The sequence below is a fragment of the Streptomyces sp. NPDC059897 genome (assembly GCF_042730865.1).
Taxonomy (GTDB): domain Bacteria; phylum Actinomycetota; class Actinomycetes; order Streptomycetales; family Streptomycetaceae; genus Streptomyces.
The window spans coordinates 224,472-280,036 of record NZ_JBHWKQ010000001.1 but is presented as its reverse complement, the minus strand read 5'-3'; the positions used below and the strand labels follow the sequence as shown (position 1 = coordinate 280,036).

Genomic DNA, 55,565 nt, shown 5'->3' with positions numbered 1-55,565 from the left:
GTCCGCGCGTGCACCGTCCGCGGCTCCGACGCCAGCCGGTGCAGCAGGTCGAACTCCTTGCGCGTCAACCGGATCGCCCGGTCCGCGAGGCGTACGTCCCCGGTCGCGGTGTCCAGCCGCAGCCGCCCCCGGCGCAGCGCGGATCCACGCTGGTGCGGGTGCTCGGGCCGGGCCCGGCGCAGCACGGCCTCGGCGCGGGCCAACAGCTCCCGCGGATCGTCCTGGTGGTCGACGCAGTCGTCGGCGCCCGCCCGCAGGAAGAGGATCCGGTCCAGCATCCGGTCGGGCGCGGTGCATGCGATGACGGGCATGTCACCCGCGGCCCGTACCCTCCGGCACACCTCGACGCCGTCCATGTCCGGCAACTGGGAGTTCACCAGCAGCAGATCGAACGCTTCGTGGACGGCCAGCGCCTCGGCCCCGGTGCCACAGCCACGGGCGTGACAGCCGTGCCGCCGCAGCTGCGCGGTCAGAGCCGCTCGTGTATCGGCATCGGACACGGCGACCAGCACCCCGCGCGGCGGTGACGTCCGGGGACTGGAGACAGCCGCCGCGCCGCGGGGTTCGAGTGCGAGCTGGAAGCCGACACCTCGCGCGGTGCGGATCCATTCGCCGTGCCCCAACTTCCGTCGCAGCGAGCTGACATGGGTGTCGAGTGTGCGTGAAGCCCGTACCCCGCCACCCTCGCCCAGGCTCCAGATCTCCTGCATGAGGCGCTGTCGGCCGATCACCGAACCGGCGTGCCGGGCCAGACAGTGCAGCAGGTCGAACTCTTTGCGGGTGAGAGCCACCGGAGCCCCGGACACACGTGCCTCGCGGGCCCCGGTGTCGATGTGCAGCGGGCCCAGTGCCATCGGCTCGACGGCCGGGGGTGCACCCGGGCCGGGGGCGGACCTGCGGGCCAACGCCTCGATACGGGCCAGGAGTTCCTGGAACATGCACGGCCTGTCGAGGCAGTCGTCGGCTCCCGCGCGCAGCGCGAGGACCCGCTCGATTCCGGTCGCCCCGTCGGTGAGGGCGATGACCGGGACCCGTGTGGTCTCCCGGATCCGGCGGCACACCTCCAGGCCGTCCATGTCCGGGAGCCGCAGGTCGAGCAGGACCAGGTCCGCCTGCCGGCAGGCCGCGACGGCGGCGCGTCCCGTGCCGACGACGACGGTCCGGTGCCCGTTGCGCCGCAGATCGCCCACCGGCGACCAGCCCGTCGCCCGGGCGTCCTCGGCCACCAGGATGCGCACGTCGCTCTCCTCTCATGGGGTCCGGGCGCGGCCCGGGTGGGCGTCCAACTGCCCACGGCGGGCTCCGAGAGCACCAGGTAGTGCGGCCGACGTCGCCGTACGAGGTGCCGATCAGGGGCTCCTGGCCGGGGCCGGTGGGCGGCGCCTGAAGGCACGCGGCCGCTACGAAGGGACGGGGCTCAACGCCGTGACGAGTTCCCGCCTACCGGAGATGGAGAGCTTCCGGTACACGCTGGACAGATGGAATTCCACGGTCCGGACCGTCAGGAAGATCATCTGCGCGATCTGCCGGTTGCTGTGTCCGGCACGGGCCAGGTAGGCGATCTTCTCCTCCTGCCGGGTCAGCCTCGAGGTGCCGACAGGTGCCTGGAGACGATCCAAGGCAGAGCGGATCCGCTCCTGCCAGAAGGCGTTGCGGCACTGGTGAGCCACCATGGCGGCCTCGTCGAGTCGGCTGCGCCCCCCTGTCACGTCCTGTCGCCGGATTTGCAGGGTGCCGAGGTCGTAGAGGGCCTGTATGAACTCGGTGCACGCCGGGCCCTGGGCCAGCAGCGTCACGGCCTCCTCGAGTACGGCGACCGAGGTTTCGTCCCGGCGTGCCACCCCCACGGCATGAAGTGAGATGCCGATACCGCGTGGTGATCCCCACCGCCTTGCCGCGATGAGCTCCTCCTCGGCAAGGGCGAGCGCCAAGTCGTATCGACGGGCGCCCAGTGCTCCGAACGCGGCCCTGGATCGCCACGGGATCACTGCCGGATTGACGACGAACGAGGTGTCGAGGACCGAACCGCAGGCTATGTAGTCGTCGATGGCGTGCCGGAACTGTCCGCCGGCCATGTGGAGGGCCCCACGGGCGGCCAGGATGTGCGCACGGTCCGGCAGTTCGGGGTCCAGCGGGCCCGCCAGATTGCTGTCGAGCAGTACCTGGTGGGCACGGTCGAGTTTGCCGAGGCAGACCAGCGCCTCGATCAGCCAGGCGACCGTGAGGCAGGCCGACTGCGTCGACATACCGCGATCGAGCATGGTGTGGAGCATGTCCGCGGCTCGGCGGGCCCTCCCCGCGAGCAGGCTGCTCCGCGCCTGCAACAGGGTGAGCAGCTCCTGCTGCGGGGCCGAGTGCGCCCACGCGGGATCGTCCCGGAGCCGTTGGCACTGCGCGTCGGCGGAGTCGAAGTGCCCGGCGTAGAGCAGGGCCAGGGTCGCGAGCCACGTACGGTGCGGGTTCCTCTGCGACTCCAGCGGATCGAGCGGCCATTTGGCCTGCTCTCTGCGCATCGGGTGGTCAACTCCGCGATGCGCGAACTCGATATCGCTCAGGGCGAGACTTAACTCGTCGGGTGGCAAGAGCGTGCGGTATCCGGTGCGGGAGATACCTGGTACGTAGGTGTGCGCCACACGTCCGGCGACCAGAAGCGGGGGGACTTCATCGCTTCTCACACGGGTCTTCGTCGTTTGGCGCTTCCTGTCGTCTCCGGCCATTTTTGTTACCCCCATAGTTGACCAATGACGCCACTTCACAACATGACACGGACAGCATCGCCATTGATGACCGTCGACGGAGGTCGGGTTGGGAACTGCTCGGAGAAACGGGCGGGCCCTCGTGCCGCGAATGATCCCTGACCTTGAAGGGGGCGCGCGGTGAATCTCCATAGGTTTGGGACCGATCGGTCCGCCTCCCGGCTCCGGGAGCCTTCCACAAGATCATGTTTCTGTCAAAGGTGGAACAAAAGGCAATGCCGCGGGCGGACTTGAGCATCGATCAGCAATCGGCGATGCGGCACGTGGCCCCTCCATGCATCTGTGTATGAGGGAACCTCGCAGCCGGTCGCGATACCTGCAAGAGGGCACATCGAGCCCCGCGGGGACGCCGGCGGAACGGGTCGGGGAAGTCTGGTGGAGACCCGTAGGGACAACACGGCCGGTTCAGGTCCAAGGTCACATGGCGGGCAGACCCCGGACGCCCAGGATCAGGGAGGAAACGTGGAGAAGTCACAGCGGGTGGTACTGATCAGCGGCGCGAGTCGCGGAATCGGCGCGGCTACCGCGCGGGAGATGGGGAGGCGTGGCTACCACGTGGCCGTGAACTACCGCCGCAACGCTGACGCGGCGGCGGAGGTGGTGAGCGCGATCAAGGTCGCGGGTGGCTCGGCCCAGGCCGTCCAGGCCGATGTCTGTGACCCCGAGCAGGTGTCCGTCATGCTCGACGCCATCCGCGCGGATCGCGGTGGCATCGACGCCCTGGTGTGCAATGCCAACACGGTGAATCCGCCGTTCGAGCCGCTGCTCACGCTCTCCTGGGACGACTTCATCGGGAAGGTGAACGGGGAGTTGGCAGGAGCGTACTTCCTCACCCAGGGCGTGCTGCGCGGCATGGCGGAGCAACGGAAGGGCCGGATCGTCTACGTTTCGAGCACCGCGGCAGAAACGATCGGCGCGGTCGCGGCCCACTCCACGGCCAAGGCCGCGCTCAACACCTTCAGCCGACACGTCGCGGGAGTCGCCGCGCAGTACGGGGTCGTCGTCAACACCGTTGCCTTCGGCGCGGTGCGGACCGATGCCACCGCGGGTGTCATGACGGACGACCTCCGCACGTTCATGGAGAGCCGAGCGGTGTCCGGCCGACTGCTCGAGCCCGACGAGGCGGCGCGCAGCATCGCGATGCTCGCCGATGAGGATTTCATCGCGTCGGTGGGCCAAGTGCTGCGGGTCGACGGCGGCTTCGAGGTCCTCGACCAGCAACTCCACCCGATGGTCGGGCACTTCGAGTAGGCCGGCCGGTGTCCGCGTCGCACCGGCCGTCCGTAGGGCCGGTGCCGGCGGCCGGCCCTACGGAGCGCCGTCAGCGGAAGCTTTCCGTCAGCGGATGCAACTGCTGGTCAAGGACCTCGAAGCCGCCGTCGACCCGAATCACCTGGCCCGAGGTGAAGCCGAAGCCGTCGTCGGCGACGAGGGCGACGGCGCGCGCGGCGTCCGCCGGTTCCACCCTGCGCGCCGCCACGGAGCGGTCGGTCGTGTACTTCCAGAAGTTCTCGCTGAACTCTGAGGTGGCGTCGGTGTGCACGGCGCCGAAGGCGACGGTGTTCACGATCACCCCGTGCTCGGCGGCGATGCCGGCGATGTGGCGGCTGAAGGTGTTCAGTGCCGCCTTGGCGACGGAGTGGGGCAGTGCCATGCCGATGGTGTCCGACGCCGTGCTGGAGATGTAGATGATCTTGCCCGAGCGTTGCTCGCGCATGATGGAGAGCGTGTGCTGGGTGAGGAAGAAGGAACCGGCGAGCTCGCCGTTCACCTTCGCGGCGAACGCATCCCAGTCCAGTTCGGCGAAGGACGCGAAAGGCGGTGTCACGGTGTTCGCGTTGCAGATCAGCAGATCGATGCGGCCGTGGTCGGCCCGCACCCGCCGGACAAGGGCGTCGACCTCGTCGGCGTCACAGACATCGGCTCGTGCCGCCTCGGCCGTGCCGCCGCGCGATTCGATCTCGGTGACCACCTCCGCTGCCGCGTCCGCGTCGCTCCGGTAGTTGACGATCACGTGGTATCCACGGCCGGCCAGCTCCTTGGCCGTCGCGGCACCGATGTTGCGGCCCGCACCACTGATCAGGGCTATGCGCTTCGACTGGTTCACGGTGTCTCCCGTTGGGTGTCGCCGGCATTTCCGCGGCTCGACTCTAAGTGCGTGCGGGAATTCGAGGATTGCGGACCGACCACAGGAAAGGCGTGCGTACCTTGTGGCGAGAGTCCCGCGACTGCGACTCTCGATGCGGTTTCGGCAAGAGACGGAACGGGACCCGGCGGCGCTCGAGAGGATGCACGATGGCGGACGAGGCAGACCTGGTGGCCCGAATCGACGAACTGTCGGCCAGAGTGCGTGAGCTCGAGACGATCCGCGAGCTCACGAAGCTGCGCAATGCCTTCCACCACTGCCTCAACTCGCAGGACTGGGACGGCCTCGGCGCCCTGTTTGCGAGGGACGCGCACCTGGCCTATGGAAGTTTCGGCGATGCCCGCGGGCGCGTGGAGATCCAGGCGTACTACAGCGCACTGCTGCCGAAGATGGTCGAGCTCCAGGGTGCCTCCGAGGTGGCCCTGAGGAACTTCAACCAGGTCCATCAGGTGGAGGTCGAAGGCGACCGTGCGACCGGCGCCTGCTTCTTCGTGGAGCACGTCAGGTTCGACAAGGCGGACCTCGTGCACCAGAGCGTCGGCCGGTTCACCGACACCTATGTGGTCGAGGACGGACGATGGCTGTTCGGGCGGGTCGAACTGGACCATTACTGGGTGGTTCCGCAGAACAAGGAATGGCGCTGGCCCTGGTGACGTCGCACCTGCACGGTCCAGAGAGCCCCCGACCGGCATGCCGGATTGACACGTGGATCAAACCGCTACTACCGTTGTTGCAGTTGGATCGGCGTACCGGCGGTCGCGAAGGGGGCACGGTGAGCATCAGCAGCAGAAGTGCGGTGGCGATTCACGCACTCACCATGCTGGGGCGCTGGGATCACTCGTTGACCTCCACGGAGATCGCGGAGAGCCTGGCCAGTAATCCGGTGCTGGTGCGGCGGATCCTCGGCAGCCTGCGGGACGCCGACCTGGTCTGGTCCACGGAGGGGCGTGGCGGCGGCTGGTTGCTCGCTCGGCCTGCCCGTGAGATCACGCTCTATGACGCGTACGCCGCCGTGGAGGCTGGGCCGATCCTTTCCCGGTACCCGCATCCGCCGAGCGCCGAATGCGAGGTGGGGCGGAATATGCAGAAACTGCTCGAGGCGGAGTTCCAGGACGCGGAGCAGGCCATGAAGGAACGGCTCGGGCGGACGACGATCGCCCATCTCGTCCAGCAAGTACTGGCCAGTGAGCGTGAGGTCGCGCAGCGCGTCACCAGCTGACCGACGGCGGAGGCGGTGCCCTCCGCCATTCTTTTGCCCTAACTGTAACTACCGTGGTGGCGAAAAGTCACCGGAAGGGCCCCGCATGACTTCCACGTCGACAACGACCGAGCGGACCGGCTCAGGGTTCGGCTTATTGGCCTTGCTGATGCCTGCGATCCTCGTGACGGTCACGGCCAGCGACATGGTCAACCTGATGCTTCCGACGATCGGGGCCGAGTTCGGGGCCTCCGAGGCCGAACTCGCCTGGGTCGTCACCGGATTCCTGCTGATGTTCTCGGTCGGGATTCCGCTCTACGGCCGCGTCTCGGACCGGGTGAGCCTGCGTCGCCTCTTCGCCTTCGCGCTCCTGACCTACGCCGTCGGGAGCCTGATCTGCGCGATCTCCCCGAGCCTGGCCGTGCTCGTGGCCGGGCGGATCGTGACGGGCATCGGCGCGGCCGCGATCCCCGTGCTCTCGATCATCGCCGTCACGACGCTGCTGCCGCCGGAGCGGCGTGGTGTCGGCATCGGCGTCGTCTCCGCCGGTGCGGGTGTCGGTACCGCCGCCGGACCGGCGTTGGGCGGCGGCATCGGGGAAGCGCTCGGCTGGCCCGCACTGTTCTGGATCATGCTGGTCGCCTCGCTGCTGCTGGTTTTCCCGGCCGTGCGCGTACTCCCGGACGAGGCTCCGCAGGGCTCGGGCCGGCTCGACCTCCCGGGCGGCATCCTCCTCGGCCTCGGAGCCGGCCTCGTCCTGTTCGGCATGACCCGGGCGCAGGTCTCCGGCTTCACCGAACCCCTGTCCTGGGGCAGCCTCCTGGTCGCGGTCGCGGCGCTCGTGCTCTTCGGGGTACGTACCGTCCGTGTCGATCAGCCGTTCGTTCCGCCATCGCTGTTCACCAACCGCGTCTACCGGACCGGCATCCTCGTCGCGTTCCTGGCGATGGTTGTCAACCTCGGTGGCCTGGTGTTCGTTCCGCTGCTGCTGGTGGACGTCAACGAACTCACTCCGGGCAAGGGTGCCTTGGTCATGATCCCGGCAGGCGTCGTCACCGCGATCCTCTCGCCGTGGATCGGACGCCTCGCCGGCCGCGCCGGCGCCCGACTGCTGGTGCTCACCGGGCTCGGCCTCATGGGACTGTTCTCTCTGTTCCTGTCGTCGTTCACCGGCGGCTCATCGGTGGTCTTCGCCGGTCTCGGCATCCTCGGGCTCAGCATCGGGTTCATGTTCGTGATGACCACCATCATCGGCGCCGCGGCAAGCGAGTTGCCAGCCGAGCAGGTCGGTGTCGGCCTGGGGATCCTGCAGGGGGCCCAGTTCCTCGGGGCCGGCACGGGACCCGCCGTATTCGGCGTGCTGGTGTCCGCGAGGCAGCAGAGCGGCAGCGACGCCATCAACCCCCTTTACTCCGGTGATGACGGCTCGGCCTACTCCGACGTCTTCCTGGCCATGGCCGCGGTCGTCGTCCTCACGGTCATCGTCGCCTCACGGATGCGTCCCGCGGCCGGCTCGAAGGCCGAGGCAGGGCCGAAGGCCGAAGCGGGACCGAAGGCCGAGGCGGCCCCGGTGGGCACGGCGGCGCAAGAAGCGAACAAGGTCCAGTAGGAACGCAACTGCCCATTTCACGTACGCACCAGATCCACCAAGTGTTGGTTGACGAGCCTGTGAGCGACAAGGGGAGCGGCATGACCACGCAAGAGCGGACCTTCTCTCAAGAGGACAAGGAATACGACGCGTTGTACGCGGGTCGCGCGTCCTTCGACGGCGCTGCCCCCGGTGAGGTGCTGATTCCTTGGGACATCGGTGAGCCCCAGCCGGCCGTGGCGGACCTGGTGCGCGCGGGAGGCTTCAGCGGCAAGGTGCTCGATGCGGGCTGCGGACTGGGTGAGAACGCCATTCTGCTGGCAAACCAAGGCTATGAGGTAACCGGCGTGGACGGTTCGTCCAGCGCGATCGAGCAGGCGGCGCGGCGGGCGGAGGCGCGTGGCGCGCAGGTGAAGTTTCTGACGTCCGATGCCACCGAACTGGACGGTGTGGGAAGCGATTTCGACACCGTGCTCGACAGCGGCCTCTACCACTGCCTGAACGACGAGCAACGGTCGGCGTACGCTGCCGCGCTCCACCGGGTGTGCCGAACGGGAGCCACACTCCACCTGTTCTGCTTCGCGGAATCCGTGCCGTCGGGGACGCCGATCGTGGCGCAGGCGTTGATCAGCGAGGCCAATCTGCACGCGAACCTCGGTCGGCACTGGGAGATCCAGGACGTCACCGATGCCGTCTTCGTCACGAGCTTCACCCGCGAACTCCTGGCGACGCTGGGCGAAGCGGGTGTCCCGGAGGCCGGTGGTGCCAGGCCGGGGCCGGACGCGATCCAGGTGGACGAACACGGGCGGGTGCTGACACCGATGTCCTATGTGCGTGCGCAGCGCAGGTGAGACGCCGCTGTCCTGGCTCGCGCGGTCGGAGCGGCCCAGGGCTCAGTCCCCGGACTCGGAGGCCGGAGTGTGCCACGTGAGCAGTCGTGACGATCGGAACCCATCCAGTACGGGACCGATTGGTCTGCTAGCCTCCGCCCATGCCCCGGAAAGCTGCTGCCGGTGCCCGCGAGCGCATCTTGGACGCTGCGGCCCGCCTCTTCGACCAGCGGGGCGTGCATGCGGTCGGCATGCAGCAGATCATCGGCGAAGCCGGCTGCGGCAAGCAGTTGCTCTATCGGGAGTTCCCCAGCAAGGACCACCTGGTGGTGGCGTACCTCGAGCGGTCCGCCGAGGCCTGGGACCGCATCGTGGCCGGTGTCTGCACGGCGGCGGCGCCCGAAGACCGGCTCGTCGAGTTGGTCCGGGCGGTCCGGGGCATGGCGCCGAACGCAAGGGGCTGCCCCCTCCGTAACGCGCATGCGGAATTTCCCGACCCGGACCATCCGGCACATCAGGTTTCCCTGAGGCATTTCCGCCGTGTGCGCGAGCAACTGCGGGACCTCGCACGCGGGACTCCGGCCGCGGATCCGGGCAGGCTCGCCGACCGGATTCTGCTGATCATCGACGGGCTCTACGTGAACGCGTGGAGCTCGGCCTCCACCGGCGCCGCTGAAGCGGCCGTCGGACTCGCCGGCGACGTGGTCCGGGCGGAAATCGTCAACGCGGCCATCTGAGCCCCTCTCTTCGACTCTTTTCCCAGTCTCCCGTTTCTCCTTTTTGGTGCTCGTCCAAGGGGAGAAGTCTGCCCTTGGGCGGGAGACTTTCCACCGCGCAAGGATCTCACGACCCAGTGTTCCGAGGAGGATCACGTTGAAGACCATTGTTGTCACAGGGGGCACTTCCGGTATCGGGCAGGCGCTCGCCCACACTCATCTCGGCCGGGGCGACCAGGTGGTCGTCCTCGGTCCGGACCCGTTGAAAGGGAAGAAGTTCCTCGACACGGCACAGAGCGCGGGCGCAGCCGACCGTGCCTTCTTCATCGAGGCAGACCTCAGCCTCGTCAGCGAAAACCGGCGCGTCATCGAGGAGATCAAGGATCGATTCGCGACGGTGGACGTACTCGTGTTGTGTGCCCGGTACTTCCGCAGTCATCGCATGGTCACCTCCGAAGGGATCGAGCACAATTTCGCGTTGTACTACCTCAGTCGATACCTGCTTGGATACGGACTGGCCGACCTGATGAACAGGGCCGAGAAGCCGGTCGTGATGAACATCGCCGGTCCCGGTGTGGGAGCGCCGGGCGTCCAGTGGAACGACCTCGGTTTCGAACGCGACTACGACGGCTGGTCGGCCATGTTCCAGGGCGGCCGGCTCAACGACCTTCTCGGCGTCTCGTTCGCCGAGGGAGGGGGCGCACGTCGTGCCCGGTATGTGCTGCTGTTCCCCGGCGGTACACGCACTGGATTCGCGGGCGAATTCGACGCTGCCACCGCGGCTCACATCGACCAGATGAAACGGGCCGCCCAGCCTGTCGAGTACACCGTCCCGCCGATCCTCGAAATCATCGACGCCCCGCCCCAGGAGCCGTTGAGTGCCTTTGTGGAGGGCGCGCCTCTCAGTCTCGTCGGGCCGGCGTTCGACGAGGGTGCCGCGGCGCGGCTCGACCGCATTACGCAAGAGCTTTTGCGCGACAAGGTGAGTGCCTCGTAACGAACGCCCTGCAGTCGTCGGTATCCGCTTTCCGCTGGAATTCCCTCGTGTCGTCAGGAAGGTAACGAACGCCATGACCGAACCGGTGTCGATGCCCCATAATCGCCGTCAGGCCAAGTGCCCATTTCGGCCCGGGGCCGATCTCGTGGAAGCGCACAAAGACCCGACGCTGCACCGGGTTCCGGTGCCGAACTCCCAACTCGGCGAAGTCGGGGCCGTACTCATCACACGCGAGGACGACGCCCGCGCGGTGCTGGCCGACGCCCGCCACGAGGTCGGGTTCGCCTTCGATCCGCATTGGACCGGCCCGCGCTCTGTGATGAACCAGCCCGGGGTCCTGCTCAATTACGACGGAGATGAGCACATCCGGTATCGCCGGATGCAGGCCGGTGCCTTCACGATGAAGAGGATCCGGGCGCTCAGGGGCGTGATCGAGCAGATCGTCGAGAAACATCTCGATGCTGTGGAGGAGGCCGGTCCGGGCGTCGACCTGATCACGGCCTTCGCCGAACCGCTGCCCCTGATCGTGATCTGCGAGTTGCTGGGAGCACCGCTCGAGGAGCGGGCAGGCATCCTGGAGCGCAGTTCGATCGCGAGCAGCGTCGACACCACGCTGGAGGTCCAGCAGAGCAACTTCGCGGCCATGATCGACTACATGGCGGAACTGGTCACCGCACACCGGCGGGAACCGGGCGACAACATCCTCGGGGACCTGGTCCGCAAGCACGGTGCGGAGCTCAGCGACGATGAGCTGGTCGGCATGGGCCTGGACGTCCTCGTGGCCGGACACGGAACGCTGTCCGGCATGATCGGGCTCAGTGTCCTCGCTCTGCTGTCGCACCCGGAACAGTTGGCGATCCTGCGCGACGAGGACGAGCTGTCCAGCGGCGCCGCCGAGGAGCTGCTGCGGCTCCTCGCGGTGGCGCCCCCGCTGGTGAGGAAGGCGAACACCGACCTGTCGGTCAACGGCCAGAAGGTACGAGCCGGGGAGCATGTCGTCGTCTCGACGCTCATGGCCAACCAGGGCGCCGCCCTGCCCACGCCGGCGGACGAGCTGGACCTGCGCCGCAAGCCGGTGCCGCATCTGGCCTTCGGCTACGGTCGCCACCAGTGCGTCGGTCAGCAACTCGCCCGCCTCGAACTCGCCATCGCGTTGCCCGCGTTGTTCCGCCGCTTCCCGAACCTGCGGCTCGCGGTTCCGTTCGAGGAGATCGAGTACCGCACCGAATCGCTGGTGTACGGGGTCAAGAGCCTGCCCGTCGAGTGGTGATCCGCCCGGGGGATTCCCTGGGCGGATCAACTGAGCGTGAGCGCCGTATGAACGCAGGAACTATACGGCGGAAGGGCAACGGTCGACTCGGGAGGAAGCAGGGCGCTGCCATTGGAGCGCGGAGTGCAACTCGCTCCGGCCGGAAATGGCGAGTTTGCGGTAGACGCTCGACAGGTGGAACTCAACGGTTCGAATCGACAGGAACAGGGTCGCGGCGATCTGCCGGTTGCTGTAACCGGCGCTCGCCAGCTGACCGATGTGCAGCTCCTGGCCTGTGAGGCAGCGGATGTCCAGGCGCTGAAGGGTGGATTCCAGGCTGTGCTGCCACAACCGGTTGCCACTCTCCCGGGCCACCGAGAGCGCTGCCTCCAGATGGTTTCGGCCGGCGGACAGGTTCTTGCGGTCGATCTGCAGGGTCCCCAGGTCGTGCAGGGCCTGGATCGACTCGCCCCGGGCATGGGCGAGATGGAGCAGCACCACGGCCTCTTCCATGAGCGCTACCGAAGTGTCGTCCCTGCGGGCGCACGCGACGGCGTGCAGCGCCAGGCCGATGCAGCGCGGTGAGCCCCAGGTGCGGGCCGCGGCCAGCTCCTCCTCGGCCAGGGCGAGCGCGAGGTCGCGGCGCCGGGTCGCGAGTGCGGCGGTCGAGGCCCGTGAACGCCACGGAATGACGGCGGGGTTGGCGACCCGGCGCTCGGTGAGCAGCCGTCCGCACGCCATGAAGTCCTTCAGACTGTGCTGGAACTGGCCGGCCGCCTGCTGCAGTGCGCCGCGCGCGGCCAGGATGTGGACGAGGTCGGAATGGCTCGTGTCGAGCCGGCCCGCCAGGCCGTGGGCCCGTAGTACCTGGTGTGCGCGCCCCAGTTCACCGGACAGGACGTGCGCCTCGATGAGCCATGCGACGGCGAGCCCGGCGAGGTGCGGCAGGAGCCCGCGCGCCAGTCGCGCCTCGAGCAGACTCGATGCCTCGATGCCGTGGCCCTCGAGCAGACTGATCCGCGCGCGCAGAAGTGTCAGTACTTCCTGGTGCTGGGGCGAGCCCGACCAGCGGGCGTCCTTGGCCAGTCGACGGCACTCGGCGTGTGCGGTGACGATGTCCCCGGTGTAGAGCAGCGTCAGGATCGCCGACCACATGCCGTGCGGGTTGCCGTGGTTGTCCTGTGTCGCCAGGGCCGCTTCGACCTGCTGGTGGACGAGGGTGCGCCTGATCCCGAGGTTGGCCAGTTCGATGCTGTGCAAAAAGGAGCGCGTCTCGGGCGGCGACAGTTGTTCGTTCGCGACCGAGTCGAAGCGTCCCGGCATGTAGATGTCCTGGCCTTCCCGTAGGGCCTGGCCAGCGAGATTGATCATCTTAATTTCCCCCTTGATGTTCATCCGGTCTTTGCCTTCGAGCTGCTGTCGCGCATGGTCAGGAGCGACCCTCGGGAGGTTTTCCGCTTCATGGAACCTCTCGCTCCGAGCCGACGCTACAGGTCGTCTATTGCGTGAACATGAACAATCTTGAGTGCAGGGGCGGGGTGCAATTGGCTTGCGTCAGTGGCATGTTGAGGAGCGGCCCGGCATGCCCTTCATCGGTGCTGACCTGATGATTTCCCGACGGGTTAGGGTGCGTTGCCGAGTGCGCTCCTCACGACTTCCTGACGTGAGCGTGTTGCTGAAACGTGACTATCGCCACAATGTGTCGGCGCGCCCGGACCGCGTCGAACCGCAAAGAGCCCTGTGGTTGAACCGTAGATTGTCCCGGTGTCCCTTGTGGGGCCCGAGCCGGGCTGCAACAGTCGAATGGCCGGACAGACTTCCGTCTTTGACGACGACATCGCCATGGTGGCCGGAAAGCCGGCCCTTCTCCCGTGTCGAACTGACCTTTTGCTGGGTTCTTCCGCACCCTGCGTGCCTATCCGCGCAAGACGTGCCGCCGCGAAAATCTTCCACCACAGAGTGAGGCAGGCAGAATTTCCATGCTCCAGAAGAACACGACGAAGCGCCTTGGTTATTGGCTGCTCCATCTGCACCGGCTTTTCGACGAGGCGACCACACGGGCGCTCGCCGAGGAAGAGCTGAACCGGCGGCAATGGCAGGTACTGCACGCCATCGGCATCGGACTGCCCACGGTTTCCGCCATCGACGGTGCCTTCGCGCCGTTTCTGGCCATCGAAGGCGAAGCCACCTATCAGCCCGTGGTCGACGATTTCGCCGGACGCGGCTGGGTCGTGGCCACGGGTGAACAGATCGCCCTGACCGAAAGCGGGCACTTCGCGCACGAGCGTGCCGAAAAGCTGGTGAACGCGCATGCCGCCAGGTCCCTGGTCGGCATTACCGAAGCCGAATTCCTCGCCGCCAATGACGTGCTGGCCCGGATCGCAGCCAACCTCGAGAGGGAGCCTACGTCCAGGGGGATCGCATGAACCGTACGGATGGCCGGGACACCTCCGTGATCGTCGTCGGCGCGGGCCCCGCCGGGCTCATGCTGGCCGGTGAACTCCGCCTCGCCGGCGTCGACGTCGTCGTGCTCGAACGCCTTGAACGGCCCACCGGTCAGTCCCGCGGCATCGGCTTCACCGTCCGCACCATGGAGATCTTCGACCAGCGGGGCCTGCTGCCCCGGTTCGGCGGCATCGAGACCAGCACCGCGGGACACTTCGGAGGGTTGCCGCTCGACCTCACCGTTCTCGGCGCCGCGCACGAGGCCGCCCGAACCGTCCCGCAGTCACGCACCGAGGCCGTACTCGAGGCCTGGGCGCGGGAGTTGGGCGCGGACATCCGCCGCGGCCAGGAGGCCACCGGGATCTCTGAGGACGCCGACGGGGTGAGCGTCGCCGTCAAGGACGCCGACCGTGACCTGCGCGGGCGCTACGTCGTCGGCTGCGACGGAGGCCGCAGCACCGTCCGCAAGCTCACCGGCTTCGACTTTCCCGGTACGCCCGCGACGACCGAACTGTTCGTCGCCGACCTGCGCGGAGTGGAACTCGAACCGAAGATGACCGCGGACCCGTCGGCCGACGGCCTGGTCATGGTGGCGCACCTGCCCGACGGCATCACCCGGATCATCGCCGCCGAGCGCGGCGCACCTCCGGTACGGCGCACGGGGCCGCCGGAGTTCAGCGAGGTCGCGGACGTCTTCAAGCGCCTCACCGATGTCGACATCTCCGCGGCCCGGCCGGTCTGGCTCAGCGCCTTCACCGATGCCGCCCGCCAGGTCACCGAATACCGGCGCGGCCGGGTGCTGCTCTCGGGCGACGCCGCCCACATTCATCTTCCGGCCGGCGGCCAGGGCATGAACACCTCGCTGCAGGACTCCGTCAACCTGGGCTGGAAGCTGGCCTCCGTGGTCCGCGGCACCGCCCCCGAGGAGCTCCTGGACAGCTATCACGAGGAGCGGCACGAGGTCGGCCGCCGACTGCTCGCGAACACCCGCGCGCAAAGCCTGCTGATCCTCGGCGGCGAGGACGTGGCACCCCTGCGCGACGTCCTCGCGGGGCTTCTCGACATCGACGAGGTGGCCCGCAGGCTCGCCGAACGGGCCAGCGGCCTCGACATCCGCTACGACGTCGGCGGCGGCCGGCACCCACTGCTCGGCGCCCGCCTGCCCGAACTCGCCCTGCACGACGGGCGCCGGGCCACCACCTCCACCGAACTGCTGCGCGCGGGGCGCGGGTTGCTCCTCGACCTCGACGACAGCGCCGGGCTGCGTCGCCGGGCCCTGCCGTGGAACCACCGGATCGACGTAGTGACCGCCACGGCGCGCGACCTGCCGGAGTCCAGTCCGCTGGCCGGGACGACGGGCGTGCTCGTGCGCCCCGACGGACATGTCGCGTGGGCCGCACCAGGCAGCCATCACGACCTGCCCATGGCGCTCACCCGCTGGTTCGGCCCTGCCCGCCCGGCCCTGCCCGCACGAGCGGCCGCCGCCTGAGCGACCTCCGCACAAGCGACCAAGGAGAACCATGCACAGCACACTGATCGTGGCGCGGATGGCTCCGGCCTCCGCCGAGAACGTCGCCGAACTCTTCGGCGCGTTCGACCGCACCGACATGCCCGCCCGGATGGGAACCCGCCGCCGACAGCTCTTCGCCTACCGAGGCCTCTACTTCCACCTTCAGGACTTCGACGAGAACGACGGCGCGGGCCGCATCGAGGACGCCAAGACCGACGCGCGCTTCACCGCGATCAGCCAGGACCTCAAGCCGTACATCGACGCGTACGACCCGGCGACCTGGCGCTCGCCCGCCGACGCCATGGCCCAGCGCTTCTACGAGTGGGGCGCGTGATGGGGAACATCACGGGCAGCGCCGGTGAACGGCGGGTCGTCATCACCGGAGTGGGCGTGAGCGCACCCGGCGGCGTCGGGACCAAGGCCTTCTGGAACCTGCTCACCGACGGCCGCACCGCCACCCGCCGCATCTCCACCTTCGACCCCTCGCCGTTTCGCTCCCAGGTGGCCGCCGAGGTCGACTTCGACCCGGAACTGGCCGGCCTGACACCGCAGGAGGTCCGGCGGATGGACCGGGCCGCCCAGTTCGCCGTGGTCACCGCGCGCGAAGCGGTGACCGACAGCGGCCTTGCCTTCGAGGCGCTCGATCCGCGCCGCACAGGCGTCACGATCGGCAGCGCGGTCGGTGCCACGATGGGCCTGGACCAGGAGTACCGGACCGTCAGCGACGACGGCCGCCTGGAACTCGTCGACCACACCTACGCGGTGCCGCACCTCTACAACTTCATGGTGCCGAGCTCGTTCGCGACCGAGGTCGCCTGGGCGGTCGGTGCCGAGGGCCCGGCCACCGTCGTCTCGACGGGCTGCACCTCCGGCCTCGACGCGATCGGCTATGCCGCCGACCTGGTGCGCGAGGGCACCGCCGATGTCATGATCGCGGGCGCGTCCGACGCGCCGATCTCCCCCATCACGGTCGCCTGCTTCGACGCGATCAAGGCAACGACCCCGCGCAACGACGACCCGGAACACGCCTCCCGCCCCTTCGACGCGACGCGCAACGGCTTCGTCCTGGGTGAGGGAGCCGCCGCGTTCGTGCTGGAGGAGCTGCACAGCGCCCGAGCCCGCGGTGCCCGCGTCTACGCCGAGGTGGCCGGCTACGCGACCCGCTCCAACGCCTTCCACATGACGGGCCTGCGCCCCGACGGCAAGGAGATGGCGGAAGCGATCCGGGTCGCGCTCGACGAGGCCCGGATGAACCCGACGGACATCGACTACATCAACGCCCACGGCTCGGGCACCAAGCAGAACGACCGGCACGAGACGGCCGCCTTCAAGCGCAGCCTCGGCGATCACGCGTACCGCACCCCCGTCAGCTCCATCAAGTCGATGGTCGGGCACTCCCTGGGTGCCATCGGGTCCATCGAGGTGGCCGCCTCCGTGCTCGCCATGGTCCACGACGTCGTACCGCCGACCGCGAACCTGCACACGCCGGACCCCGAATGCGATCTGGACTACGTGCCGCTGACGGCCCGTGACCAGCTCACCGACGCGGTCCTCTCGGTCGGCAGCGGGTTCGGCGGTTTCCAGAGCGCGATCGTGCTCGCCGACCCCGAGCGGGAGCAGCGATGACGCGACGCACACTCGTCACCGGGCTCGGCGTGCTCGCGCCGACCGGCCTGGGGGTCGAGGAGTACTGGGCGGCGACCCTCGCCGGACGCGGCGCCGTCGGCCCGGTGACCCGGTTCGACGCCTCGGGATACCCGGCGCGGCTCGCGGGCGAGATCCGCGGTTTCGATGCCGCCGAACATCTGCCGGGCCGACTGCTGCCGCAGACCGACCGGATGACCCGGCTCTCCCTCGTCGGCGCCGATTGGGCCTTCGCGGACGCCGGAGTGATCCCGGCCGAACTGCCCGACTACGACGTCGGTGTCATCACGGCGAGCCACTCCGGCGGCTTCGAGTTCGGCCAGAACGAACTGCGGGCGCTGTGGAGCCAGGGCGGCCAGTACGTCAGCGCTTACCAGTCCTTCGCCTGGTTCTACGCGGTCAACAGCGGCCAGATATCGATCCGCGGCGGACTGCGCGGGCCGAGCAGCGTGGTGGTCAGCGACCAGGCCGGCGGACTCGACGCCGTCGCCCAGGCACGCCGGCAGATCCGCAAGGGCACCCGCATGGTGATCTCCGGCGCCGTCGACGCGTCCATCTGCCCCTGGGGCTGGGTGGCACAGCTGACCAGCGGCCGCCTGAACACCGGCGACGACCCCGAGCGCGCCTACCTCCCCTTCGACGACCGCGCCGCCGGACACGTACCCGGGGAGGGCGGAGCGCTCCTCGTCCTGGAGAACGCCGACGACGCCCGAGCGCGCGGCGCCGCACACATCTACGGGGAGATCGCGGGCTACGCCTCCACCATGGACCCGCGGCCCGGCAGCGACCGCGACCCCGCCCTGCAGAGCGCCATCGAACTGGCCGTCGCCGACGCCGACCTGACGCCCGACGACATCGACGTGGTCTTCGCCGACGCGGCCGCGGTCCCCGAGCTCGACCGGATCGAGGCCGAGGCGATCACCAAGGTGTTCGGTGTGCGCGGCGTACCGGTCACCGCGCCGAAGACGACGACGGGCCGCCTGTACTCCGGGGCCGCCCCGCTCGATCTCGCCGCCGCCCTGCTCTCCCTGCGCGACGGCCTCGTCCCGCCCACCACCAACACCGTGCTCTCCGCGGCGTACGACATCGACCTGGTGACCGGCGCCCCACGCGCCACCGTGCTACGCACGGCCCTCGTCCTCGCCCGCGGCCACGGAGGCTTCAACTCCGCGATGGTCGTGCGCGCCGCCGAACCCTCAACTCCTCTGCGAAAGGCCTGACATGGCAGCCAACGCATTCACCCTCAACGACCTCAGGACCGTCCTTCTTGAGGCCGCGGGCACCGACGAGGACGTCGACCTCGCCGGAGACATCCTCGACAGCGACTTCGAACAGCTCGGCTACGAGTCGCTGGCGCTCCTGGAGACCGCGGGACGCATCGAGCGCACCCACGGGATCAGCCTCGACGAGGAGGCGCTGGCCGAGGCCAGCACACCGCGCCGGCTCATCGACCTCGTCAACAGCCACCTGACCGCCGCGACCGCCTGACCCGGAGGACGAGCCATGACGGACATCCATGACAAGGCGGCCCGCGTCGCCCTCGTCACCGGCGCCACCAGCGGCATCGGCCTGGCCGCTGCCCGGCTCCTCGCCGAACAGGGCCACCGGGTCTTCCTGTGCGCCCGCGACGCGCAGGCGGTCACGGACACGGTCAAGTCCCTGCAGGACGAGGGCCTCGACGTCGACGGCGCCACCGGTGACGTCCGCTCCAAGGAGCAGGTGGAGGAGGTCGTACGGGCCGCCGTCGCCCGCTTCGGGCCGCTCGACGTCCTGGTCAACAACGCGGGCCGCTCCGGCGGCGGCGTGACGGCCGACATCGAGGACACGCTCTGGGAGGACGTCATCGCGACCAACCTCACCAGCGTCTTCCTCGTCACCCGTGCCGCCCTGAACACCGGCGGCATGCGGGGCAAGGACCGCGGCCGGATCATCAACATCGCGTCCACGGCGGGCAAGCAGGGTGTCGTGCTCGGTGCTCCCTACTCGGCCACCAAGCACGGAGTCGTCGGCTTCACCAAGGCGCTGGGCAACGAACTCGCGCCGACCGGCATCACCGTCAACGCCGTCTGCCCCGGCTACGTCGAGACACCCATGGCCCAGCGCGTGCGCCAGGGCTACGCGGCCGCCTACGACACGTCCGAGGACGCGATCCTCACCAAGTTCCAGTCGAAGATCCCGCTCGGCCGCTATTCGACGCCCGAGGAGGTCGCGGGACTCGTCGGCTATCTCGCCTCCGACTCCGCCGCCTCCATCACCTCGCAGGCCCTCAACGTCTGCGGCGGCCTCGGCAACTTCTGAGCCCGCCATCGAAGTCACCGACCGCTGAAGGGAATTCACCCATGACCGTCCGCGAGGTCGAACACGGCATCACCGTGCAGGCACCGGCCACCGACGTGTACCGGCTGCTCGCCGAGGTGGAGAACTGGCCGCGCCTCTTCCCGCCGAACGTCCACGTCGAGTACCTGGAGCGGGAGGCCGGCCATGAACGCATCCGGATCTGGGCCACCGCCAACGGCGAGGCGAAGAACTGGACCTCGCTGCGCGAACTCGACCCCGAGGCGCTGCGCATCACGTTCCGCCAGGAGGTCTCCGCGCCGCCCGTCGCCGAGATGAGCGGCACCTGGATCGTCGAACCGCAGGGCCCGGACGAGACCCGGCTGCGGCTGCTGCACACCTACCGCGCCGTCGACGACGACCCCGACGGGCTGACCTGGATCGACCAGGCCGTCGACCGCAACAGCCGCGAGGAACTCCCCGGTCTCAAGGACGGCCTCGAACAGGCCTCGGCGAACGCCGAGTTGACCCTGTCGTTCGTCGACTCCGTCCGAGTCGAGGGCTCCGCGAAGGACCTGTACGACTTCGTGAACGAGGCCGACCGGTGGACCGAGCGGCTGCCGCACGTCAGCGAGGTGCGGCTGACCGAGGACACCCCCGGACTCCAGGTCCTGCGCATGGACACCAAGGCCGTCGACGGCAGCACCCACACCACGGAATCCATACGCGTCTGCTTCCCCCACCACAAGATCGCCTACAAGCAGACGACGCTGCCGGCGCTCATGGCGCTGCACACCGGGTACTGGGAGTTCCGCGACGGCGACGACGGCAGTGTCACCGTCAGCTCCCAGCACACCGTCGTACTGAACGCCGACAACATCACCAAGGTCCTCGGCCCGGACGCCGGGGTGCCCGAGGCGCGGGACTTCGTCCGCAAGGCACTGGGCGCCAACAGCCGGGCCACCCTGGAGCACGCCAAGAGCTACGCGGAAGCGCGGCGTTGACCCATGGCCGACGACACAGTGGTGATCGTCGGCGCCGGTCCTGTCGGGCTGCTCCTCGCGGGCGACCTGCGCACCCACGGCGTGCCGACGGTCGTCCTGGAGCGGCTCACCGAGCCGATGGCCGAGTCCAGGGCTTCCACCCTGCACACCCGCACCATGGAACTGCTGGAGCGGCGCGGCATCCTGGCACGGCTCGGCGAGCTGCCGGGTGGCGGACCCGGCCACTTCGGCGGCATGCGGCTCGACCTCACGGCCGCCGACCCCGACCACCCGTACGCAGGACAGTGGAAATGCCCGCAGACCCGCCTCGAGGCGGTGCTCCAGGAACGGGCCACGGAACTGGGCGCGGTCGTCCGGCGCGGCCTGCGCCTCGTCGCCCTGCGCGACACCGGAAGCCGCATGAGCGTCGAGGCGGTCGGGGCCGACGGCCGTCGGGAGAGCCTCACCTGCTCCCACGTCATCGGCTGCGACGGCGGCGACAGCACCGTACGCCGCCTTGGCGGCTTCGACTTCGCCGGAACGGACGCCCGACACGAGATGCTGCGGGCCGACGTCGAAGGACTGCACATCCCGGACCGCCGCTTCGAACGGCACCCCCGCGGCCTCGCCACCGCCCACCGCTGGCCGGACGGCAGCACCCGCGTGATGGTGCACGTCTTCGGCACGGCACCCGGCCGGCGCACGGGACCGCCCGCGTTCGACGAGATCGTGGCCGCCTGGGCGGAGGTGACGGGCGAGGACATCGGCCACGGACGGCCGACGTGGCTGGGCGCCTTCGACGACACACGCCGCCAGGCGACCCGCTACCGCAAGGGCCGGGTCCTACTCGCCGGGGACGCCGCCCATGTACAGATGCCCGTCGGCGGCCAGGCCCTCAACCTCGGCCTCCAGGACGCCGCCGAACTCGGCGCCCGGCTCGCCGCACACCTGGCTGCCCCGCACGACCGGGGCGCTCTGGACACCTACGACGAGATCCGCGGTGCGGTCGGCGCCCGCACCCTCACGGACATCCAGGCCCAGTCGTACCTGCTGCTCGGCGGCGCCGAGGTGGAGCCACTGCGCGAACTCGTCGCTGAACTCCTTGAGTTGGCGCCCGTGAGGCGCCGCCTGGCCCGGTCCATCAGCGGCCTGGCAGCCCCCGCCGACGCCACCACGAGCTCCGACACCCACACACGGACCACCGAGAGGACCCACACCATGAGCAGGCTCACCGACAAGACGGCACTGGTGACAGGGTCGAGCCGGGGCATCGGCCGGGCCATCGCCAGGCGCCTCGCCGACGAGGGCGCCCTGGTCGCCGTCCACTACTCCACCGGCGAGGACGCCGCCCGGCACACCGTCGAACTGATCGAACGCGACGGCGGCCGCGCCTTCCCGGTCCGCGCCGAACTCGGCGTGCCCGGCGATGTGCACGAGCTGTTCCTCGGCGTGGAACAGGGGCTGAAGGAGCGGACCGGTGAAACCGCACTGGACATCCTGGTCAACAACGCGGGCATCACCACCCCGGCAGGGATTCAGCCGGAGGACGTCACGGCGGAGGAACTCGACCGGCTCTTCGCGGTGAACGCCCAGGCTCCGTTCCTCATCGTCCAGCGCGCCCTGGGACTGCTGCGGGAGAACGGTCGCATCATCAACATCTCCTCGGGCCTCACCCGGTTCGCCAGCCCCGAACAGGCCGCCTACGCCATGACCAAGGCGGCCGTCGAGCAGATCTCCCTGCACTTCGCACGGCACCTCGCACCCCGCGGGATCACCGTGAACAGCGTCGCGCCCGGCATCACCAACAACGGCAGCGCGCTCTTCGACATCCCCGAGGCCGTCGAGCAGATGGCTCAGTTCTCCGCCTTCAAACGCGTCGGCGAGGCCGTCGACGTGGCGGACGTCGTCACCTTCCTCGCCTCGCCCGACGCCCGCTGGGTCACCGGCGCGTTCATCGACGCGAGCGGCGGCACCCTGCTCGGCTGACCGCCCCGTAGTACCCGACAAGGAGCGTGACCGCCCATGACAGCCGCCCGCATCCCCTGGCCGCCGACGACCCCGCTTCGCAGCCCGGCGGCCCCGGCCCGCGAACCCGACGAGACCGGAGACCTGCGCGCGCTCGTCGCCCGCGTGTTCGCCACCGTGCCCGACCACCACGGCGCCCGCCCGAGCCGCGCCGCCCGAACGGAGACCTGAGGATGGACGTCGGACTTCTCTTCGACCTGCGCAACCCCGCCCAGTGGCACCGCCCGTGGGCCGACCACTACGCCCGCTCCCTGGAGTACTGCGAGGAAGCGGACCGACGCGGTGCAGGCGGTGTCTGGTTCACCGAGCACCACCTGTTCGACGACGGCTATCTGCCGCAGCCCCTCACCTTCGCCGCCGCGGCCGCGGCCCGCACCCGCCGTGTCCGCATCGGCACCTCGGTGCTCCTGCCCAACCTCCACCACCCCGCCCGGATCGCCGAGGACTCCGCCGTCGTCGACCTCATCAGCGGCGGGCGCCTCGAACTCGGCGTCGGCGCCGGCTACCGGGTGCCCGAATACGAGCTGTACGGCGCGGACTTCGACCGGCGCATCGGCCAGGTCGGCGACAACGTGCGCGAGATACGGCGGCTGTGGGACGAGGGCGGCGTCACCCCGGGCCCCCTCCAGTCGCCAGTGCCCCTGTGGGGCGGCTTCTACGGTCCGCGCGGCGCACGCCTCGCCGGACGCCTCGGCATCGGACTGCTGCACATCAACCACGAGATGTACGGCCACTACCGCGAAGGACTCGCCGAGGGCGGGCACGACCCGGAGTCGGCACGGGTGTCGGATCTGCTCCCCATCATCCTGGCCGACGACCCCGAGGCCGCCTGGCCGCGGGTCGCACCCCATGTCGCCCACCAGATGAACAGCTACATGCAGGGCTCCGTCGAGGGCACCGACCTGCCGCGCCCGCCCCTGCTCAGCGCGGACCAGTTCCCGCAGCGGCCGAACGAGGACGGCTCCTTCTCGCTCCTGGAGATCCTCACACCCGAGGCCGCCGCGGCCCGGATCGTCGAGCGGACCAAGGGACTTCCCGTACGCCACCTGATCTTCTGGGCGAGTGTCGCGGGCATGCCCGACGACCTCGTCGTGCGCAACATCGAGCTGATCAGCGAGCGGCTGCCCGTCCTGCTCGCCGAGCATCTCGGTACGGAGCCCGCCGGAGTGCGGACCGGTGGCTGAGACCCTCACCACCCCTTCGCGCACGGACCGCGGGGGCCGAATGCTGTTCGTCCTGTCCGGGAACATGGTCCTTGACGCGATCGAGGTGTCCGTGGTGCTCGTCGCCCTGCCGTCGATCGCCGCCGATCTGCGGCTGTCCATCTGGACGGTGCAGTGGCTGATGAGCGGCTTCGCGCTCGGCTTCGCCGCCGTCCTGCTCGTCGGCCCGCGGCTCACGGCCCGCTGGGGACTGCGCCGCTGCTATCTCATCGCGCTGCTCGTCTTCGCGCTGGCGTCGGTGGCCGGCGGGCTCAGCGACACACTCTGGCTCCTCATCGCCTCGCGCGTCGTCAAGGGCGGCTGCGCCGCGCTCACCGCACCGGCGGGACTGATACTCATCGGTGCCACCTTCCCCGAGGGCCCGCGCCTGCGCCGGGCGGTGTCCGTGTACTCGCTGTTCGGCGCCTGCGGGTTCACACTCGGCCTGCTGCTTTCCGGCGTGCTGACACCACTGAGCTGGCGCTGGACCTTCCTGTTCCCGGCGCCCGTCGCGCTGGTTCTGCTGGTGTGGGGCCTGCGGGTGATCCCGAGCGCAGGTGCCCAGAGCGCGCGGCGGCCGGTCTCGGCTCTCCTGGGGCACCGCGCGCTGCTCCGTTCCGCGTTCGTCGCGGCCAGCCTCAACGGTACGTACGCCGGCCTGCTGCTGCTCATCACGTTCCGTGTCACCCACCAATTCGGCTGGCAGCCCTGGCAGTTGGCGCTCGCGCTGCTGCCGGCCTGTGTTCCGCTCGCGGTGTCGGCCGCGTTCGCGGGCCGGCTGAGCGTGCGGCTCGGCACCCGAGGGTCCATCGCGGCGGGCGCGGCCGCTGCGTTCGCCGGACAGCTGCTGCTCCTGCTGCGGCCCACGACCGGGTCCTACACGACGGTGCTGCTGCCGACGCTCCTGCTGGTCGGCGCCGCGTTCGTGCTCGCCTTCGCGGCGCTCAACCTCCAGGCGACGCAAGGTCTTTCGCCGCAGGACCGCAGCTCGGCCGTGCCGCTCTACCAGACGGGCGTCCAGCTCGGCGGCGTCGTGCTGCTGCCCCTGGTCGCCGCCCTGCTCACTCAGGGCGAAGGCCCGCGCCCCGCCCTGCTCGCGATCGCGCTGGCCGGGGCCGCGGGACTGATCGTCGCCCTCACCGGCCCCCGCAGCACTTCCACCTCAGGGAGCCAACCGACATGACCGAGTACTCGTCGACCCCGCCCACCGTCGAGCGCGACGTCACCGAACTGCCCCGCGACCGCGCCGACCGACTCCGCGAGGGCGCCGCACGGTTCGGGCCGACCCACTTCAGTGGACTCGAACCCGAGATGAAGGCATTCGCCAAGGTCATGGAGGAGCTCCGATGAACGAGGCGCACGAGCCCGGGACGCTGCGCGTCAGCACCGAGGAGGACCGTTGCGTCGCCGCGGGACACTGCGTCGTGGCGGCCCCCGAGGTCTTCGACCAGCGAGACGACGACGGCGTCGTCGTCCTCCTCGCCCCACGGCCGCCGGCCGGCGTCCGGGCGGCCGTCGAGGAGGCGGCGCTGCTTTGCCCGGCCGCCGCCATCCGCCTCGCGAGCGGGCCGTGAACGCGGCGGACTCCCTGGTCTGCGACCACGTCTGGTTCGCACGCACACTTCATCTGGGGAAAGCACTCCCGGGAACGCGGTCCAGTTGGCGGGGCTACGGCTCTGTCTGTGTTCGCCAGGTCCCGGGGGAGACGCCTTCTCGTTTGGCGAAGGCGCGGCTCAGTGAGGTTCCGGTGTCGTAGCCGACCTGGACGGCGATTTCCTGAACGCTCAGGGGCGTGTCGCGCAGCAGGACCTTCACCCGGTACATGCGCCATGCCGTGAGGTGGCCCAGGGGAGTGTCTCCGGTCTTCTCCTTGAACAGGGCGGCGAACGCCGAACGGGACATGCCCGCCGCGTGGGCGAGTTCCTCGACCGTCCAGGGGTGGGACAGGTCCGCGTGCAACTGCCGGATGGCGGACGCCAGGCGCGGTTCGCGCAGCGCGGCGATCCAGCCGACGGTGCCGCTCCTGACATCCGCGCAGCAGGTGCGCAGTGCCTGGACGAAGAGCACGTCGGACAGCCGACTCATGATGAAGCCACTGCCGAGGCCGTCCGCCGCGTTCTCTCGGGCGATCAGGTCGAAGGTGGCGTGCAGGAGCCGGCTCGCGGCGTCGTCCAGGTTCAGCCTGAACAGTGGTGGCAGGAGCGCGAAGAGGGGCTCGGCCGCCACTGCGTCGAAGGCGAACCGGGTGGACGCGATGCGGGTCGGCTCGCCCTTGCCGCCGACTGCCGCCGCGTGGCCCGATTCCTGGAAGGTGAGGCCGTCGCAGTCGACGACCTCGCGGCCGGGCGCGTCTTGCAGCGTGAACCCCACTCCGGCGCGAACGAGAATGCAGTCGTTCTTCTCCAGCCACTGAGGTTGGTCCAGCGAGTCCGATTCCAGCAGACACGATCCGTCGGCGACCAGCACCAGCCGGGCAAGGTGCCGCGGGGGAAACGAGATGCCCCACGGGGCGTGGGCGTCCACGCGCACGTATCGGGTGTTCTCGACCTTCATGGTGGCGAGGAGGTCGTCGATCGGGTCCATCCGTCCGCCCTCCTGGACGATCTGCACCAAATTGGGGACCCCAAGATACAACGCGTCCAGCCGCGCCTTCCTAGCCTGGTGATCATCACCGAACGAAAGGGTGGAGAGGTAAGAGATGCGCTCCTTTCATATAAAAGCGGGCGGAGGGCTGATGGCCTCCACCGAGTGCCCGACGCCGCGTCCGTCGGCGGGCGAGGTGCTCGTACGCGTCATGGCCACTTCCGTGAACGCACGCGATCGCCTCATCGTCGCGGGCAAGTACACCGTCCCCGTGCCGACCGGACGCATCCCGCTCTCCGACGGCGCAGGCGTCGTGGAGGCCGTGGGGGAGGGGGTCACGCGGTTCCGGGCCGGGGACCGTGTCATGGGTACGTTCCATCCGGACTGGGTGGACGGCCCGTTCCCGGGGTGGGGCGAGCTGCGTGGCACGCATCGTGACGGATGGCTGGCTCAGTACCTTGCGGTGGACGAGCGGAGTCTCGTGGCGATGCCGGACCTGCTGTCCTTCGAGGAGGCGGCCACGCTGCCGTGCGCCGCCCTCACGGCGTGGTCCGCCGTACGCGGTGTGGGCCCGGGGGACACGTTGCTGGTCCAGGGTTCGGGGAGCGTGTCACTCTTCGCGCTGCAATTCGGCCGCTTGCAGGGCGCACGGGTGCTGGCCACGACGTCCAGCACCGAGAAGGCCCGCCGCCTCAGCGCCCTCGGCGCGTCCGATGTCGTCGACTACACAAGCACCCGGGAGTGGGGCGCCCGGGTGCACGCGCTGAGGGACGGCGGCGTCGACCGCATCGTCGAAATCGGCGGCGGCGCCGAATCCGTCGCGCAGTCCGTGGAGGCCCTCGCCTACGGAGGGCAGATCGCCCTGGTCGGCAACCTCGCGTCGGGCGGCGGCATGGAACTGACACGCTTCTTTCAGCGCGCGGCGACTCTGAGGTCCGTCAGTGTCGGCAGCCGAAGCGAGTTCGAGCAGATGAACAGGGACATCGCCCGACATGGCCTGACCCCGGTCATCGACCGCGTCTTCGCGTTCGACGAGGCGCCGGAGGCGTTCGCCCACATCGCAGAGCGGGGGAGTTTCGGGAAGGTCGTCATCAGCCACGGCTGAAACGGTGGCGGCGCCCTCGTGGCGGTGCCGGAGCCCTCAGGAGTGCTGCGGGTCGTCGGAGCCGCGGCCGTAACGGGCGAGCATTGTCGTGACCGCTTCGTCGACGGCGTGGGCGACGTCGGCCGGTGTCGGGCTCCAGTCCGCGAGCAGCATGCGGGGCCACAGGACGTAGTTGGCGATCATGCCGAGGAACTGGTTGGTGGCGCTCTCCGCGTCGGGTACCACCGCGGTGCCCGCGGCGTGCTGGGCCTCCAGGTAGCGCTGGACGGAGACGAAGTAGGGCAGCTTGCCCAGCTCGAACTGAGCCCGCCCCAGTTCCGGGAAGCGCGGCAGTTCGGCGATGACGATACGGAAGAGGGCCGCCATCGCGGGCCGACCGATCAGGTCGGCGTACTGGCGGCCGATCGCGCTCAGTCCGGCGCGCAGGTCACCGGGCTGCGTCGCGGGCGCCGCCGGGTCCGGCCCGCCCTTCCAGTACTCGGTGACGATGGCCTCGAAGAGCGCCGCCTTGGTGGGGAACTGTTTGAACAGCGTGGACTTCGAGACGGCCGCTTCCTGCGCGATCTTCGCGAGCGAGGTCCCGTCGTACCCCCGCTCCAGGAACAGCTTCGTGGCCGCTGCGGTGATCGCCTCGCGCTTGCGTTGAGCGAGTCGTTGATGGTGCGCGGAGAGCCCTGCGGTCATGGGCCCAGTATGCCCCATGGCGAGGCGAGTCACTTGACTCGCCATTGCGCGGGTGCTTACCTCGAAAGGGAGGCGAGTCGATCGACTCGCACCCTGTCGGCGGAAGCACTCCCGGCCGGCATCGTCCCGTTCTCCGAGGAGAAGCACTCATGGAGCCAGGCAAGATCGCATTGGTGACCGGCGGCAACCGCGGCCTTGGCCGGGCGACGGCCCAGGCGCTGGCCCGGCACGGGCTGCGCGTCATCGTCACCTACCGCGGCGACGCGCAGGAGGCCGAGGAGACGGTCAAGAACGTTCAGGAAACCGGCGCCACGGCCGCCGCGCTCCGGCTGGACATCAGCGACGTCGCCTCCTTCCCCGCCTTCGTCTCCCGTTTGGCCGCGCAACTGGAGCGCTGGGACGCGACCCGCCTTGACGTCCTGGTCAACAACGCCGGGATCGGGCTGTTCGGGCCGCTGGAAGCGGTCACGGTCGACGACTACGACGCGATCATGGACACCAACGTGCGCGGCACGTTCTTCCTCATCCAGGCGCTCGCGCCCGTACTGGCCGACGGGGGTCGCATCATCAACGTCTCCTCCTCCCTCAGTCGCCACACCAGTGCCGGCACCTCGGTCTACTCGGCTTCCAAGGCGGCGGTCGAGGCCCTCAGCCGGACCCTGGCCCTGGAGTTGGGGGCGCGGGGGATCCGCGTCAACTCCATCGCGCCGGGGCCGACCGCCACCGACTTCAACGGCGGTGCCATGCGGGACGACGCGCGGATGCGCGAGGGCCTGAGCGCGCAGACCGCGCTCGGCCGCGTCGGCGAACCGCAGGAGATCGGCGACGCCATCGCCGCGCTCGCCTCCGAGGACCTGCGATGGGTCACCGCCCAGCGCCTCGAAGTATCGGGCGGTGCGCTGCTGTAGGGACCCCGCCCACACCAAATCCGGCGACCAGGATCAAGTGCGGGTCCGCAGCCGTTCGTTGAGGGCGGCACCGACGTCGGGGCAGTTCTCCCGGATGGTGTCGAGGAAGGCGCGCAGCACCGGGGAGTCGTCGTGGGCCGCGAAGGACAGGACGAGATCGGGCAGGGGCGTACGCGGGGTCACGTCACAGAACCGCACTCCCTGACGCGGGGCCGCCCTCATCCTGGACGGCCCCAGGCCGACGCCCACGCCCGAGGCGGCGAGGCCGATGATGGTGTGCACGTCCCTCGCGACGGTCGCGCCGCCGAGAGCCGGTGAGTCCGTGCCCAGGAGGGTGCGCAGTCCGGCGGTGACAGCGGGCTCGTCCTCGCCGGCCGACACGATCAGTGGCTGTTGCCGCAACTGATCGATGCTCACGGAGGGTTGACCCGCGTACGGGTGCGCCGTGCTCACCACGGCGATCATGTGGTCGCTTCCGATTGGGACGGACACGAGGTGCTCGGCTCCCGCGCCCCGTGGCGGGCCGAGGGTGATGGCCACGTCCAGTTCCCCGGCGACGAGAGCCGGGCCGCTGCGGCTGGTCGCCATCTCGTGCAGTTCCAGCCGTACGTCGGGCCGTTCATGGCCGAACCGGCTCAGGACGCCCGGCAGTGGGTCGAGCAGTGCCGAGGCGATGAAGCCGAGGCGCAGCCGTCCCGTCTCGCCGCGCGCGGCCCGGCCCGCGTCGACCGTGGCCGCCGCGATCTCGTCGAGTGCCCGGCGCGCCCGCGCGAGGAACGCCTCACCGGCGGCGGTCGGGAACACCCCCTGACGTGTGCGGTCGAACAGCCGGGCCCCGACCTCGCGCTCCAGATCGGCGATCTGCTTGGACAGCGGCGGCTGGGCGATGCCCAATCCGGCGGCCGCCCGGCCGAAGTGTGCGTGCTCGGCGAGAGCAACCGCGTATCGCAGGTGTCGCGCTTCCATGCCCCGCACTCCGTCCCGTCTCCCGCTGGCCATATCTCAAGGATATGGTCATGCCACTTAGCAGATCTATGAATGGATGACGCTTCCGTTCCTGTCTGGAATGGAGCCATGGCGAATGAATCTCTTACCGGCACCGTCTTCGTTTTCGTGCACGGCGCCTGGCACAGCTCCGGGCAGTGGGCGGCGACGCAGCGCGCACTGGCCGGGCTGGGTGCTGCGAGCGTGGCCGTCGACCTGCCGGGGCACGGTTTCGACGCACCCCTGCCCACCGGCTACCTGCTGCCCGGCCAGCCCGGCCTGCTGACCGAGAAGTCACAGCTCGCCACGGTGACGATGGACGACTGCGCCGAGGCCGTACTGAACGTGCTGCACCAGGTGCGTCACCATCGCACTGTCGTGCTCGTCGCGCACAGTGCGGGCGGCGGTCCCGCATCCCTGGCCGCGGAGCGGGCGCCCGAGCTGGTGGACCGGATCGTCTACCTGTCCGCGTTCGTCCCGGGCGGGCGGCCGCGGTTCTTCGACTACCTGGGCGCACCGGAGAACGCCACCGCGCTGGGCCGGAACCTGAACCTCGGCGACCCCGAGGCCCTGGGCGCCGTACGGATCAATCCGCTCTCACCGGATCCCGCCTACCTCGACGAACTGCGCGAAACCCACTACCACGACACCCCGGTGGACCGCTTCGACCGCTGGCGGTCCGCGCTGAGCCCGGATCTGCCCCTGGCGATCCCGACGGCTCCGATCACCCTGACCGCGGCACGGTGGGGACGCATTCCCCGGACTTTTCTGCGCTGCGCCGAGGACCGGGCGCTGGCACCGGCCGTGCAGGACCTGATGATCGCGGAAGCCGACCGGGGTTTCCCCGGCAACCCGTTCACCGTGCATACACTGCCCGGCAGCCACAGCCCGTTCGCCGCCCGGCCGGGTGCGCTCGCCACGGCCCTCGCCTCATGAGTGGCCCTCGCGGCGGGTGGCTCGTGCTGCCGGTCGTGTTGAGTGCGACCTTCGTGCAATTGCTCAACGTCACCGCCGCGCAGATCGCCGCCCCGTCGATCCAGGCCGACCTGGGCGCGGGCTCAGGTGCCGTGCAGCTGATCCTGGCCGGGTACACCCTGACCTACGCGTGCCTGCTCATCACGGCCGCGCGCCTCGGCGACCGGTACGGCTACCGTCGGCTGTTCGTGCTGGGCACCGTCGTCTTCACAACCGGTTCAATCGCCGCCGCGTGTGCTCCCGATGCCACGTTTCTCATCGCGGCCCGGCTGGTCCAGGGCGCGGGCAGCGGTCTGGTCGCACCACAGGTTCTGTCGATCATTCAGGTCGCCGTCCCCGCTGCACGGCGCCCACGGGCTCTGGGCCTGTTCGGCGCCACGATGGGAGTGGCGTCACTGGCCGGGCCGCTGATCGGCGGACTCCTCGTCGGCGCCGACCTGTTCGGCCTCGGCTGGCGCCCGGTGTTCCTGGTCACGGTGCCGGTGGCACTCGTCTCGCTCGCGGGCGCGACCGTACTGCCCCGCACGCGAGGCCCGGGCGGACAACGCGTGGACGGGGTGGGCGTGTTGCTGACCACCGTGGGCTTCGGTGCGCTGGTACTGCCGCTCGCGCTGGGCGGGGAGGCCGACTGGCCCTGGTGGACCTGGGCCACGCTGGCCGGGTCCGTGGCCGTGCTCGGCTGCTTCGCCCTAACGCTCCGGCACCGGCCGCATCCCCTGGTGTATCCGTCGCTGTTCCGCGACCGACGGGCGCGTGCGGGGGTGCTGCTCGTGTTCGTGTTCAACGCCGGAGTGCCGTCCTTCACGTATCTGCTGTTCCTGCATCTGCAGTCGGCCCTCGGGTGTCCGGCCCTGACGGCCGCGCTGACGTCGGCACCCTTCGCGGCCGCGGCCGTGCTGGGCAGCCGCGGCGCACCCGTACTGGCCCGCCGACACGGGGCGGCGGCGCTCACGGTCTCGGCGCTGGTACTGGCAGGGACGGCCCTGGCTCTCGCTCCACTGATCGGCACGGAGGCCGGACGCTGGGCGGCGTTGCCGGTCCTGGCTCTGGGCGGCGCCGCGTTCGGCTCGTTCACCGCCTCGGTGTTCGCGTCGGTGCTGGCGGGGGTGGACGACTCCGCGGCCGGTTCCGTGTCCGGGCTGCTGCCCACGGCTCAGCAGTTGGGCGGGTCGATCGGGGTGGCCGCGGCGGGGCTCGTCTACTTCGCGCCCATGGCCGGCCCGGACGCGGCGTTTCGGCACGCCATGATCTACGAGGCCGCTGTCTTCACCGTCACCGCGCTGATCAGCCTTCGGATGCAGGATCGGAACCGGCTGGTCGCGCCACGGGCAGATGCGGCGCGCCGGGATGGTGACCTGGATGGAACCTGTCGGTGGCCTGCGCCCGGGGCGGAGTCAGGCAGAGGCAGCCTCGGTGTCCCGACGTACCGCCGGTGGCGCGGCGGTGATGATGGTGTCGAGGATCGCCTGTGATGCCTGTAGATCTTCGATGGCGTGCGTAATGCGCTCGCCCTCACGACGAAGTTGCGCCAGCAGGTCCGGACAGGTGGGCACGAGGTGCCCGTCGTCCGCTCGGATACACGGCAGGACCTGAGCAATCAGAGCGGTCGGAAGACCTGCAGCCAGCAGAACGCGAATGCGGCGCACTGTCTCCACATCCGACTCCCCGTAGATGCGGTAGCCGCTGGGCAGCCGGTCGGGGATCAGCAGTCCTTGCTGTTCGTAGTAGCGCAGAAGTCGCTCATGGACTCCGGTACGCCGCACCATCTCTTTCATGCGCATGCCGCCCGCCCCATCCCTGATCTTCTGGCCCACGCCGCGACTTGACTCTGACATTGATGTCGGAGTTTAGCGTCGGCTCCATGACCACTGATCACGCAACTCCCGCCTCTCACCTCGACGTTCTCGTGCGGGGGCGCGGCCCCGCGCTGCTGCTCGCGCACGGCGCCGGCGGCGGCATCGAGGGGAACTTCGGCCTCGTCCTCGACGACCTCGCCCAGGACCACATCCTCGTCGGCCCGCACTACCCCGGAGCAGGCGGCTCTGCACTGGCCATCGAACCCCTGGACCTGGACGACCTCGCCGACCGCCTGGTCGCGGCTGCCGTCGCGGCCGGCCAGGACTCGTTCGCCGTCCTCGGGGAATCCCTCGGCAGCGCCGTAGCCGTCCGAATCGCCACACGGCACCCCGACCGCGTCCGAGCGCTCGTCCTCACCGCGGGCTTCGCCACCGCCGACCCCGTCCTGGCGCTCGCCGCCCAGCTGATCAAGTCCCTGGCAGCCGCCGGGCAGTGGGAGGACGTGGCACGGCTTGCTCTCCTGTCCTGCATGTCCCCGGCGGACCTGGCGGACCTCGAACCGGCCGCCCTCGACGAACCGGTCGCCCAGACCCTGGCCGCGATGCCGCCGGGCATCCTGGACCACTTCGACCTGGTGTCCCGCGTGGACGTCCGGGCCGACCTGGCGAAGGTATCCGTCCCGACTCTGGTGGTGGCGCCAACCGGAGACCGGCTGGTACTGCCCGAAAGCTCCTACCGCCTGGCGGCCGGCATCCCGGACGCCAGGCTGATCGAACTGCCCGGCGCCGCCCACATCCTGAACCCGGCAGACCGGACGACCTGGCTCCGCCATGTACGCGAGTTCCTCGCCGCACTCCCCGCACAGTCGGAGTGAGCGCACCACTCCTCACGGATCAAACGACCTCCTTCCCAGCGGCCGAGTGCCTGTCCTTGGGCCCCGTCAGGCGCAGGCGGGGCCCAAGGGCAGGCTCCGAGCCCTACGCGCGGTTCAAGGTGCGCTTCAATCGGGCGTCAAGTCGCCCTCGGCGTGCCCGAAATGGACCTGTGCGGTGATGGTCTCGAAGAGCCCGGGCCCGTCGGCGCCGACAGGCCCGTGGAACGCGGCGAGGGCGCCGACTCGCCCCGGGTGGGCCGTGGCGGTGCGCACGGCGTACAGCCCGCCGATGCAGTACCCGGTCACCCCGACGGGCCCGGCTGCGACCTCGGCCTGGGCGCCGAGAAACCCGAGGTAGGCCTCGGCATCGCGCAGAACACGCTCGAGGGTGTGCGCCTGGATCAAGGGCATCACCGCACCCATGACCCGCTCCCGGTCCTGCGCCCCGACGAACTCGGGAAGCTCGGCCACCGGCGCGGGCCCGTGCCGGTAGAAGACATTCGAGTACATCAGCACCCGGGCGCCGCCCGCCACCCCCGGGAAAAGCGGCGAACCCGTCGGCCGCGCCGTCCGCGGCCGGAATCAGGCGGGAGACCGGGTCGTCGGAACGTCAGCCCGCCCCGCCGTCCAGGAAGCGGCTGTAGCGCAGCCGCAGGGCCCGTTCCGTGCTTGCCGTTGCCGTGACGAGGGTGACCGCGACGTTCATCCAGACCGGCAGGTGCACGGGTGACGTGAACGTGCCGATGTGCTGGGCGATTTCGGGTGGCTGTGTCAGTTTCTCGGCCAGTTGGGAGAGGAGCAGGGCCAGGGCCGCCGCCAGTGTCACCGTCGAGAGGGCGCCGAGCGTGCGGCTCAGCGTCGGGTGTCTGCGGTCGAGGTTCGCGCGGCGGCCCTCGGCCGAGGCCGGGTCGGGCGTGAGCTGCTGCGCGTAGCCCTCGGCGGTGACGTAGTGGCAGCGCTTGAGGCCGAAGGCGCTCATTGCCACCTCAATGGTGCCGCCGTGGACGGGGAAGGCGGCGGGGAGTTTCGACACGGCGAGTTGCTTGCCGTCGCGGTAGAGCTGCGCCTTGACGTTGCCGGAGCTCTGGTTCTGGCCGTGCCGTACGTCCACGGTGTAGCGGACCTGCCGGCCGGTGCCGCCGTCCGTCAGGTGGAGGTGGAACAGGGCTCGGGAGAGGTGTTGCCACCAGCGGAAGCGCTTCAGGTCCCGGCCGTCGCCGGGCCGCACTCGCCGCACCGCCCGATTCCGGCGCCATTCCTTGAGCGTGTTCCTACTCCCGTTCCCCGTGCCTGCCTGTTGCGCCTGATGTCGGTGGCGGTCGCCGCGCTATGTACTCGGTTGCTCCGCCGGGCAGTTGATGTCCTGCGACGGGCGCTTCCCGGTGGTCAGGTACGTCGTCACCGCGTCGTTCGCGCACCTGTTGGTGCCCGACGGGTAGACGCCGTGGCCGCCCTGGTCGGCCGTCACCATGACGGCCCGGTGGCCGAAGGCGTGGCGCAGCTTCTTGGCGCCGGCGAGTGGTGTTCCCGGGTCCCGTTCGTTCTGCACCATGAGGACGTTCGACGGGCCCTTGGCGCCGACGCGTACGGGCGGCTCGGTGCGCTCAGTGTGCTCGGTCGGCCAGAAGGCGCACGGGCCGATGCCGGCCGTGGAACCGCCCAGCTTCGGGTATCGGACGCGGTCGATCTCGGCGTTGCGCTGGTACGTGGCGATCGAGCGCGGCCAGAGGCTGTCGTTGCAGAGGGTGTGGAAGCGGGCGGCCATGAAGTTCTCGAAGTCCGGCAGCGACGGGTCGTCCGGAAGCGGCTTGTTCGTGTCGAGGGCCTGCCAGGTCTTGGCCAGCGTGGCCATGCCCGCATCGGTGTAGAGGTTGTCGAGCGTCTTCCCGCGGAACACCGTGCCGTTGTAGCCCTGGACCGGTTTCTCGTCGAGGCGCCGCGCCAGTTCGTGGAACTTCGCCGTCACCTGCTGAGGTGTGGTGCCCAGGCCGTACTCGGGGTGTGCGGCGGCGTACGCCGCGAAGTCCGGGAAACGGTCCTCCATGCCTCGCGCGAGCATCCGCATCGCCGTGACGTCGTAGCCGCCGGGGCCCAGGTTGCTGTCGAGCACGATCCGGTCGTCGCGCCGGGGGAACAGCGTCGCGTACACCGAACCGAGCTGGGTGCCGTAGGAGCCACCGAGGTACGAGATGTTCGGCTCGCCGAGGGCCGCCCTGATCCGGTCCATGTCGCGCGCGGAGTTCGCCGTGGTGACATGCGGCAGCATCCAGGACGACTTCGAGGCGGCGCACTGCTCGGCGACGGCCCGCGCGTAAGGCGCCTCCTTGGCGACATCGGCCGCGTTGCGCGTGTACGGCGGGATGTTGCCGTGCGCCTGCTGCTTCTCCGTGAGATCGCAGGTCACCCGGGTGCTGCGGCCGACGCCGCGCGGGTCGAAGCCGATCAGGTCGTACGAGTCCCGCACCTCCTGCGGCAGCCCGGAGGCGGCGAGGGCGTACGGGTAGCCGAGCGACGTGATGCCGGGGCCGCCCGGGTTCACCAGCAGCACGCCGCGCCGCTTCGCGGGCTTCTCACTCGGCAGCCGGGAGACCGCGATGTCGATCTGCCGGCCGTCCGGATCCTGGTAGTCCAGGGGGACTTGGAGCGACGCGCACTCGAGCCGGGAGGCGTCACCCTGCCCAGGTTCCTCCGCCTCCTTCGCCTCCTTCGACGTTCGGGACGGCTCTGGCTCCTTCGGCTCCTTCGCCTCCTTCGGATTCTCGGCGCACGGGCCCCACCGCAGAGTGTCCACAGACCTCGCCTCGGCGGTGTCCGGCGTCGCCGCCAGTGACACTCCCGCGATGGTGGCAGTCACCACCGCGGTGGCGGCGAGGCCGAGGGAGAGGGTCTTCTTCCTTCTGCGCATGGTGTCTCCTCGGATACGAGGCGGCAGCTGTCCGGCCGCATGTGAACGAGTCTGTTCAGCGGGCGCCGTCGGCACATCGGCCCGATGTATCGACCCGCCCTCGACCAAGGTCGGGCGGTCCTTCGACCTGAGTAGGGGGTGTTTCCCTACCTTGGTCGGCTGCGCCGGTCCGTACGGACTCGCGACAATGGCGGCATGAACACGGACGCGGCGCCGCCGCTCACATGGTGGGAGCAGGCCTGGAGGCTGGCGGCCGCGGTGGCGGTGGGTGTGCCGGTATGGCTCTCGATGGGTGTGCTGATGCCGCCCGGGAAGGTGGCCGGGGCGGGCCCCTGGTTCAGCGTCGGGGATCCGCTGGTGGCGCTCGGCTGCCTGGTGCTGCTGGTGTGGCGGCGCCGCTTCCCGCGCACCGTGGCACTCACCGTCGTGGCCGCCTCGACCGTCTCGGGGCTCGCCACCGGGGCCGCGCTCCTGGCCCTGGCCTCGCTCGCCACGCGCCGCCGCCGGGTGGAGATCGGCGCCGCGATCGTGCTCTACGTGGCCGCGTCCCAGCTCGCCGCCCGGTTCTACCCGGTCGACGACGCCGCGTCCGGACCGGTCTGGGTCCAGCTGCTGCTTCCGGCGCTGACCGCGGGCATCGCGGTGGCCGTCGGCACGGCCGTCGGGGCACGCCGCGCGGAGGTGCGGTCGCTGCGGGAGCGGGCGGCGGGCCTGGAGCGGGAACAGTCGGCGCGCGTCGCGCAGGTGCGGGCCCAGGAGCGGAACCGTATCGCCCGCGAGATGCACGACGTGCTGGCCCACCGGATCTCCCTGGTCGCCATGCAGGCCGGAGTCCTCGACCACCGCAGCGACCTCGAACCCGAGGAGCACCGCATGCTGGTCCGCGGCATCGCCGACGGCTCCCACCACGCCCTGGAGGAGCTGCGGGACGTCCTCGGGGTGCTCCGCGCGGGACCGGACTCCCCGGAGGCAGAGGCACCGCAGCCCTCGCTCGACGGTGTGCCCGCGCTCGTCGACGACGCCCGTACGTCGGGACTCGATGTCACCCTCACCACCACCGTGACGGGCACACCGTCCGACACCGTCGGGCGCACCTGCTACCGCGTCGTCCAGGAAGGGCTCACCAACGCGGCCAAACACGCTCCCGGCGCCGACGTGCACGTCACCATCGAGGGAACGGAAGGCGGCGAACTGCAGGTCGACGTCCGCAATTCCCCGGGCTCGGCCCGCCCCGCCCGGACGCCGTCCTCCGGGTTCGGCCTGCTCGGACTCGGCGAGCGGGTCGCCCTCGCCGGCGGGCGACTCGACCACCGCCCGACTCCGGACGACGGATATGTCCTCACCGCCCAACTACCGTGGCCGTACGCCCCCTACGAGAAATGAGCGCGCGTGGACAGCGAGCGGGAACCGGACGGACGTGTCGTGCGCGTCGCCATCGTCGACGACGACCAGTTGGTGCGGATGGCACTGCGCCTCATCATCGACGGCGAACCGGATCTGACGGTCGTCGCGGAGGCGGCCGACGGGGACGCCGCGATCCGCGTGGTCGACGAACACCGGCCCGACGTCGTGCTGATGGACGTACGGATGCCGGGCCGCGACGGCCTCAGCGCGACGCGCGAGGTCCTCACCAGGCAGACACCTCCGCGGGTGCTCGTGCTCACCACGTTCGACTCCGACGACATGGTGCTCGGCGCACTGCGCGCCGGAGCACTTGGCTTCGTCCTCAAGGACACCCCGCCGGCCCGGATCGCCGACGCGGTGCGCACGGTCGCGGACGGCAACCCCGTCCTGTCCCCGCAGGCCACCGCACGGGTGATCGCCGCGGCGACCGGCCCGCAGTCCAGTGACACACGTGGGGCGTCCCGCGAGGCCGCGCGCAAGCGCCTGTCGGCCCTGACCGAACGCGAACTCGACACTGCCCGGGCCATCGCGGACGGCCTCGGCAACCCGGAGATCGCCAAGCGGCTCCACATCAGCGTCGCGACCGTCAAGGCCCACACCGGCAGCCTGTTCACCAAGCTGGCCGTCGAGAACCGGGTGCAGATCGCGCTGCTGGTGCGCGACGCGGCCGAATGACCCGCCGCACGTAACGCTCCGTCACATCTCCCGCCCTCACGACCGCGTGGCGGTCCCGCACTTCTCGTCCCCCGCGCCGCCCGTACGCTCGCCCATCGTGGTGCTCCGGTCGTACGGGTCCACCACGGCGCCGTCGCCGGATTCGCGGTCGTCGGTGAACGACGGGGTCAGGTAGCCGTTGTACGTCTCGCAGCCGGCGTTGGTGGTGTCCACGCGGTTGGAGACGACCGAGAAGGTGCCGGGCTCGGTGACGATCTTCGACGGGTCGGGCCAGTTCATCACCACTTCGCGGCGGACGATGACGCGCGTGACACGGCCGTCGTCGCCGCTCGCCTCCGCGCTCGTCACCGGGTACACGTACGTGACATCCGTGGTGACCTTCAGCGCCCCCTTGTCACCTTCGTCGTAGGTGATGCGACCGCGCGTCTTGACCACGTCGCCGACCAGCTTCACCTTCGATGTGTCGAAGCGGCTGAAGAGGACGAGCGGGTTGTACTTCTCGCTCGGCGCGGTCAGCGACCTGTCGAGGAAGGTGGCTTCCTTCGGCTGGTGGGGGTTGATGAGGGCGATCGCCTCGGTGGGGCGTTCGCCACGCAGTACGCCCGGGTCCAGGCTGGACGCGGTGAGGAAGTCACGGGAGCGGTCCAGGGCGCGAGCGACCTGCGATGTGCTCATCCACCCCGTGGCCCGTGCCACCGGCACGGAGATCCCGGCCGTCCCGGACGCCCAGCGCGCCGCGGGTGAGCCCCTGAACGGCTCGTCCAGCGTGGGGCGCGCGGCCGACCCGCCCGCAGGCGGTGCCGTGGGGCGGGAGGTCTCCGCGGCGAGTGGTGTCGCGTCAGCGTCGGAGCCGTCCGTGAACCATCCCGTCACCCGCCCCGGGTTGAGTGCCACGACCGCCACCGCCACCGCGGCCAACACACCAAGCGCGTACCAGCCCTTCCGCCTTCGCGGCCGGGGCGGCTGGTGTGCGCGCCACGGCTCGGGCCGGGCGTCCTCCTCCCGCAGGCGTCGTGTCACCATGCGGGCGCGCGCCGACGGTTCCTTGGGCGCGTCCCGTACGCCGTCCTCGGACTCCTGGAGGAAGCGCTCCCAATCCGCGTCCGACAGCGACGAATCGCCCTGATCCCCACCCGAATTCACTCTGAAATCCCCTTGTGCCGTGCGGTTTCCGTGGCCGCCGGTCCCTCCCCAGGGCCGGCCGCCGTCGACGGATCATGGCACAGGCGCGCATGCCGGGTGACACAGAAGGAGGCGGGACCGTTCGACAACGGTCCCGCCTCCTGGGTTCAGCGGAGGATCACACGCGGTCGGCCGCGATCAGCAGGTACTGGAACGAGCCGTCCCTGTACGAGTTGATGAACGCGTCCTCGATGCCCGTGACCAGCGACGACGTGGCCCGCAGCTCCCAGTAGGGGAGGGTGTCGGGGGTCAGGTCGATGACGGCCTGCGGCACGAGGCGGTTGTCGGCCATCGCGCGCAGGTACTCACGGCGCGAGTGGATGTTGCACTCGAAGTGCGCGTTGATCTGGGACACCCACTTCGAGGGCTGCCCGTAGCGTGGGTTCCAGCAGCCCGTGATGGTGACGTAGCGGCCGCCGACCTCCAGGATGCGGGAGTGCTCGGCGAACAGGTCGTGCAGGTCGACGTACATGGTCGACTCGTTGTTCCACGACGCCGAGATCTGCCCGGTCTCGAACGGGGTGTCCAGCATGTTGCAGACACGTGCCCTGACGTGGTCCTGGATACCGAGTTCCTCGGCCCGGCCGTTGGCGAAGTCGGCCTGCTTGGCCGAGAGCGTGACCCCCTCGACCTTGCTGCCGAAGTGCTGGTGCGCCATCACCATCGAGCCGCCGCGCCCGCAGCCGGCGTCCACGAGGGTGTCGTCGCGCCCGATGTCACCGAGATGCCCGAGCAGGTACGCGGCCTGCGCGGACTCCAGGCGGTGCAGCTCGGCGATCAGCTTCTGCTCGCTCGCGTCGCCCGACGGGTCGCCGAGCGCGGCATGGTCGACCTCACCGATGCCGTAGTGGTGGTGGTACAGACCGTCGACATCGCCGAGCCGCAGATTGACCGGCCGGGCCTCGCCGTCCCAGTAGCGCGCGATGTCGCCCTGGTAGGGGGTGGCCGGTTCAGGGATGTACGGGGTGGTGGTGCTGGGGGCCGTGGCGGTGAGTTCGGTGCTGGTCACTGATGAGTCCTATCTCTTACCAGAAGTCGGGCAGGCTGTAGCGGTAGGTGTTGTTCTGGTGCCATTGGTGGTTGCCGTCGACCCACGCCGCGACGCCCCGCAGGAAGCGCTGGACGTTCGGGAGCGGGCAGACGGCGGCCAGGGCCGCGGCCTCTGTCTCGAAGGCGTGCATGAGTTCGTTGTGGACCTCGACCGACTTGAGGTAGGCCTCCTTGTCGGACAGGTCCTCGCGTTCGGCGATCACGACCGGCAGGTTCAAGTGCCGTCCGGGGGCGTCGAGTTCCTTCGTGTACGAGTACAGGTCGTTGACGATGGTCGTCGCGTTTCCGGCGAGCGCGATGACCTTCTGCATGTCCGGCAGGGCGTGCAGATCCGCCGGCAGTTCATAGCCGCCGACGGTGTCGGTGATGGTCGGGCAGGGGCGGAAGTTGTTGAACTGGCGCATCGCCAGGTACTCCCACACCTCCGGTACGTGGTCGTGCTCGGACCAGGCCGCCTCGGCGAGATAGCCCATGTGCAGGCGGGCCATGTCGTGCCGGTACCGGTCGGCCTGCGAGGGACTGCTGGCCCGGACGAAGTACTCCATGGCCGAGCGGTAGGCGCGCCGGGGCGCGTCCGCGTGCAGGGATTCCGCCCACTGCGGCTGGTACTCCTGCGTCGTGTACAGCGGGTCGAGGGTGGTGTGTGCCAGCAGTAGGCGGGAGCCGAGGCCGACCGGCGAGCCCCCGTGGTCCTCGCAGTAGCAGTCGTCCAGCGCGTTCTCCGCCATCATCAGGCGGGTGGCGATCATGATGTGGTCGACGCTGGGTGCGTCGGGGTGGCAGCCGACCATGTAGCTGCCCACGGAGAACCCGTCGAACTCCTCCTCCCAGTCGTCGGGGTACAGGTCGACCTCGTCCAGCGCCCAGGCCTTGATCCGGCGGCTGACCTCCGCGACCCGTACGGGATCGGGGTCCGGCGCCGGGTGGTGGTACAGGCCGGGAACGGGGCGGCCCTTCGCGGCGGCGCCTGTCGGCGTCGCCGGTTGGTGTGTCGGCGGCTCCTCGCGCGCAGTGAGCCGCAGGCCCGCCGTGCCGAGGCCGCTGGGCCCGCGCAGCAGCCGCTCCAAGTTCCCGCTTGCGGCCGGTACTTGAGGCGCCGGAACCTCGACCGCAGGGATCTCGACGGCCTGCGCGGGCACGCGCGGCGGGCCGCCCGTGACGGCGCCGATGTCGCGGGCGCGGGCCGCGGCGTCGGCCAGGACCTGCGCCCCGAAGCGGGTGGCCGCTTCCGGCAGGCTCGACTGCGGAGGTGTCGGCTCAGGCGGGGGCATCCATGTCTCCTTGAGGGCTCCTTGGCGGTACGGGCGGCTGCGGTCCTGCCCCGCTACCTGCTGGGCCAGCGGCCGATCTGCACGTTCTCCAGCACACCGACCGCGTCCGGCACGAGGATCGCGGCGGAGTAGTAGGTGCTGACGAGGTACTTGGTGATGGCCTGGTCGTCGACGCCCATGAACCGGACCGACAGGCCCGGCTCGTACTCGTCCGGCAGACCCGTCTGGTGCAGGCCGATGACACCCTGGTTGTCCTCGCCGGTACGCATGCAGAGGATCGAGCTGGTGCGTTCCTTGGTGACCGGGATCTTGTTGCAGGGCAGGATCGGCACCCCGCGCCAGGCCGGGACCTGCTGGCCGCCGAGGTCGACGTGGTCGGGGTACAGGCCGCGGGCGTTGAACTCGCGCCCCATCGCCGCGATCGTGCGGGGGTGTGCCAGGAAGAACTTCGAGCCGCGGCGGCGGCACAGCAGCTCGTCCAGGTCGTCCGGGGTGGGCGGGCCCGAGTGCGGCTGGAGGCGCTGCTTGAAGTCGGCGTTGTGGAGCAGGCCGAACTCCCGGTTGTTGACGAGCTCGTGTTCCTGGCGTTCACGCAACGCCTCGACGGTGAGCCTCAGTTGCTCCTTCGTCTGGTTCATCGGCTCGTTGTAGAGGTCGGCGACCCGGGTGTGGACCCGCAGGATCGTCTGGGCGGCCGAGAGCTCGTACTCGCGCGGTTTCGCCTCGTAGTCGACGAACGCGCCGGGCAGTTCGTGCTCCCCGACGTGGCCCGCCGACATCGGGATCTCCGCCTCGCCGCGGTGATTCTGGCCCCGGCTCGCGAGCGACTTGAACTCGTCGATGTGCTCTTGCAGGGGCGGCGCCGAGGACAGCACGGACGCGAAGTCGGCGCGCGAGAGGGTGAGGAGGGTGCCCGAGGTCTCGGCGACCACGGTCTGCTCCCAGCGGGCGTCCTCGTCGAGGAGCGCGTTGTCGCCGAAGCGGTCGCCGTCGGCGAGGACGTCGAGCGCGACCTCGTCGCCGTACTCGCCCTCGGAGAACTGGTTGATGCGGCCGTGGGCGATGAGGTGGAGCTTGTCCGCCGGTGCCCCGCGCTCGACCAGTGTGTCGCCGGCCCGGAAGTCGCGCTGTACGCACCGGTCGGCGAGCGCGGTCAGCACCTCGACGTCGTCGAAGCCGCGCAGCAGGGCCAGTTCACCGAGTTCGCGGGGGATCACGCGGACGTCGCCGCCGTCCTGGATGAACTCGATGGTGCCGTCGCCGACGGTGTAGGTCAGGCGGCGGTTGACCCGGTAGACGCCGCCCTTGGTCTCCACCCAGGGCAGCATCCGCAGCAGCCACCGCGAGGTGATCTCCTGCATCTGCGGGGCGGACTTGGTGGTGGTGGCGAGATTGCGGGCGGCCGCCGTGCCCAGGCTGGTCTGCTGCGGCGGCACCGACGCGGTGTCCGGGGTGGTCGAGTCAACGGTCATCGAGTGAGCTCTCCTTGGTCGGGCGAAAGCGCGCATGCCCGTTACTACGGGACAGAAGAAGGAAAGGTGAAAAATTCGGCGGTAATGCGTCCAGAACCAGAATCACCGTAAGGGCCGTCTCGCCCGCCCGGCCAAGGAAAGCCGGTGGCATTAACTCGATACGATGATCGAGTCCGGTCGGTGTTTGCCCGGCGACCGACGGATCTCGGCCGGTTTCCCCGGAGCGCCCGAGCGGGCGCCGACCGTGATGTCACGCGGCGGGAGCGCGTCGCGGCGCCGCGAAACCGACAGAAGTCGGCCAGTTGCCACAGAGCTCCGCATTGCCGACCCTGTAGCGCGCGAAGTACGGGCGGACGCGACGGAACCGGAACCCTCCCGTGCGACACGCCGCGCCACCGCGTTACGCTGGCGGCCGTAACCGGACACGGGGTGCCCCGACCAGAGGGCTGAGAACACACCCGTCGAACCTGAACCAGTTCGTACTGGCGGAGGGATGTCTCATGCCTGTGACGCATGTTTCCAGTGGCAGTGGCAGTGGCCTGCCTGTCGACCGCGAGAGCGGCGCCTTCGACGGGCGAATGCCCGCGGCCCCCGGCGACTTCGGCATCGAGGGGCACGGCATCGAACCGGTCCCCGAAGCCAACCGCTACGGCGGCGCCGGTCGCCTGTTCACCGTGTGGTTCGCCCCGAACCTGACGATGACCGGCGTCTTCACCGGCACCGTCGGCATCGCCCTCGGCCTCGACTTCGCCACCGCGCTCGCCGCCGTCGTGCTCGGCACCCTGATCGGCGCGGTGCCGACCGCATACCTGGGGACGTGGGGGAGCCGCACCGGAGCGGGCCAACTCCCGCTCGCCGGGCTCGCGTTCGGGCGGGGCGTCGCGCTGCCCGGCGTGCTCCAGTGGCTGTCGTCCATCGCCTGGGACGCGCTGATCGGCCTGTTCGGCGGTGAGGCGCTGGCCCGGCTGCTCGGCTGGCCGTTCTGGGCCGGCGTCCTCGTCATGCTGCTCGCCCAGGGGCTGCTCGGTGTGTTCGGCTACGAGGCCATCCACCGGCTGCAGATCGTCATGACCTTCGTGCTCGGCGCCGCCTTCGCGCTCATCGCCTGGCGGATGCTCGACGGTGTGCACCCCGCGGCCCACGCCTCCGTGCACGGCGCCGACCGCGTCGGTGCCTTCGTCCTGACCAGCACCATCGCGCTGAGCCTCAGTCTGTCCTGGGCGCCGTACGCCAGCGACTTCAGCCGCTACCTGCCCGCCGCCACCTCCCGTACGCGCATGTTCTGGTACACGCTGCTCGGCCTGCTGGTGTCGTTCGTGGCCGTCCAGGCGCTCGGCCTATGGGGAGCCTCCGTGCTCACCGACCAGACGGCGGCCGGGGTCGACAAGATCCTCGGCGGGGGAGTGCTCGGCGGATTCGGGCTGCTCGCCGTGGCGCTTGCCGCGCTGTGCAGCAACGCCATGAACGACTACAGCGGTTCGCTCGCCCTGCAGACCATCGGCGTGCGCATCCCGCGCCCGGTGGCCGCCGCCCTCGCCGCCGTCCTCGGCTTCCCGCTCGTGCTGTGGATGCACGACGCCGACACCACCGCGCGGTTCCAGAATGTGCTGCTGTTCGTCGGGTACTGGATCCCCGGCTTCGTCGCGATCGTCATCGTCGACTGGCGCGCCCGGGCCAAGGCGCGCGCCGGTGTGCCGCTCGACCTCGCCGCCGAACGCGAGCGACGGCAGCCCGCGTGGCCGGCTGTGCTCGCTTTCGCGGCGGCCTTCGCCGCGGCGGTCCCGTTCATGGACACCAGCCTGTACGTGGGTCCGGTGGCCGAGGCCCTGCACGGCGCTGATGTGTCGTACTACGTGGCGTTCCTCGTGGCCGCCGCGGTGTACGCGCCGCTGCGGCGACGCGGCTGACCTGCCCTTTCACGTACGCACAAACCACGGCACCTCCCGTATTTGGAGCGACCCCATGCCTGAGACGTCCCCCGGCCGCCCCGATGACCTCGTCGCCTTCGCGGCGCAGGCACTCGGGCGCGTACAGCGCGAGTCACCGCTGGTGCAGTGCCTGACCAACGCGGTGGTCACCGGGTTCACCGCCAACGTCCTGCTCGCGGTGGGCGCCGCGCCCGCCATGGTCGACATCCCGGACGAGGCCGGACCCTTCGCCCGCGTCGCCTCGGGCGTGCTGGTCAACCTCGGCACCCCGCGCGCCGAACAGCGTGCCGCGATGCCCGAGGCGGCGCGGGCCGCGGCCGAAGCCGGGACGCCGTGGGTCCTCGACCCGGTGGCCATCGGCGCGCTGCCCGTACGCACGGCGCTCGCGGCCGAACTGCTCGCGCTGCGGCCGACCGTGATCCGCGGCAACGCCTCCGAGATCATCGCGCTCGCCGGCGCGGGAGGCGGCGGCCGGGGCGTGGACGCCTCGCACGGCGTCGGCGACGCCGAGGGTGCGGCAGCGGAACTCGCGCGCACGGCGGGCAGCGTGGTCGCGGTTTCCGGCCCCGTGGACTACGTCACCGACGGCACGCGCACCGCCCGTATCGCCAACGGGGACGCGCTGTTGACCCGGGTGACCGGGGGCGGCTGCGCGCTGGGCGCGGCGATGGCGGCGTTCGCCGCGGTCGACGGGGACCGGTTCGCGACGACGGTGGCGGCGGCCACCGCGTACACCGTCGCCGCCGAGTCCGCGGCGCGGGCGGCGGCAGGCCCCGGCAGTTTCGCGGTCGCCTTCCTGGACGCGCTCGCCGCGCTCACCCCGGAGGAGCTGGCGAAGCGGGCGGAGGTGTCATGACGGCACGTACGCGCCCCGTTCACACGGGCGTCGACCTGTCGGTGTACCTGGTCACCGACCCGGACCAGTGCGCGGCCCGCGGTCGCACCGTGGCCGAGACCGTCGCGCAGGCGGTGGCCGGAGGTGTCACCGCCGTACAGATCCGGGAGAAGCACGCGAGCGGCCGGGAGTTCCTGCGGACGGTCCTGGACGTGGCCGAGAACCTTCCCGACGAGGTCGCGCTGATCGTCAACGACCGGGTCGACGTGTTCCTGGCCGCGCGAGCGCACGGCGCCCGCGTCACCGGCGTCCACGTGGGCCAGTCGGACCTTCCTGCCGCTTCCGTACGCCAACTCATCGGGGACGAGGCCGTGTTGGGCCTGAGCGCGGCCAGCGCCTCCGAGCTGCACGCCGCCGCGACTTCCACGGCGCGCATCGACCACGTCGGGATCGGCGCCCTGCACGCCACCCGCACCAAGGCCGACGCCCCCGAGCCGCTCGGCCTCGACGGCTTCGCCGCGCTGGCCCGGCTGAGCGAGCTGCCCGCCGTGGCCATCGGTGGTGTCACCCCCGACGACCTGCCGCACCTGCGGGCCGCGGGCGCGGCGGGAGGCGCCATCGTGTCGGGAATCTGCGCGGCGGAGGACCCGCGTGCCGCCGCCCGCTCGTACGCCGACGCATGGTCGAGCAGCCCCCACTCCCGTATCCGACGCATCCGACGAGTCCGAAAGGATGTCTCCGCATGAGCGAGACACCGACCGCGGTCGCGCCGCCCCGCGTGCTGACCATCGCCGGATCCGACTCCGGCGGCGGCGCCGGGATCCAGGCCGACCTCAAGACCATGCTGGCCCTCGGCACGCACGGAATGAGCGTCCTCACCGCGGTGACGGCCCAGAACTCCCTTGGTGTGCAAGGCGCTTGGAGCCTTCCGCTGGAGGCCGTGCGCGCCCAGTACCGCAGCGTCGTCGACGACATCGGCGTCCAGGCGCTCAAGACCGGCATGCTCGCCGACCCCGACATGGTCGTCACGGTCGCCGAGCTGCTCGCCGAGGCGCCGGCCCCCGTCGTCGTCGACCCCGTCAGCGTCTCCAAGCACGGCGACCGGCTGCTCGCCGACGACGCCATCGACGCCGTACGGGACCGGTTGCTGCCGGTGGCCACGGTGGTGACACCGAACCTCGACGAGGTTGCCGAGATCACCGGCGTCGCGGTCGAGGCCGACACCGCGGAGGCCGACATGCGGCGCGCCGCCGAGCGCCTGCTCGCCTATGGGCCCCGCTGGGCGCTCATCAAGGGCGGCCACCTGCCCGGCGAGGCGGTCGACCTCCTGACCGACGGCACGGACGAGCACTGGCTGCGCTCGCCGCGCCACGACAACGCCCACACCCACGGCACCGGCTGCACCCTCGCCTCGGCGATCGCGGCCGGTCTCGCGCAGGGGCACGAGGTGCCGGAGGCGGTGCGCCGGGCGAAGGAGTACGTCACCGGGGCCATCGCGGCGGGATTCGCGCTCGGTGACGGGATCGGTCCTGTCGACCATGGGTGGAGGTTCCGGGCGGCCGGCTGACGGTGTCTCAGGCCCCCGTCTCGTGGACGATGTCTCCCGCCACCACGACGACCTCCGCGACGGTCCCGGGGATGTCCTCCGGGGCTGCGCGGAGGATGTCACGGGAGAGCACGGAGAAGTCCGCGACCTTCCCCACCGACAGTGAACCCCGTTCGTCCTCAAGGAAGTTGGCGTACGCCGAGCCCATCGTGTACGCGTGCACGGCCGTCGTCACGTCGACCGTCTCCTCCGGCATCCACGCCTGGCCCCCGGCCAGCGGCTTGCGGGTGACGGCCGTGTAGATGCCGATCATCGGGTCCATCTCCGCGACGTTCCAGTCGCTGGAGAACGCGAGCGTCGCACCGGCCGCGTCGAGCGTGTGCATCGGCCAGGCCTTGTGCCAGCGGCCCGCGCCGACGTTCGCCGCCCAGTCCTGTCCGGGGCCCGCGATCTCCGGTGCGCAGTGCCGCGGCTGCATGCAGGCCACGACGCCGAGTTCGGCGAAGCGCGGCGCGTCCGCCGGGTCCAGGCACTCGACGTGCACGACCTGGTGGCGGGCGTCGCGCGGGCCGTTGACGGCGCGGGCCTGCTCGACGGCGTCCAGGACCGTGCGGATGCCCCGGTCGCCGGTGGCGTGCACGAAGCACTGGAAGCCGCGCGCGTCCAGCTTCGTCAGCAGGTCGGCGAACTCCTCGGCCGGGTAGAACGTCTCGCCCCGGTGGCCTCCGCAGCCGGTCGCGTACGGTTCGAGGAGCGCAGCCGTGCGCGGTTCCACGACGTCGTCGATGTAGAGCTTGAGCGGGCCGAGCCGCATGTGCTCGTCGCGGTACGCGCGCGTGGCGGCCTCGAAGTCGTCGAGGTCCGCGTCCGAGGTGCCGCGCGGGTGGAACAGCGCGGCGACGAGCCGCGAGCGCAGCCGCCCCTCCGCCCTCGCCCGCTCGAACAGGGCCAGGTCGTCCAGGGAGTTCTGCGGCTCCACCACCGTGGTGATGCCGAACCGGATCGCGTCGTCGAGGGACTTCACGAGCCGCCCGTACTGCCGCTCGGGCGACGCCCACGGCACACCGAGCTCGCGCAGCGCCCGGTGGCCGTCGCGGGACAGTCCGCGCACGGCGAAGTCCCTTACGAAACCGCTCGGTTGGCCTGTCTCCGGGTCGGTCTGCGCGATACCGAAGGGGAGTTCCGTGCGGTCGGCGCGCACACCGAGCCGGTCCAGGGCCGCCGTGTTGAGCCAGGCCGTGTGCACGTCGTAGCTCAGGACCATGGCCGGGGTGTCGCCGGTGACGGGGTCGAGGTCGGCGGCCGTGGGCATCCGGCCGTCCGGCAGCGCCGAGTAGTCGAAGGCCTCGGCCTCGATCCAGGCGGCGTCGGGGTTGCGCTCGCGCCAGGCGGTGATGCGGTCGTGGATCTCCGACAGGCTTGCGGCGCCCGCGAGTTGGACGCAGGCGTCGTCCGAGCCGAGCCGGACGTGGTTGTGGGCGTCGATGAATCCGGGCAGTACGAGCCGCCCGCCCGCGTCGAGGACCCGGGTGCCCGGGCCCGTCCAGCGGTCCGCGTCCGCGTCGGCGCCGAGCCACACGATCCGCCCGCCGCGCACGGCGAGCGCCTCGGCCTCGGGCAGTTCAGGGTCGACGGTGTGGATGCGGGCGTGGCGGAGGACGAGATCGGCGGCAGGGGTGTGGTGCTGTGCGGGTGCCATGGGGGTGCGGTTCTTTCTCGTACGTGGGTGTGTCGGGGGTACGGGGGTACGGGGGTGCGTCGGGGAGGTGTGGTCACGGGGTGTGCGGGCGGGCGCTGGTGCGGGCCAGTGCCGCGTACACGACGCCCGCGACGACGGCGCCGAGTGCGCTGAGGTCCATGCCGCCGAGCGGCGCCACGAGCGGGCCGCGCCACAGGGCGCTGTCGCAGGTGAGCGCCGCGAAGACCATGCCGGTGAGCAGGGCGGTCAGGCCGGCGGGGCTGTACCCGGCGCGGTACCAGTAGCGGCCCGCGCGGCCGGTGTGCAGGGCCTCGGCGTCGTAGCGGCAGCGGCGCAGCACCATGTCGGTGAGGAAGACGCCGCCCCACGGCGCGAACACGATGACGAGCAGCGACAGGAACGACAGCAGCGACTCCGTGAAGTCGACCAGGAAGAGGGCGGCGAGCGAACCGGCGGCCGTCACCGCCGCGCTGATCAGGATGGCCTTCGCGCGGCTCCAAGGGATGCCGAGGACCTGGAGGTTGAGGCTCGACGAGTACAGCGTGATGATCGAGTTGGTGACCGAGCCGCCGAGCACCAGGGCGAGGAACAGCGGCTGGAACCAGCCCGGCAGCAGCCCCTGCGTCCCGGCCACCGCGTCCGTGAGATCGGCCTGCGTCGCGGCGGCCGCGCCGGCGATCCCGAGGGCCACGGAGGAGATGAGGCCGCCGAGCGCCCCGTTCCAGGTGAGCGCGCGCATCGTGGTGGTCGCCGGGAGGTAGCGGGTGTAGTCGGCGGGCATCGGGACGTAGCTGATCGGCCCGGCGAGCACCACGACGAACGCGAGGGACCAGGCCGCGGCGCCGCCCGGCGCGGGCGCGGCGCCGGTGTCCGTGCCCGGCAGCAGGAACACCAGCATCGCCGCGAACCCGATGGTCAGCGCGTACGCCATCCAGCGCTCGGCCCACTGCACGGTGGCGTGGCCCCACAGGGCGACGGCGAACGTGAGGGCCAGGGTGGCGGCGAGGCTCGCGGCGCGGGCGGCAGTGCCGTGCCAGCCGAGTTCGGCGCAGATCGCCTGGAGCGCGAGGACGCCGACGACCGTGTTCACGATGGTGTAGCCGATGCTGACGATCCAGTTCAGCAGGCCCGCGGGCCAGTTGCCGCGGACGCCGAATGCCGCGCGGGAGATCACCAGGGTCGCCGTGCCGGTCCGTACGCCGCTCATGCCCGCGGCGCTGATGGCGAAGAACGTCAGGCCGCCGAGGACGACGGCGAGCACGGCCTGCCAGAAGGACAGGCCGAAGGAGACGGCCAGCGCGCCGTTGATGACGTAGGTGAACGTCAGGTTCGAACCGAACCAGAGCCAGAACAGGTCCCGGGCCCCGCCGTGCCGCTCGGACTCCGGGATCGGGTCGATGCCATGCTCCTCGACCTGGAACACCTCGTCTCGGGGTGGCTGCGGGGGTGTGTCAGGGCCGGCGGCGCTCTGCGCGGTCGGGTGTGCCGTCATGCCGTCGCCTCTCGTCATCTCTTCGCAAGGAAGTTTCGTGAACGGCTTGAATGCTGTTCAAGAAACTTGAATGGCATTCAAGATGCGGCGCGGTGTCACCTCACGTCAAGAGGTAGGCTGCGATCCGTACGAACAGCGGTGAGGGACGGTGCGCATGGCCGGGGCGGCAGCGGCACGACCGGGGCGGTCGGCGGGCGGCGACCTGCGTACCCGCACGCTCCAGGAGGCGACGGCCGTCGTCGCCGAGGAGGGCCTCGCGTCCCTCACCATGGCCTCGCTCGCCAAGCGTCTCGGCACCAGCGGCGGGCACCTGCTCTACTACTTCCGCTCCAAGAACCTGCTGCTCGTCGAGGCGCTGCGCTACAGCGAGGCCGCGCTGACGGAGGAGCGGGCGGCGCTCCTGGCCCGCCGCGTCACCCCGGCCCGCCGGCTGGACCTCTACCTGGACCTGTACCTGCCGGCCGGGCCCCGCGACCCGCGCTGGATGCTCTGGGTCGAACTGTGGGCACGCTCCGGCTCCGACGACGAACTGCGCGCCGCGCAACAGGAGTTGGACCAGGGCTGGCAGCGCGACCTGGAAGCCATCCTCGCCAAGGGGGTCGACCGGGGCGCCTTCACAATCGACGACGTCCCCGGCCGGGCGTCCCAACTCCTCGCACTCCTCGACGGGTTGAGCACACGAGTCGTCCTGGGCCAGCCGGGCGCGGACCGGCCGCGGGCGCTGGCGGCGGCGCGAGATGCGGCGGCGGTGCTGGTGGCGGCGGGCGGCTGACCGGACCTGGGAACCGGCCGCCTTTCGCAGGGGGAGCTCAGCTCCCGGTGGACCGGTCGGCGTACGCCAGGATCCGCTCCACGTCCCAGGCGTGATGGGAGGCGTCGTGCGTGTTGTTTCGCGCCACGTCCTCGGCCCGCTGTACGCCGCGATCGGCATGCTCAAGCACCACGTCCTCCTCCAGTGCGGCGGACACCGACTCCGCCCAGGCATCGACCGCCCGCTGAAGCGACCACAATGCGCCTGCCAGAGGGACGTCGTTGTAGTGGCGGGCCTGCGACAGAAGATCTTGGTCGTAGCCGGGGACGTGCCGCACGCTGGCGAGCCTCGCGCCGGCCAGTCGCTCGGCCCAGTTGCGCAGATTATCGGTGACGTGGCTGGTGTAGGCGGCGACGTTCCAGGCCAGCTCCGGATGCCGCTCATCGCCGCGGCGCCCCCTAGTGAGGGCCGAGTATCGCGCCGGCAGATCCTCGACCTGCTCAATGGCTTCGTGCGGGGTCAACGACCAGTCGAATCCGCAGTCCCGGCAAGGGTTCCCGTAGAGGCGTGCTCCCCAAAGTTCCATGGGATGTCAATCTATCGAGCCCCCGGGAGCCGCGGATCACCGGCCCGTCGGGACAGGCGCTCGAAGCGGCCGCCGGCCCGGCGTGGGGTTGACCGTCCGCCGTCGGCGCGCTTTTATGAATGAACGGGCATTTATTAATTGATGGAGTCGTGATGGCAGGACGCCCCCGAGGGGTCGAGGACGCGGTGATCTTGCGGGCGGCGGCCGATGTGATCGGCCGGGTGGGTCCGGTCGGGCTGACGCTGGCCGTCGTCGCGCGTGAGGTGGGACTGGTGCCGGGGACGCTGGTGCAGCGGTTCGGGTCCAAGCGTGGGCTGCTGCTCGCGCTTGCCGCGCAGTCCGCGAAGGATGCCGACGATGCCGGCCTGCGGGCCGGGCGTGTGCGGGAGCGGCACGAAACGGCGCTCGACGCTCTCGCGGAACTGATCGTTGAGCCGATGGCCGGCATGGCCACGCCGGAGACCTTCGCCAACCATCTGGCGTTCCTGTGCATCGACCTCACGGACCCGGAGTTCCGGCGACACGCGTTGACCATCCACCGGGCTCAGGGCCGAGCCGTCGAGGAGCTGCTCAAGGAAGCCCTGCTCGCCGGTGAACTTCGCGCCGGGACGGATGTCGCGGCCCTGGCCGCCTCCGTGCAGGCCATCGCCTCCGGTACGGGCCTGACCTGGGCCCTCGACCGCCGGGGCACCCTCGCCCAGCGGCTCCTGCGCGAGCTCCACAACCTGTTGTCCCCGCACCGTCCCTCTCGCTACGACCTGGAGGAATCATGACGAACGACGCACGGGTACTGGCCGGGAAAGTTGCTCTGGTCGCCGGGGGTACCCGAGGAGGTGGGCGGGGTATCGCCGTCGAGCTGGGGGCCGCCGGTGCCACGGTGTACGTCACCGGCCGCAGCAGCACCGCCGGACGCTCGGACATGGGCCGATCGGAGACCATCGAGGAGACCGCCGAGATGGTCACTGCCGCGGGCGGCCTCGGTCTCCCCGTCCGCACCGATCACAGTCGGCCGGTCGAGGTGCGTGCCCTGGTCGACCGGATCGCCGCCGAACAGGACGGGCGGCTCGACATCCTGGTCAACTCCGTATGGGGCGGCGACCCGCTGGCCGACTGGGAGCATCCGCTGTGGGAGCAGGACCTCGACACCGGCCTCCGGCTGCTCCGGCAGGCCGTGGAGACCCATGTGATCACCAGCCGGTTCGCGCTTCCGTTGCTGGTCGCCCGCGGCAGCGGTCTCGTCGTGGAGGTGACTGACGGCAACACCGCCCGGTATCGCGGCTCGTTCTTCTACGATCTCGCCAAGTCCGCGGTGATCCGTCTCGCGGTCGCCCAGGCCGCCGAACTGAAGCCGCACGGCGTCGCGGCCGTGGCGATCACGCCCGGCTTCCTGCGCTCGGAGGCCATGCTGGAGGGCTTCGGCGTCACCGAGGCCAACTGGCGGGACGGCGCGGCCAAGGATCCCAACTTCGCCCGCTCCGAAACCCCGACCTACCTCGGCCGGGCGGTCGCCGCGCTGGCCGCCGACCCCAACATCATGGACAAGTCCGGGCAGGCATTGGCCACTTGGGGCCTCTACAAGGAGTACGGGTTCACCGACGCCGACGGCACGCAACCGGACTGGCACGCCCATTGGGCCGAGGCCCTGGAGGAGGAGTACGGGCCGCTCGGAGACCCGCTGTAACGCCAGGGGAAGCGGAGTGGTCAGCGGCCCGCTGCGCCAGGCCGACCGAGCCCGGCGCAGCGGGGGTGTGCGGTCAGCCCCCGTACACGTCCTCCACGTAACGCCCCTCCGCCATCAGATCGGTGAGCCACTGCTCGGCCGCGGTCTCGTCGGCGTCAGGTGTGCGCTCGCGGTGCAGTGCGCGGAACGCGGCGCGTACGCCGGGTGCCATCCGGGCGCCGTCCCCGCACACGTACACCCGTGCCCCCGCGTCGAGGAGGTCGCCGAGCTCGGTGGCCTCGGCGGCGATGCGGTGCTGGACGAAGGCGTGGCCGTCGACCGGGGCTTCGGAGAAGACCGGGCGGAGTGACACCGCGCCCGCCGCGTCGGCAGCGCGCAGTTCGTCGGCGTGCATGAAGTCCCGCTCGGGGTGGTCGCAGCCGAAGTAGAGGAGGGCGGGCGACAGTTGGGTGCCCTGTGCCGCTCGTTCGGCGACCACGCCGCGGAACGGGGCCAGGCCCGTACCCGCCGCGATCATGATGACCGGCTCGGGTGTGTCGGGCGCGATGCGGAAGGCGTCGCGGCACGGCTGGACCCGGCCGAGCACGGTGTCCCCGGGGCGCAGGGACGCCAGTTGGTGCGATCCCGTGCCCCGGTAGCGGCCGATGCCGGAGGCGGCGGGTGCGTCGAGCACCGACACCATCAGGTCTACGTGGCCCGGGAGTTCGGCCGGGCTGGACGATACGGAGTAGTGGCGCGGGCGCAGCGGCGGCAGCAGCCCGAGCAGCAGGTCCCAGGTCAGTGCCTCGCGCAGCGCCGGGTGGTCCTCGACCAGTTCGAGGAACGTGCGCGGGTCGTCGGCGGACAGCTCCCGCAGCGCGGCGGCCTCCGGCGGACAGGGGTTGGCGGCGGCGAGCGCGGCCACCTCGTCCGGGCCCGGCCTGTGCTGCAACTCCACGTGGAACGTGAGGAGTTCGCGTGCGGTCACGGGCCGGTCGAGCGGCAGCGCGTCGCGGCGGGGGCGGGCGTCACGGATGTCGAGCAGCACGTCCGGGTCGAGGCCGAGGACCTTCAGTGCGCGCTCGACGAGGTCGTCCTCGTGCGCGGGCAGCACGGCGAGGTGGTCGCCGGTCCGGTACGACACACCCTCGGGCAGCGCGAGCCGCACGAACCGCTTCACGCGCGGGTGGCCGGGCGCCGTCAGATCGCGTGCCTCGGTGACCGTGAACGGCTCGAGTCCGTGCCGTGCCGCCGCCGTGTCCATCGGCCCGCCGCTGATCTCGCGGATCTCGTACGGGGAGGTGGGCCCGGCGGGGGCGTTCGCGGCGGTGGCCTCCGGGTCCCCGCACCGCTCCAGGAGGGCCGTGCGCAGGTCGGCGGTGAACGTGCGGACGGTGCCGCCCAGGTCGCCGGAGGCGTCGGCGGCGGCCCGCTCGCAGAGTCGCTCGGCGCCGAGCTCGGCCAGGCGCGCGTCGATGCGGGTGGGGAAGTGCTGGTAGGTGGCGGCCCAGTTGCGGTCGCCGACGCCGAGCACGGAGTACGACACACCCTCCGTCGATGCGGAGCCGTCGAGCAGCCGGGCGGCGAACTGACTGGCGTCATCCGTCGGCCGGCCGTTGTAGGACGCGGCGACGAT

54 protein-coding genes, 1 pseudogene and 1 riboswitch (2 of these 56 cut by a window edge) are annotated in these 55,565 nt (G+C 70.5%); of the genes and pseudogenes, 36 read left to right on the top strand and 19 right to left on the bottom strand.

Features of this window, described 5'->3' with window-relative positions; genetic code table 11:
- A protein-coding gene (locus ACFV9W_RS01330; protein WP_385754190.1) for a response regulator transcription factor crosses the window boundary here: on the bottom strand, window positions 1–1,238 show its 5' portion. 166 nt of this gene lie to the left of the window's left edge; the window shows 1,238 of its 1,404 coding nt (coding positions 1–1,238); the start codon lies at window positions 1,236–1,238; its stop codon lies off the left edge, out of view.
- A 162-nt stretch (window positions 1,239–1,400) separates the two neighbouring features.
- Window positions 1,401–2,717, bottom strand: coding sequence for a LuxR C-terminal-related transcriptional regulator (locus ACFV9W_RS01325; RefSeq protein WP_385754187.1), 1,317 nt, complete (start codon window positions 2,715–2,717; stop codon window positions 1,401–1,403).
- A gap of 501 nt (window positions 2,718–3,218) precedes the next feature.
- On the opposite strand from ACFV9W_RS01325, the gene ACFV9W_RS01320 reads away from it, so the two are divergent.
- Window positions 3,219–4,007, top strand: a complete 789-nt coding sequence (locus ACFV9W_RS01320; protein WP_385754184.1) for an SDR family oxidoreductase — start codon at window positions 3,219–3,221, stop codon at window positions 4,005–4,007.
- Between the two features lie 70 nt (window positions 4,008–4,077).
- Here the strand turns inward: ACFV9W_RS01320 and ACFV9W_RS01315 are convergent, their stop codons facing one another.
- Window positions 4,078–4,863: an SDR family oxidoreductase gene (locus ACFV9W_RS01315; RefSeq protein WP_385754182.1), complete on the bottom strand. Its 786-nt coding sequence runs from the start codon at window positions 4,861–4,863 to the stop codon at window positions 4,078–4,080.
- A gap of 188 nt (window positions 4,864–5,051) precedes the next feature.
- On the opposite strand from ACFV9W_RS01315, the gene ACFV9W_RS01310 reads away from it, so the two are divergent.
- The 7 genes from ACFV9W_RS01310 to ACFV9W_RS01280 all read left to right on the top strand — a co-directional run bounded on the left by ACFV9W_RS01310 (window position 5,052) and on the right by ACFV9W_RS01280 (window position 11,501).
- Entirely contained in the window at window positions 5,052–5,555 is a 504-nt protein-coding gene (locus tag ACFV9W_RS01310) for a nuclear transport factor 2 family protein (RefSeq protein ID WP_385754179.1), read from the top strand.
- 119 nt (window positions 5,556–5,674) lie between these two features.
- Complete coding sequence (locus ACFV9W_RS01305) at window positions 5,675–6,121, top strand: RrF2 family transcriptional regulator (RefSeq protein WP_385754177.1); 447 nt, start codon at window positions 5,675–5,677, stop codon at window positions 6,119–6,121.
- Window positions 6,122–6,206: 85 nt separating this feature from the next.
- Entirely contained in the window at window positions 6,207–7,709 is a 1,503-nt protein-coding gene (locus ACFV9W_RS01300; protein WP_385754175.1) for an MFS transporter, read from the top strand.
- An 80-nt stretch (window positions 7,710–7,789) separates the two neighbouring features.
- Window positions 7,790–8,539: a class I SAM-dependent methyltransferase gene (locus ACFV9W_RS01295; protein WP_385754172.1), complete on the top strand. Its 750-nt coding sequence runs from the start codon at window positions 7,790–7,792 to the stop codon at window positions 8,537–8,539.
- A gap of 140 nt (window positions 8,540–8,679) precedes the next feature.
- A complete protein-coding gene (locus ACFV9W_RS01290; protein WP_385754169.1) occupies window positions 8,680–9,255 on the top strand; it encodes a TetR/AcrR family transcriptional regulator in 576 nt (191 codons plus the stop codon).
- Window positions 9,256–9,391: 136 nt separating this feature from the next.
- Window positions 9,392–10,231: an SDR family NAD(P)-dependent oxidoreductase gene (locus tag ACFV9W_RS01285; RefSeq protein ID WP_385754166.1), complete on the top strand. Its 840-nt coding sequence runs from the start codon at window positions 9,392–9,394 to the stop codon at window positions 10,229–10,231.
- A gap of 73 nt (window positions 10,232–10,304) precedes the next feature.
- Window positions 10,305–11,501, top strand: coding sequence for a cytochrome P450 (locus tag ACFV9W_RS01280; protein WP_385754162.1), 1,197 nt, complete (start codon window positions 10,305–10,307; stop codon window positions 11,499–11,501).
- Window positions 11,502–11,561: 60 nt separating this feature from the next.
- Here ACFV9W_RS01280 and ACFV9W_RS01275 read toward each other — a convergent pair whose 3' ends face one another.
- Window positions 11,562–12,851, bottom strand: a complete 1,290-nt coding sequence (locus tag ACFV9W_RS01275) for a LuxR C-terminal-related transcriptional regulator (RefSeq protein ID WP_385754160.1) — start codon at window positions 12,849–12,851, stop codon at window positions 11,562–11,564.
- 608 nt (window positions 12,852–13,459) lie between these two features.
- On the opposite strand from ACFV9W_RS01275, the gene ACFV9W_RS01270 reads away from it, so the two are divergent.
- Genes ACFV9W_RS01270 through ACFV9W_RS01205 form a run of 14 tightly spaced genes read left to right on the top strand, consistent with a single transcriptional unit; the run spans window position 13,460 to window position 25,137 of the window.
- On the top strand, window positions 13,460–13,906 hold the full coding sequence (locus tag ACFV9W_RS01270; protein WP_385754158.1) for a hypothetical protein: 447 nt from the start codon (window positions 13,460–13,462) through the stop codon (window positions 13,904–13,906).
- Window positions 13,903–15,414 carry an FAD-dependent monooxygenase gene (locus ACFV9W_RS01265; RefSeq protein WP_385754156.1) on the top strand — a complete coding sequence of 504 codons (1,512 nt, stop codon included), beginning with the start codon at window positions 13,903–13,905 and terminating at the stop codon, window positions 15,412–15,414. Before ACFV9W_RS01270 ends, ACFV9W_RS01265 begins: the two co-directional genes overlap by 4 nt.
- 31 nt (window positions 15,415–15,445) lie before the next feature.
- The gene (locus ACFV9W_RS01260; RefSeq protein WP_385754153.1) at window positions 15,446–15,769 is read left to right on the top strand and encodes a TcmI family type II polyketide cyclase; all 324 of its coding nucleotides are present in this window, start codon (window positions 15,446–15,448) and stop codon (window positions 15,767–15,769) included.
- A complete protein-coding gene (locus ACFV9W_RS01255; RefSeq protein WP_385754149.1) occupies window positions 15,769–17,061 on the top strand; it encodes a beta-ketoacyl-[acyl-carrier-protein] synthase family protein in 1,293 nt (430 codons plus the stop codon). Before ACFV9W_RS01260 ends, ACFV9W_RS01255 begins: the two co-directional genes overlap by 1 nt.
- Window positions 17,058–18,299: a ketosynthase chain-length factor gene (locus ACFV9W_RS01250; RefSeq protein WP_385754146.1), complete on the top strand. Its 1,242-nt coding sequence runs from the start codon at window positions 17,058–17,060 to the stop codon at window positions 18,297–18,299. Before ACFV9W_RS01255 ends, ACFV9W_RS01250 begins: the two co-directional genes overlap by 4 nt.
- A 1-nt stretch (window position 18,300) precedes the next feature.
- Window positions 18,301–18,567, top strand: a complete 267-nt coding sequence (locus ACFV9W_RS01245) for an acyl carrier protein (RefSeq protein WP_385754143.1) — start codon at window positions 18,301–18,303, stop codon at window positions 18,565–18,567.
- A 15-nt stretch (window positions 18,568–18,582) separates the two neighbouring features.
- Complete coding sequence (gene fabG, locus ACFV9W_RS01240; RefSeq protein WP_385754140.1) at window positions 18,583–19,377, top strand: 3-oxoacyl-ACP reductase FabG; 795 nt, start codon at window positions 18,583–18,585, stop codon at window positions 19,375–19,377.
- Window positions 19,378–19,418: 41 nt separating this feature from the next.
- A complete protein-coding gene (locus ACFV9W_RS01235) occupies window positions 19,419–20,357 on the top strand; it encodes an aromatase/cyclase (RefSeq protein ID WP_385754138.1) in 939 nt (312 codons plus the stop codon).
- 3 nt (window positions 20,358–20,360) lie between these two features.
- Window positions 20,361–22,322 (top strand): SDR family oxidoreductase, encoded by a 1,962-nt coding sequence (locus ACFV9W_RS01230; RefSeq protein ID WP_385754136.1) that lies wholly within the window; start codon window positions 20,361–20,363, stop codon window positions 22,320–22,322.
- A 36-nt stretch (window positions 22,323–22,358) separates the two neighbouring features.
- On the top strand, window positions 22,359–22,532 hold the full coding sequence (locus tag ACFV9W_RS01225) for a hypothetical protein (RefSeq protein WP_385754133.1): 174 nt from the start codon (window positions 22,359–22,361) through the stop codon (window positions 22,530–22,532).
- Between the two features lie 2 nt (window positions 22,533–22,534).
- Window positions 22,535–23,545, top strand: coding sequence for an LLM class flavin-dependent oxidoreductase (locus ACFV9W_RS01220; RefSeq protein ID WP_385754130.1), 1,011 nt, complete (start codon window positions 22,535–22,537; stop codon window positions 23,543–23,545).
- A complete protein-coding gene (locus tag ACFV9W_RS01215; RefSeq protein WP_385754128.1) occupies window positions 23,538–24,746 on the top strand; it encodes an MFS transporter in 1,209 nt (402 codons plus the stop codon). Before ACFV9W_RS01220 ends, ACFV9W_RS01215 begins: the two co-directional genes overlap by 8 nt.
- Window positions 24,743–24,913, top strand: a complete 171-nt coding sequence (locus tag ACFV9W_RS01210) for a hypothetical protein (RefSeq protein ID WP_385754124.1) — start codon at window positions 24,743–24,745, stop codon at window positions 24,911–24,913. The genes ACFV9W_RS01215 and ACFV9W_RS01210 overlap by 4 nt, the downstream gene beginning before the upstream one ends.
- Window positions 24,910–25,137, top strand: a complete 228-nt coding sequence (locus ACFV9W_RS01205; protein ID WP_385754121.1) for a ferredoxin — start codon at window positions 24,910–24,912, stop codon at window positions 25,135–25,137. The genes ACFV9W_RS01210 and ACFV9W_RS01205 overlap by 4 nt, the downstream gene beginning before the upstream one ends.
- Before the next feature lie 94 nt (window positions 25,138–25,231).
- Here ACFV9W_RS01205 and ACFV9W_RS01200 read toward each other — a convergent pair whose 3' ends face one another.
- A complete protein-coding gene (locus ACFV9W_RS01200; RefSeq protein WP_385754119.1) occupies window positions 25,232–26,146 on the bottom strand; it encodes an AraC family transcriptional regulator in 915 nt (304 codons plus the stop codon).
- A 151-nt stretch (window positions 26,147–26,297) separates the two neighbouring features.
- Between ACFV9W_RS01200 and ACFV9W_RS01195 the strand changes: the two genes are divergently transcribed.
- Complete coding sequence (locus ACFV9W_RS01195; protein WP_385754117.1) at window positions 26,298–27,251, top strand: NAD(P)-dependent alcohol dehydrogenase; 954 nt, start codon at window positions 26,298–26,300, stop codon at window positions 27,249–27,251.
- A gap of 36 nt (window positions 27,252–27,287) precedes the next feature.
- Here ACFV9W_RS01195 and ACFV9W_RS01190 read toward each other — a convergent pair whose 3' ends face one another.
- Window positions 27,288–27,935: a TetR/AcrR family transcriptional regulator gene (locus tag ACFV9W_RS01190; protein ID WP_385754115.1), complete on the bottom strand. Its 648-nt coding sequence runs from the start codon at window positions 27,933–27,935 to the stop codon at window positions 27,288–27,290.
- A 149-nt stretch (window positions 27,936–28,084) separates the two neighbouring features.
- Between ACFV9W_RS01190 and ACFV9W_RS01185 the strand changes: the two genes are divergently transcribed.
- Window positions 28,085–28,843 (top strand): SDR family NAD(P)-dependent oxidoreductase, encoded by a 759-nt coding sequence (locus tag ACFV9W_RS01185; RefSeq protein WP_385754111.1) that lies wholly within the window; start codon window positions 28,085–28,087, stop codon window positions 28,841–28,843.
- Window positions 28,844–28,876: 33 nt separating this feature from the next.
- On the opposite strand, the gene ACFV9W_RS01180 is transcribed toward ACFV9W_RS01185, so the two are convergent.
- Window positions 28,877–29,809 (bottom strand): LysR family transcriptional regulator, encoded by a 933-nt coding sequence (locus tag ACFV9W_RS01180; protein WP_385754109.1) that lies wholly within the window; start codon window positions 29,807–29,809, stop codon window positions 28,877–28,879.
- 108 nt (window positions 29,810–29,917) lie between these two features.
- Between ACFV9W_RS01180 and ACFV9W_RS01175 the strand changes: the two genes are divergently transcribed.
- Both ACFV9W_RS01175 and ACFV9W_RS01170 read left to right on the top strand, forming a co-directional pair.
- Window positions 29,918–30,763, top strand: coding sequence for an alpha/beta hydrolase (locus ACFV9W_RS01175; RefSeq protein ID WP_385754106.1), 846 nt, complete (start codon window positions 29,918–29,920; stop codon window positions 30,761–30,763).
- Between the two features lie 23 nt (window positions 30,764–30,786).
- Window positions 30,787–32,274: an MFS transporter gene (locus ACFV9W_RS01170; RefSeq protein ID WP_385754103.1), complete on the top strand. Its 1,488-nt coding sequence runs from the start codon at window positions 30,787–30,789 to the stop codon at window positions 32,272–32,274.
- Here ACFV9W_RS01170 and ACFV9W_RS01165 read toward each other — a convergent pair.
- Window positions 32,197–32,583, bottom strand: coding sequence for a MerR family transcriptional regulator (locus ACFV9W_RS01165; RefSeq protein ID WP_385754885.1), 387 nt, complete (start codon window positions 32,581–32,583; stop codon window positions 32,197–32,199). The genes ACFV9W_RS01170 and ACFV9W_RS01165 overlap by 78 nt on opposite strands.
- 80 nt (window positions 32,584–32,663) lie before the next feature.
- Here ACFV9W_RS01165 and ACFV9W_RS01160 point away from each other — a divergent pair, with 80 nt between their 5' ends.
- Window positions 32,664–33,473: an alpha/beta fold hydrolase gene (locus tag ACFV9W_RS01160; RefSeq protein WP_385754099.1), complete on the top strand. Its 810-nt coding sequence runs from the start codon at window positions 32,664–32,666 to the stop codon at window positions 33,471–33,473.
- 129 nt (window positions 33,474–33,602) lie between these two features.
- Here ACFV9W_RS01160 and ACFV9W_RS01155 read toward each other — a convergent pair.
- The 3 genes and pseudogenes from ACFV9W_RS01155 to ACFV9W_RS01145 form a co-directional block, all read right to left on the bottom strand.
- Window positions 33,603–34,059: pseudogene (locus ACFV9W_RS01155) on the bottom strand (dienelactone hydrolase family protein); the annotation flags it as partial.
- 24 nt (window positions 34,060–34,083) lie between these two features.
- Window positions 34,084–34,710, bottom strand: a complete 627-nt coding sequence (locus tag ACFV9W_RS01150) for a hypothetical protein (protein ID WP_385754095.1) — start codon at window positions 34,708–34,710, stop codon at window positions 34,084–34,086.
- A 90-nt stretch (window positions 34,711–34,800) separates the two neighbouring features.
- Complete coding sequence (locus tag ACFV9W_RS01145) at window positions 34,801–36,378, bottom strand: alpha/beta hydrolase (RefSeq protein WP_385754091.1); 1,578 nt, start codon at window positions 36,376–36,378, stop codon at window positions 34,801–34,803.
- A gap of 195 nt (window positions 36,379–36,573) precedes the next feature.
- On the opposite strand from ACFV9W_RS01145, the gene ACFV9W_RS01140 reads away from it, so the two are divergent.
- The gene (locus ACFV9W_RS01140) at window positions 36,574–37,761 is read left to right on the top strand and encodes a sensor histidine kinase (RefSeq protein WP_385754088.1); all 1,188 of its coding nucleotides are present in this window, start codon (window positions 36,574–36,576) and stop codon (window positions 37,759–37,761) included.
- A gap of 6 nt (window positions 37,762–37,767) precedes the next feature.
- On the top strand, window positions 37,768–38,457 hold the full coding sequence (locus ACFV9W_RS01135) for a response regulator (RefSeq protein ID WP_385754085.1): 690 nt from the start codon (window positions 37,768–37,770) through the stop codon (window positions 38,455–38,457).
- Window positions 38,458–38,493: 36 nt separating this feature from the next.
- Here the strand turns inward: ACFV9W_RS01135 and ACFV9W_RS01130 are convergent, their stop codons facing one another.
- The 4 genes from ACFV9W_RS01130 to ACFV9W_RS01115 form a co-directional block, all read right to left on the bottom strand.
- Entirely contained in the window at window positions 38,494–39,600 is a 1,107-nt protein-coding gene (locus tag ACFV9W_RS01130) for a hypothetical protein (RefSeq protein ID WP_385754082.1), read from the bottom strand.
- A gap of 157 nt (window positions 39,601–39,757) precedes the next feature.
- Window positions 39,758–40,648: a geranyl diphosphate 2-C-methyltransferase gene (locus tag ACFV9W_RS01125; RefSeq protein ID WP_385754079.1), complete on the bottom strand. Its 891-nt coding sequence runs from the start codon at window positions 40,646–40,648 to the stop codon at window positions 39,758–39,760.
- Window positions 40,649–40,664: 16 nt separating this feature from the next.
- Window positions 40,665–41,960, bottom strand: a complete 1,296-nt coding sequence (locus ACFV9W_RS01120; RefSeq protein WP_385754075.1) for a family 2 encapsulin nanocompartment cargo protein terpene cyclase — start codon at window positions 41,958–41,960, stop codon at window positions 40,665–40,667.
- A 53-nt stretch (window positions 41,961–42,013) separates the two neighbouring features.
- Complete coding sequence (locus tag ACFV9W_RS01115) at window positions 42,014–43,432, bottom strand: family 2B encapsulin nanocompartment shell protein (protein ID WP_385754073.1); 1,419 nt, start codon at window positions 43,430–43,432, stop codon at window positions 42,014–42,016.
- Between the two features lie 415 nt (window positions 43,433–43,847).
- Window positions 43,848–43,943: riboswitch (TPP riboswitch) on the top strand.
- On the opposite strand from ACFV9W_RS01115, the gene ACFV9W_RS01110 reads away from it, so the two are divergent.
- From ACFV9W_RS01110 to thiD, 4 genes are all read left to right on the top strand, one after another.
- Entirely contained in the window at window positions 43,933–45,339 is a 1,407-nt protein-coding gene (locus tag ACFV9W_RS01110; protein ID WP_385754070.1) for a purine-cytosine permease family protein, read from the top strand. (Overlaps the previous riboswitch by 11 nt.)
- A gap of 55 nt (window positions 45,340–45,394) precedes the next feature.
- Complete coding sequence (gene thiM, locus ACFV9W_RS01105) at window positions 45,395–46,216, top strand: hydroxyethylthiazole kinase (RefSeq protein ID WP_385754067.1); 822 nt, start codon at window positions 45,395–45,397, stop codon at window positions 46,214–46,216.
- The gene (thiE, locus tag ACFV9W_RS01100; protein WP_385754065.1) at window positions 46,213–46,941 is read left to right on the top strand and encodes a thiamine phosphate synthase; all 729 of its coding nucleotides are present in this window, start codon (window positions 46,213–46,215) and stop codon (window positions 46,939–46,941) included. The genes thiM and thiE overlap by 4 nt, the downstream gene beginning before the upstream one ends.
- Window positions 46,938–47,762 (top strand): bifunctional hydroxymethylpyrimidine kinase/phosphomethylpyrimidine kinase, encoded by an 825-nt coding sequence (gene thiD / locus ACFV9W_RS01095; protein WP_385754062.1) that lies wholly within the window; start codon window positions 46,938–46,940, stop codon window positions 47,760–47,762. The genes thiE and thiD overlap by 4 nt, the downstream gene beginning before the upstream one ends.
- A 7-nt stretch (window positions 47,763–47,769) precedes the next feature.
- Here the strand turns inward: thiD and ACFV9W_RS01090 are convergent, their stop codons facing one another.
- Window positions 47,770–49,440, bottom strand: coding sequence for an amidohydrolase (locus tag ACFV9W_RS01090; protein ID WP_385754058.1), 1,671 nt, complete (start codon window positions 49,438–49,440; stop codon window positions 47,770–47,772).
- Between the two features lie 73 nt (window positions 49,441–49,513).
- Window positions 49,514–50,932, bottom strand: coding sequence for a purine-cytosine permease family protein (locus ACFV9W_RS01085; RefSeq protein ID WP_385754056.1), 1,419 nt, complete (start codon window positions 50,930–50,932; stop codon window positions 49,514–49,516).
- A gap of 154 nt (window positions 50,933–51,086) precedes the next feature.
- Between ACFV9W_RS01085 and ACFV9W_RS01080 the strand changes: the two genes are divergently transcribed.
- A complete protein-coding gene (locus tag ACFV9W_RS01080; RefSeq protein ID WP_385754052.1) occupies window positions 51,087–51,704 on the top strand; it encodes a TetR/AcrR family transcriptional regulator in 618 nt (205 codons plus the stop codon).
- 37 nt (window positions 51,705–51,741) lie between these two features.
- On the opposite strand, the gene ACFV9W_RS01075 is transcribed toward ACFV9W_RS01080, so the two are convergent.
- Window positions 51,742–52,206 (bottom strand): hypothetical protein, encoded by a 465-nt coding sequence (locus ACFV9W_RS01075; RefSeq protein ID WP_385754050.1) that lies wholly within the window; start codon window positions 52,204–52,206, stop codon window positions 51,742–51,744.
- A 215-nt stretch (window positions 52,207–52,421) separates the two neighbouring features.
- Here ACFV9W_RS01075 and ACFV9W_RS01070 point away from each other — a divergent pair, with 215 nt between their 5' ends.
- The gene (locus ACFV9W_RS01070; RefSeq protein WP_385754048.1) at window positions 52,422–53,042 is read left to right on the top strand and encodes a TetR/AcrR family transcriptional regulator; all 621 of its coding nucleotides are present in this window, start codon (window positions 52,422–52,424) and stop codon (window positions 53,040–53,042) included.
- Window positions 53,039–53,950, top strand: a complete 912-nt coding sequence (locus ACFV9W_RS01065) for an SDR family oxidoreductase (protein ID WP_385754045.1) — start codon at window positions 53,039–53,041, stop codon at window positions 53,948–53,950. The genes ACFV9W_RS01070 and ACFV9W_RS01065 overlap by 4 nt, the downstream gene beginning before the upstream one ends.
- A gap of 73 nt (window positions 53,951–54,023) precedes the next feature.
- Here the strand turns inward: ACFV9W_RS01065 and ACFV9W_RS01060 are convergent, their stop codons facing one another.
- Window positions 54,024–55,565: the end of a cytochrome P450 gene (locus tag ACFV9W_RS01060; RefSeq protein ID WP_385754041.1), read on the bottom strand. Its footprint extends 1,650 nt past the window's final position; the window shows 1,542 of its 3,192 coding nt (coding positions 1,651–3,192); the start codon falls outside the window, past its right edge — the gene reads right to left on this strand; it ends in the stop codon at window positions 54,024–54,026.

Coding starts and splice junctions, on each gene's coding strand:
- ACFV9W_RS01325 (WP_385754187.1), bottom strand. CDS start 2,717: ATGGCCGGAGACGACAGGAAGCGCCAAACGACGAAGACCCGTGTGAGA.
- ACFV9W_RS01310 (WP_385754179.1), top strand. CDS start 5,052: ATGGCGGACGAGGCAGACCTGGTGGCCCGAATCGACGAACTGTCGGCC.
- ACFV9W_RS01300 (WP_385754175.1), top strand. CDS start 6,207: ATGACTTCCACGTCGACAACGACCGAGCGGACCGGCTCAGGGTTCGGC.
- ACFV9W_RS01295 (WP_385754172.1), top strand. CDS start 7,790: ATGACCACGCAAGAGCGGACCTTCTCTCAAGAGGACAAGGAATACGAC.
- ACFV9W_RS01290 (WP_385754169.1), top strand. CDS start 8,680: ATGCCCCGGAAAGCTGCTGCCGGTGCCCGCGAGCGCATCTTGGACGCT.
- ACFV9W_RS01280 (WP_385754162.1), top strand. CDS start 10,305: ATGACCGAACCGGTGTCGATGCCCCATAATCGCCGTCAGGCCAAGTGC.
- ACFV9W_RS01275 (WP_385754160.1), bottom strand. CDS start 12,851: ATGATCAATCTCGCTGGCCAGGCCCTACGGGAAGGCCAGGACATCTAC.
- ACFV9W_RS01270 (WP_385754158.1), top strand. CDS start 13,460: ATGCTCCAGAAGAACACGACGAAGCGCCTTGGTTATTGGCTGCTCCAT.
- ACFV9W_RS01265 (WP_385754156.1), top strand. CDS start 13,903: ATGAACCGTACGGATGGCCGGGACACCTCCGTGATCGTCGTCGGCGCG.
- ACFV9W_RS01260 (WP_385754153.1), top strand. CDS start 15,446: ATGCACAGCACACTGATCGTGGCGCGGATGGCTCCGGCCTCCGCCGAG.
- ACFV9W_RS01255 (WP_385754149.1), top strand. CDS start 15,769: ATGGGGAACATCACGGGCAGCGCCGGTGAACGGCGGGTCGTCATCACC.
- ACFV9W_RS01250 (WP_385754146.1), top strand. CDS start 17,058: ATGACGCGACGCACACTCGTCACCGGGCTCGGCGTGCTCGCGCCGACC.
- ACFV9W_RS01245 (WP_385754143.1), top strand. CDS start 18,301: ATGGCAGCCAACGCATTCACCCTCAACGACCTCAGGACCGTCCTTCTT.
- fabG (WP_385754140.1), top strand. CDS start 18,583: ATGACGGACATCCATGACAAGGCGGCCCGCGTCGCCCTCGTCACCGGC.
- ACFV9W_RS01235 (WP_385754138.1), top strand. CDS start 19,419: ATGACCGTCCGCGAGGTCGAACACGGCATCACCGTGCAGGCACCGGCC.
- ACFV9W_RS01230 (WP_385754136.1), top strand. CDS start 20,361: ATGGCCGACGACACAGTGGTGATCGTCGGCGCCGGTCCTGTCGGGCTG.
- ACFV9W_RS01225 (WP_385754133.1), top strand. CDS start 22,359: ATGACAGCCGCCCGCATCCCCTGGCCGCCGACGACCCCGCTTCGCAGC.
- ACFV9W_RS01220 (WP_385754130.1), top strand. CDS start 22,535: ATGGACGTCGGACTTCTCTTCGACCTGCGCAACCCCGCCCAGTGGCAC.
- ACFV9W_RS01210 (WP_385754124.1), top strand. CDS start 24,743: ATGACCGAGTACTCGTCGACCCCGCCCACCGTCGAGCGCGACGTCACC.
- ACFV9W_RS01205 (WP_385754121.1), top strand. CDS start 24,910: ATGAACGAGGCGCACGAGCCCGGGACGCTGCGCGTCAGCACCGAGGAG.
- ACFV9W_RS01200 (WP_385754119.1), bottom strand. CDS start 26,146: ATGGACCCGATCGACGACCTCCTCGCCACCATGAAGGTCGAGAACACC.
- ACFV9W_RS01195 (WP_385754117.1), top strand. CDS start 26,298: ATGGCCTCCACCGAGTGCCCGACGCCGCGTCCGTCGGCGGGCGAGGTG.
- ACFV9W_RS01190 (WP_385754115.1), bottom strand. CDS start 27,935: ATGACCGCAGGGCTCTCCGCGCACCATCAACGACTCGCTCAACGCAAG.
- ACFV9W_RS01185 (WP_385754111.1), top strand. CDS start 28,085: ATGGAGCCAGGCAAGATCGCATTGGTGACCGGCGGCAACCGCGGCCTT.
- ACFV9W_RS01180 (WP_385754109.1), bottom strand. CDS start 29,809: ATGGAAGCGCGACACCTGCGATACGCGGTTGCTCTCGCCGAGCACGCA.
- ACFV9W_RS01175 (WP_385754106.1), top strand. CDS start 29,918: ATGGCGAATGAATCTCTTACCGGCACCGTCTTCGTTTTCGTGCACGGC.
- ACFV9W_RS01165 (WP_385754885.1), bottom strand. CDS start 32,583: ATGCGCATGAAAGAGATGGTGCGGCGTACCGGAGTCCATGAGCGACTT.
- ACFV9W_RS01160 (WP_385754099.1), top strand. CDS start 32,664: ATGACCACTGATCACGCAACTCCCGCCTCTCACCTCGACGTTCTCGTG.
- ACFV9W_RS01145 (WP_385754091.1), bottom strand. CDS start 36,378: ATGCGCAGAAGGAAGAAGACCCTCTCCCTCGGCCTCGCCGCCACCGCG.
- ACFV9W_RS01140 (WP_385754088.1), top strand. CDS start 36,574: ATGAACACGGACGCGGCGCCGCCGCTCACATGGTGGGAGCAGGCCTGG.
- ACFV9W_RS01120 (WP_385754075.1), bottom strand. CDS start 41,960: ATGCCCCCGCCTGAGCCGACACCTCCGCAGTCGAGCCTGCCGGAAGCG.
- ACFV9W_RS01115 (WP_385754073.1), bottom strand. CDS start 43,432: ATGACCGTTGACTCGACCACCCCGGACACCGCGTCGGTGCCGCCGCAG.
- ACFV9W_RS01110 (WP_385754070.1), top strand. CDS start 43,933: ATGCCTGTGACGCATGTTTCCAGTGGCAGTGGCAGTGGCCTGCCTGTC.
- thiM (WP_385754067.1), top strand. CDS start 45,395: ATGCCTGAGACGTCCCCCGGCCGCCCCGATGACCTCGTCGCCTTCGCG.
- thiE (WP_385754065.1), top strand. CDS start 46,213: ATGACGGCACGTACGCGCCCCGTTCACACGGGCGTCGACCTGTCGGTG.
- thiD (WP_385754062.1), top strand. CDS start 46,938: ATGAGCGAGACACCGACCGCGGTCGCGCCGCCCCGCGTGCTGACCATC.
- ACFV9W_RS01090 (WP_385754058.1), bottom strand. CDS start 49,440: ATGGCACCCGCACAGCACCACACCCCTGCCGCCGATCTCGTCCTCCGC.
- ACFV9W_RS01085 (WP_385754056.1), bottom strand. CDS start 50,932: ATGACGGCACACCCGACCGCGCAGAGCGCCGCCGGCCCTGACACACCC.
- ACFV9W_RS01080 (WP_385754052.1), top strand. CDS start 51,087: ATGGCCGGGGCGGCAGCGGCACGACCGGGGCGGTCGGCGGGCGGCGAC.
- ACFV9W_RS01070 (WP_385754048.1), top strand. CDS start 52,422: ATGGCAGGACGCCCCCGAGGGGTCGAGGACGCGGTGATCTTGCGGGCG.
- ACFV9W_RS01065 (WP_385754045.1), top strand. CDS start 53,039: ATGACGAACGACGCACGGGTACTGGCCGGGAAAGTTGCTCTGGTCGCC.